Raw genomic sequence first — 55,671 nt, forward strand, 5'->3', positions numbered from 1 at the left:
CTCGACCTCACCGACGACCAGGCCGCGCTGTTGTGTGGCATGTCCCCGGCCACCATCGACCGGCGCCAAGGTCACCAAGACCTACCACCCCGCCCTGACCCCCTACCAGCGCCTCCAACAGGGCTGGCCCGAACTCCTCACCACCCACGACCGCCGCGACCTGGACCACCAGCTCGACACCCTCAACCCGCCCGAACTCCGACGCACCGTCGCCGACCTCCAAGGCAACCTGATCGAACTCGCACGACGCCGCGGCCCCGTCCCACAACGCCCCAACCGCCACGGCGTCTACTCCTCCAAACGCAAGATCAGCGCCCCCTGCACGCGGGCGTCTTGAGATGAGTCGACGACTCAAACCAAGCGGGCATCTTGACATGAGTCATCAGGAACCGCGCACCGGATGGGTCGGTGGGGCACAATGGTCCCGAATATGAGAGCCAGATGAGAGGTCTGGCCTGTCGACCACGAAGGCTCACATGTCCCAGGTTCAGCCGTTGGACGCGCCCGTCGGGCGTGCTCGGATGGCGAGCCTGCGTGCCCGGTTCATGGTCGCACTGGTGGCGGCGACCGTCCTCACGCTGACCGTCGCTGGTCTGGTCACCTGGTCGCTCGAGCGGGGACGGCTCGACGACCAGATCGACACCGACCTGACACGTCGACGCAGCGAAGTGGCCCAGATCGCCCAGCGTGGGGCCGACCCCTACTCAGGCCAGCGCCTCACCGACGTCGACATGGCACTGCGGTCGATCATGCAGTCGGCCCTCCCGGGGCCCAATCAGGGAGAGATCGGCCTGATCGACGGGGCCGTGGCGCTCATCGCGCCGGACGGCACCCGCGTACGCCCCGAAAACCTCCGAGGGCTGGTCGAAGACGTGCTCGCCTCCCCCGATGCGCGCATCCACACCTCCGACAGCGCCGACGGGACCTACCGCTATGCCGTCATGCCCGTGTCGGTGCCCGGTGACGCCCGCACCGGCGCCCTGGTGACGGTCTTCGACCTTCGCGCCGAGCGTCGTGCCCTCGACTCGAACTTCCGGTCGTACGCCCTGGCGGGCCTCGGCACCGGCCTGCTGGTGTGCCTGCTGACCTGGCTGTTGCTCGGCCGGCTCCTGCAGCCGCTGGGATGGGTGCGCCGCACCGCCCAGCAGATCAGCGATGAGGACCTCTCGCGCCGCATCCCGGTGCGTGGCCACGACGACCTGGCCGACCTCACGCGCACGATCAACGCGATGCTGGACCGCATCGAGGCGACGTTCGCCGCCGAGCGCCAGCTTCACGACGACGTCGGCCACGAGCTGCGCACCCCGCTGACGGTGATGCGCGGCAACCTCGAGCTCGTCGACCCCACCGACCCGGTGGACGTCACCAACGCCCGACAGCTGGCCCTCTCGGAGATCGACCGCATGGCGGGTCTCGTGGAGGATCTCATCACGCTCGCCAAGTCGGAGCGGCCCGACTTCGTCGACCCGCACCCCATCGATGTCGCCCCCCTCACCGAGCAGGTGCTGGAGAAGGCCCGTGGCATGGGTGACCGCCGGTGGACGCTGGACGGGGTGGCCGATCTGGTCGCCGAGCTCGACGAGGCACGCGTGTCGCAGGCCCTGCTCGAGCTGACCCGCAACGCCGTGAAGTTCTCCGATCCCGGCTCCGAGATCGCCATCGGGAGCGGGACCCGCGAAGGACGCCTCCAGCTGTGGGTCCGCGACCACGGTCGCGGCATCCCGCCCGACCGGCTGGCCGAGGTCACCGAGCGTTTCACCCGGCTCCAGTCCGACGTCGCCGGGTCTGGTCTCGGCCTGTCGATCGTGGGCTCGATCGCGCGCGCGCACGGCGGCTCGCTGACCATAGACTCGACCCCAGGGCGAGGCAGCACCTTCACGCTTGACCTTCCCCTGGCCGAGGACGACGAGGATCTCGCCGAGCCCTTCGATCCTGCTCCAATGCACGAGGAGTTGACTCTGTGAGCCCCAACGTCTTGATCATCGAGGATGAGGCCGCCATCGCGGCCTTCATCGCGAAGGGGCTCGCCCGCGAACAGCTCGGTTCGACGTCGGCCCAAAACGGCGCCCGTGGCATCGAGCTGGCGACCACGGGTCGCTTCGACCTCGTGGTCCTCGACCTCGGGCTGCCCGACATGGACGGCTTCGACGTCTTGGCCCGCCTCAACCACGACCTCCCCGACCTGCCGGTCATCATCCTGACGGCCCGCTCATCGGTCCCCGACACCGTCGCTGGCCTCCAGAAGGGTGCGGTCGACTACATGGCCAAGCCGTTCAGCGTGGAGGAGCTCCTGGCCCGCATCCAGCTGCGCCTGCGCAAGGAACCCAGCCCGGCCGACCAGCTCGTTCTCACGCACGGCTCGCTGTCGCTGGACGTCCGTACGCGACGTGCCACCGTCGACGGGCGCGAGGTCGAGCTGACTGCGCGTGAGTTCACCCTGGCGGAGGCCTTCCTGCGGTCGCCGGGCGAGGTCCTGAGCCGCGAACAGCTGCTGTCACGGGTCTGGGGATACGAGTTCGACCCGGGATCCAACGTGGTCGAGGTCTACATGCGCTACCTGCGGCGCAAGCTCGGCGCCGAGCGCTTCGTCACCGTACGCGGGGTCGGCTATCGCCTGGCCTGACATCGCGCCGGGCCGGTCGGCTCGGTCGAGCGATCGACGATGACGACGACCGGCGTCGGCTGCACCACCGGGAGCAGCACCACGGGACCGCCGGTGGGCGTCACCACAACCCAGGTGGGCCCGCTGGTGAGCTGCCACGCGTGCTCGGTCGGTGCGGGCCCTGACACGAACCCTCCGAGCGGGTGGGCCTCGCCGTGGTGGAGGCTGCCACGGTGGGGGAAGACGTACGCGTCGCCGAGGTGGTGGGGCGTGAGGTCACGCTCGGCGTCGGCCTGATGGTGGGCGTCGGCGTGGCTGAGGGCGTCGGCCGGTTGCCGTTGTTCCCCTTGTTCCCGTCGTTCCCGTTGTTGCCGTTGTTCCCGTTGTTCCCGTTGTTTCCCTTGTTGCCGTTGTTCCCCTTGTTCCCGTCGTTCCCGTCGTTCCCGTTGTTGCCGTTGTTTCCCTTGTTCCCGTTGTTGCCGTTGTTCCCGTTGTTCCCGTTGTTTCCCTCGTTGCCGTTGTTGCTGTTGTTGCCGTTGTTGCCACGGTCGATCTTCGAGGGTCGCTGGCCGTTGTCACGCACCTGCGGGGTGCGCGGAGACGCGCCGCTGGCCGCGCGGGTCGCGGAGGGTCCCGCCGTGGACCGCCACGGCAGGTCAGGCTGGCCCCCCGTGGGGCCGCTGTTCTGGGGGTTAACGGGGTCGGCCGGCCTCGGGTCGGCGACACGAGGTACGGGCGGGTCGGCGGCGGGTGTCGTGCCGGTCGACACATCGGGCACCGCCGACGCCGGTGAGGGCGTGCTTCCCGGCTGGTTCTCCCCTCCGGTGGGCGCTGCCGAGGTCGAGGCGGGCTTCGCGCCCCGGGGCTGGACCCGGCGGGGGTCGTGCGCAACAGGGAGGTCCGAGGCGGCGGGATTGATGCGTACGGTCGCACCCAGTTCGACGCGATCCGGCTGCAGCGAGCCGATCGACCCGAAGGCCAGGACTCCGGCCACGGAGGCGGCGGCCACGCCAACCAGCGTGGTGGTCGCCTGGCGTGGAGCCATCAGAAGTCCTTTGCTCGGCACAGATCTATGCCGTCCATTATTGGCACACCTCGGACTGGGTCACGAGCCCGAATGGTTGTACGGGCATGAGAATCTCGCCATACGCATCAGGCCGGGGCGATGCGGCGTGCCACCACCGGCGGCACGAACTCCGTCACGTCACCTCCCAGCGCCGCCACCTCGCGCACCAGCGTGCTCGACACGTACGACCACTGCGCCGCCGTCGGGAGGAGGATCGTCTCGATCCCCGTGAGCTGCTTGTTCATCTGGGCCATCTGCAGCTCGTAGTCGAAGTCTGAGGCGAAGCGGAGGCCCTTCACGATGGCTCCGATCCCCTCGGAGCGGCAGAACTCGACGAGCAGGCCGCTGATCAGGGTGACCTCGACGTTGGCCAGATCTCCGGTCGCCTCCTGCAGCATCTCCACCCGCTGGGCCGGCGGGAAGAGCCCGTTCTTGGCCATGTTGTGGCCGACCCCCACCACCACTTCGTCGAACAGCTTCGCGGCCCGTCCGATGATGTCGAGGTGTCCGTGGGTCACGGGATCGAACGAACCGGGGCAGATGGCCTTCATGGCGTCCCTTCCTGGGCAAAGTGCAGCGTCGTCTCACCGTAGCGCCGCTCCCACGAGTCGCCCAGCGCGTCCGGCCAGCACGGCGGCTCGCTGCGGCGCGAGCGCTCCAGGACGACGAGCCCGTGCCGGGCGAGCCAGCCGCCGTCGACCAGCAGCCGGACGTGGGCGTCGAGGGTCCCGGACGCGATGTCGTACGGCGGGTCGGCCCACACGATGTCGAACGCTCGCGGTGCCGGACCGGCCAGGAAGGTCTCGACCTTGGCCTGGGTCACGGTCGCGGACAGGTCGAGGGCACGCGCGTTGCCCCGCGCGACGTCGGCCGTACGCCGGTCGGCCTCGACCAGCCACACGGGCGAGGCGCCGCGGCTGGCCGCCTCGAGACCCACCGCACCGGAGCCGGCGTACAGGTCGAGGAACGAGAACGACTCCAGCGCCGACTCCGCGCCCATCTCGAGGCCGTCGGCCCACGACACGAGCGCGGAGAACAGGGCCTCGCGGACTCGGTCGGTCGTGGGCCGGGTGTGGTGGTGGTCGGGCATGACGAGGCGGCGCCCCCGTGCGCGACCGGCGATGATACGGCTCATGGTCGGACCACGCTATCGGACGCCCGACGAGATCCCCCGCACCGACCGCGGGGGACGGCGCTGGCTGGATGACTGGGCGCCATGACTGAGAACTCGCCCGTGACCCAGCTCGATCCCGAAGAGAGCTGGGAGCTGTTGCGCACGCGTCCGGTCGGCCGGCTCGCCACCGGCGTGGACGGCCGCCCCGAGATCTTCCCGCCGACTTCGTCGTCGACGGCACCGCCAGACCACCTTCGTCCGTGTCCACGTCGAGGAGATCAGCGGGCGTCGCTCCGCCTCGGGCAACGACGAGGACTGACGGTCAGCCGCGCTCCAACCACTCCCCGGCCGCCTGTTGCTCCAACTGATCGACGGCGTCGGCGACACCGGGATGGCTCCGCTCCGGGTCGCGTTCGGCCCAGCGTTCGGCGATGTCGCGCGCCGCGACGATGAGGTCGGCGTGGTCGAGCACGCGCAGCAGCCGCAGGCCTGAGCGCCCTCCGGACTGGCTCGCCCCCAGCACGTTCCCCTCGCGACGCTGGGCGAGGTCGGCCTGCGCGAGCTCGAACCCGTCGCGGGTGCGGGCCACGGCGGCGAGGCGGTGGGCGGCGTCCGAGTCGGCGTCAGCCTTCGTCAGCAGGAGGCAGAACCCGGGGTGGGCACCACGGCCGACGCGCCCGCGCAGCTGGTGGAGCTGGGAGATGCCGAAGCGGTCGGCGTCGCAGATGATCATCCCCGTGGCATTGGGCACGTTCACCCCGACCTCCACGACCGTCGTCGACACCAGCACGTCGAGCTCCCCGGCCGCGAACCGGCCCATCACTTCGTCCTTGTCCGCCGGCGGAAGCTGTCCGTGCAGCATGCCGACCCTCAGCCCGGCCAGCGGGCCAGCGGTGAGCTCGGCGTACAGCTCGGTGACGTTGCGCGGTGGGTGCTGCTGGGCGTGTTCCTCGTCGCTGGTCATCGCCTCCGACGAACGGTCGGTGGGCGTGATCTGGGGGCAGACCACGAACACCTGATGTCCCTCCGCCGCCTCCTCGCGCACGCGCTGCCAGGCCCGGTCGACCCAGTGGGGGCGGCGCGTCTCGTCGACGACGGTCGTGGTGACCTCGCTGCGGCCGGCGGGGATCTCGCGCAGGGTCGAGACCTCCAGGTCGCCGAACACGGTGATGGCGACGGTCCGCGGGATGGGCGTGGCGGTCATCACCAGCACGTGCGGGCGCGTCGCACCTTTGTCGCCGAGTGCCGCGCGCTGCTCGACGCCGAACCGGTGCTGCTCGTCGACGACCACCAGTCCCAGGTCGGGGAACTGCACGCGATCGGCCAGCAGTGCGTGCGTGCCTATGACGATGCCGGCCTCGCCGGAGACGATCTTGAGCAGCGCGGCCTTCTTCTCCGCCGCGGGCATCGAGCCCGACAACAGCACCGGCTCCACTCCCCCGAGCAGTTGGGTGCTGACCAGATCCCCCAGCTGGTCGGTGATGGTCTGGAAGTGCTGCTGGGCCAGGACCTCGGTGGGCGCCATCAGGGCGGCCTGTCCCCCGGCGTCCACCACGGCCAGCATGGCGCGGAGCGCCACAATCGTCTTGCCCGAGCCGACCTCGCCCTGCAGCAGCCGCTGCATCGGAAAGTCCTGCGCGAGTCCGGCGAACACCTCTTCGCTCACGGCCTGCTGGCCCTCGGTGAGGGTGAACGGCAGCTGCGCGTCGAACCGTGCAAGCAGCCCGTCGTCGCGTCGGGGGCGCGGCACGGCGGGCTGCTTGCGGGCCGCCGCCCGGCGGTAGGCCATGGCCGCCTGGACCGCGAACGCCTCGTCGAATAGCAGCCTTTCGTGGCCCGCCTCGGCCTTCTCGACCGACTCGGGGCTGTGGACCGCCTCGATGGCCTCGGCCAGCGGCAATACGCCCGCCTCGGCCACCACCTCCGGCGGCAACGGGTCCGGCAGCTCCCCCAGGCCCTCGCGCACCAGGTCGATCACCTCGACGAGGTCCCAAGTCGGAAGCTTCGCCGTTGCCGGGTAGATGCCGATCAACCCGGCACGCGAGGCGACGCGCGCCAGCTTCTGATTCTGCTTCGAGCCCGCCACGATCACGCCGTCGTCGTCGAGGATGACGTACGCCGGGTGGGTCATCTGCGGCGTGCGGTCCCACATGCCGACCTTGCCGGCGAACAGCCCGCGACGCCCTGGCTTCAGTGCCGCGGCCCACCAGTCGGCGATCTTCGGCCGCTTCTGCGGCGCGAAGAAGGTCAGGCGCATCTGGCTCGTGCCGTCGGTCACCCACGTCTCGACGCGGCGGCGCGCGCCCTGGCGTACCTCGGTCTTCGCGACGACCGCGACCACGGCGACGTCGTCACCCTCACGGAGGTCGGACAACTGCGAGTTCTCGGCCCCGCGCAGGTAACGGCGGGGCACGTGGCGCAGCAGGTCACCGACGGTCTCGAGCCTCAACGAGGCGAGGTCCTTGGCCGTGCGCGCGCCGACGACCTCCGCGAGGTCCTGGTCGAGGGCCTGGTACGCCGGGGTCCGCCACATGCCGACCACCCTAGTCGCCGCGCGCCGGGGCACACCCCGCGCGACACGGGTCAGCCGAACGCAGAACAGCACCCCCGCGAGGATCGCGAAGGTGCTGGACGGTGCCGGTCACCCGCAGGGCGGGCGGACCGCCTGGATCAGCGGCCGACCTTGTTGGCCTTGAGGCACGAGGTGCACACGTTCATGCGCTTCGAGGTGCCATTGATCATGGTCTTGACGCGCTGGATGTTCGGGTTCCAGCGACGCTTGGTCTTTTTCTTCGACCAGGGCACGTTGTGGCCGAAGCCCGGGCCCTTGGCGCAAACGTCACATACGGCAGCCACAGGAGCTCTCCTCGTTCTTGCTGCCCACGGTGAGCAGACTTGGTCGATCTGCTCGCGCAGACGGATTTCAGATGGGGTACGCACGGGCGGGGCCCGAACGGCAACCGGTAGAGCATAGCCTCACCCGCGCGTAGCCTCCAAATCACTCGGGCGTCGCGACGCTCAGGTGGTGACCACCACGGGCACGATCATCGGGCGCCGCCTGTGGACCTTGTTGACCCAGCGGCCGATGCGGCGGCGGATGACCTGCTGCAGCCGGTGGGAGTCGTCGACACCCTCCTGCATGGCCTCGACGAGGGCCCGCTCGATCTCGGGCCGGATCTGGTCGAACACCGTCTCGTCCTCGAGGAAGCCGCGCGCGTGGATGTCGGGGCCACTGATGACCTGCGAGGCGTGCGGGTCGACAACGGCGACGACGGAGATGAACCCTTCCTCCCCGAGGATGCGCCGGTCGGTCAGTGAGGCCTCCGACACGTCGCCCACCGACGAACCGTCGACGAAGATGTAGCCGGCGTCGACCCGCCCGGCCACCGACAGCTTGCCTCCGGACAGGTCGACGACGTCGCCGTCCTCGGCGACCACGGTGTGGTCGACGGGTACGCCGGTGGCGACCGCCAGGTCACGGTTGGCCACGAGGTGTCGGATCTCGCCGTGGACGGGCATGACGTTCTTCGGCCGGACGATGTTGTAGCAGTAGAGGAGTTCGCCGGCCGACGCGTGTCCCGACACGTGGACCAGGGCGTTGCCCTTGTGGACCACACGTGCGCCGAGCTTGGTGAGGCCGTTGATGACTCGGTAGACGGAGTTCTCGTTGCCGGGGATCAGCGACGACGCCAGGAGCACGGTGTCACCCGGGTCGAGCTGAATCACGGGGTGCTCGTGGTTGGCCATCCGCGCCAGCGCCGACAGCGGCTCGCCCTGGGAACCGGTGGAGATGATCACGACCTTCGACGGGTCGTGGTTCTCGATGTCCTTGAGGTCGATCAGGATGCCCTTGGGCACGTTCAGGTAGCCCAGATCGGCGGCGATGCCCATGTTGCGCACCATCGACCGACCCACGTAGACGACCTTGCGGCCGTGGCGGACCGCGGCGTCCATAACCTGCTGCACGCGATGGACGTGGGACGCGAAGCAGGCGACGATCAGGCGCTTCTGGGAGGTCTGGAAGACCCGCTCCATCGCCGGGGTGATGTCCTTCTCCGGGGTGGTGAAGCCCGGCACCTCGGCGTTGGTGGAGTCTGTCATGAACAGGTCGACGCCCTCCTTGCCGAGCTCGGCGAAGCGGCGCAGGTCGGTGATGCGTCCGTCGAGCGGGAGCTGGTCCATCTTGAAGTCACCCGTGTGGAGCACGTTGCCCGCGGCGGTGCGGGCGAAGACGGCCAGCGCGTCGGGGATGGAGTGGTTGACCGCGACGAACTCGAGCTCGAACTCCGGGAGCCGGACGACCGAGTCGTGGTCGACGACGCGCAGGTCGCAGTCACGCAGGCGGTGCTCGCGCAGCTTCTCGCGCACCAGAGCCAGCGTGAGCTGCGAACCGATGAGCGGGATGTCCCTGCGCAACTTGAGCAGGTAGGGCACGGCCCCGACGTGGTCCTCGTGGCCGTGGGTCAGCACCAGGCCGACGACGTCGTCGAGCCGCTCGCGGATCTGATCCAGCCCCGGCAGGATGAGGTCGACGCCCGGATGGGTGTCCTCGGGGAACAGGACGCCGCAGTCGACGAGCAGGATCTTGCCGTTGATCTCGAGGGCGGCCATGTTGCGGCCCACGTCGCCCAGACCGCCGAGCGGGATTACCCGCAGCGTGTCGGGGCGGAGCTTGGGCGGGGTTCGCAGGCCGGAGAATGACATGACCGTCAGGCTATCGGATAAGGGCGATGGCCTACGCTTGCTCAGGTGAGCGACGACCCCACCACACCTGCCAGCAGCACGCCCGGCCCCTCCGACACGCCCGACTCGGTGCGCCTGGCTCTCCCCCGGGAGGCCTCCGACATCGCCGAGCTCCAGCGCCGCTCGTGGGCCGAGGAGCTCGAGGGGGTCGGCGAGACTCTCCTCGACAGTCTGCCGCTCGACGAGATGGTGGCGGCCTGGCACGAGGCTATCGTGCGCCCGCCGCTGGCGACGTGCCGCGTACTCGTCGCCGTCGAGCAGGGCCGGGTCGTCGGCTTCGCCACGACCATGCCTTCGGACGACCCCGACGCCACCGCCGGCGTCGACGGCCTGATCTCCGAGTTCATCATCGACCCGGCCGCGCGCCACCGCGGCCACGGCTCACGACTGGTCAACGCCTGCGTCGACACCCTGCGTGCCGACCGGTTCGCCCGCGCGACCATGTGGCTGCGCTCCACCGACGACGCGATGCGACGGTTCGTGGAGGGGTCGGGCTGGGCACCCGACGGCTCCCACCGTGAGATCGGCACCGAGGAGGGCACCCGCATCAAGCAGGTGCGCCTCCACAGCGACATCCGCACCGACGACGGGGCCGCCTCCTTCGCGGTGTGAGGCGTACACAGGTCGCGGCGGTCAGCCGGCGAGCCGCACGTCGCGGCCTGTCAGTCCCACCGAGAGGCCCTCGGCGGTCGTGGCGACCCCGGTGGCCCGTAGCCCCAACGGAAGCTGGATCGGCGTCGGCTTGAGCATGTCCATCGCCAGGTCGACGATCGAGTCGGGGACCTTCTGACCCGCCAGCTCGGCGCGGGTGTCGACGAGGCTCAACGCCTGCGTCGTCGGGTCGATGACCGGGCGACCCGACACCTTGAACGTGATGGTCTGGCCGAACACCGAGGGCGACAGGTCGGCCGCCACCCGGTCGCCCCCAGCGTACGAGAGGTCGATCTTCGCCAAGCGCGAGACCTCGCGCCAGCCGAGAACGGCCGTGCCCTCCAGCCCGCTGGCCGTGATCCGCTGGTAGCGGTTGGCCGTGACCACGTCGGTGAGGTGGACGTCGAGCCGGTCGACCGACAGCGACTCGCGCCCGTCGTACAGGTGCAGGCCCGAGCCGTGCATGTCGACCGAGCCGAACCGGTTGTTGACGACCTGCGTGAGGAACGGGACGCCGTTGATGTCGAGCTGGGGCTCGGTGGCCATGCCGAGGTCGGTACGCAGGCGCGCGGCGACCTGGCGCTCGGCGTAACCGTGGGCGAACCGGTCGCCACCCACCAGCAGGACCGCCAGGAGCGCGCCGATCAGCAGGAACGCCAGCGGGCCGCAGCCCGACCGGCGTCGGCTCGCGGCCGTCACTCCAGACCGAGGATCGACTCGATCCCAAGGGTCAGGCCCGGCCGCTCCCCCACCGCGCGCACGGCGGCGAGCACGCCCGGCATGAACGAGACACGGTCGAACGAGTCATGACGCAGCGTCAGGGTCTCGCCTTCGGTGCCGAACAGCACCTCCTGGTGGGCAACGAGACCGCGCAGGCGGAGCGCGTGGACCGGGATGCCGTCGATGCTCGCACCGCGCGCGCCGTCGACCTCGTGCTCGGTGGCGTCGGGCAGGTCGCCCAGACCGGCCTCGGCGCGGGCCCGCGCGACGACGTGGGCCGTGGTGGTCGCGGTGCCCGACGGGGCGTCGGCCTTGTTCGGGTGGTGGAGCTCGATGATCTCGACCGAGTCGAAGAACCGGGCGCCGCGCTTGGCGTAGTCCATCATCAGGATGGCGCCGATGGAGAAGTTGGCGGCGATGACGACGCCGACCTCGGGCTTCTCGGTCAGCCAGGCGCGCACCTGGTCGAGACGCGCGTCGGTCCAGCCGGTGGTGCCGACCACGCAGTGGATGCCACGGTCGATGCAGAACTTCACGTTCTCCATGACGGCGTCGGGATGGGTGAAGTCGACGATGACGTTCGCCTTCTCGGCCTCCTCGCGCGGGTCGCCGTGGTCGACACCGGCGATCAGTTCCATCCCCTCGGCGCGGCTGACGGCGCGGCACGTCTCCCCGCCCATCTTGCCGTTGGCTCCGAATACTGCGACGTCGATCATGCTCTCCCCTGGTTGCTTCGTGGGACCTTGGTCACCCCCAGCCTAGGTGGCCCAGGCGTCCGCGAGGTGAACGCCCGGGGACAGGTGCCACCTGACGGAACTCCGACGCCCCTCGCAGCACGCCGCGCAATAGGGTCGGTGGACAAACCTGTGGGCCTTGACGAAGGGACATCCTATGACGGAGATCACCTACGAAAGCACCAGCCGGTTCGTGCAGACGAAGCGCTGGAAGATGCACTACAACGAGGCCGGCGAGGGCGATCCCATCGTCTTGCTCCACGGCTCCGGCCCCGGCGCCACCGGCTGGTCGAACTTCTCCAACAACATCCCCGTCCTCGCCGAGTCCCATCGCGTGATCGCCGTCGACATGCCCGGCTGGGGTGAGTCCGACCCCGTCTCCTGGCAGGACCGTGACCACTCCTCCGCGCTCGCCGACTTCTTCGACGAGCTCGGCATCGAGAAGGCCACGGTCATCGGCAACTCGATGGGCGGCGGCACCTGCGTGCGCTTCTGCTACGAGCACCCCGAGCGCGTCTCCCACCTGATCACCATGGGCTCGTCGTCCGGGGAGTCGGTCGAGCTGGGCCCCGGCGGCCTCAGCGAGGGTCTCAAGATCCTCCAGAAGGGCTACCGCCAGCCGGGCTTCGACACGATGCGTGAGCTCGTGAACGTCATGTGCTATGACGGCTCGTTCGCGACCGACGACCTCATCCAGGCGCGTACCGACGCCGTGCTCGGCATGCCAGAGCACGCCCAGAACTTCATCGAGGGCAGCGGCAAGCGCCCGGTCGTCGAACTCGACTGGAAGAAGGTCCGCGGCATCGAGGTCCCGGCCCTCCTCTTCCACGGTCGCGACGACCGCGTCGTCCACTTCGAGCACTCGCTGCGTCTGGTCGGGCTCATCCCGAACTCGCGTCTGGTCCTGATCAACCGCTGCGGCCACTGGCTGCAGATCGAGCACGCCGAGGAGTTCAACAAGACCGTGCTCGACTTCATCGCCAACAACTGAGCCACCGTCCCAACCTGGCATCGGCTCAAGGAGGATCACCATGCCCATCGCCGCCGTGTGCATGTCACACAGCCCGCTGCTGGAGTTCGCCAACCCGCCGGCCGAGGTACGCGCCTCGGTCGACGAGGCGTTCGCTCGGGCCCAGGCCTTCGTCAAGGATTTCGACCCCGAGCTCGTCGTCACGTTCGGCCCCGACCACTACAACGGCTTCTTCTACGACCTGATGCCGCCGTTCTGCGTCTGCTTCGACGCCGTCGGCGTCGGTGACTACGAGAGCCACGAGGGTCCGCTGAACTGCGCCACCGAACTCGCTCAGGAGATGACCCAGGCCATCCTCGATGCCGACGTCGACGTGACCATCTCCCGCCGTGCCGAGCTCGACCACGGGGCAGTCCAGCCGCTGGAGATCCTGTTCGAAGGCGACGCCAACAAGGTCCCGACCATCCCGGTGTTCGTCAACGGCCTGGCCCGCCCGTTCGCGCCGATGAAGCGCGTACGCCTGCTCGGCGAGGCCATCGGCACCTTCCTGCAGAACCGGCACGAGCGCATCCTGCTCATCGGTTCGGGCGGCCTGTCCCATGACCCGCCCGTCCCGCAGTGGGTGACCGCCACCGAGCAGCAGCGCCAGTTCCTGCTCGCGGGACGTCAACCCACGCCCGAGGCCCGTGAGGCGCGTCAGCAGAACACCATCAACACCGGCGCGGCGTTCGCCCGCGGCGAGGCCACCATCCAGGACCTCAACCCCGAGTGGGACAAGAAGTTCATGGAGCTGGCCGCGTCGGGTGACGTCGAGAGGTACGACGACTACACCGCCGACGCGATGGAGGAGGCCGCCGGTCACTCGGTCCACGAGGTCCGCACCTGGGTCGCCGCCACCTCGGCCCTCAAGGCCGCCGCCGGCTCGTACGAGGCCGGCTACCAGTTCTACCGACCCATCAAGGAATACATCGCAGGCTTCGGCGTCATGACCTTCATGGGAGGCCAGCCGTGACCGACCGCAGCCAGCAGCACCGCGAGCTCGCCGACGCGTTCAACACCGCGCGCAGGACGGGCGAGCCGATCGTTCCCCCGCGCGAGACGCTCGAGGGCATGGAGATCTCCGACGCGTACGCCGTCCAGCTCCTGCAGGAGGCCGACTTCGTGGGCTCCGGCGACCCGGTCGTCGGCCGCAAGATCGGCCTGACCTCGCTGGCCATGCAGAAGCAGCTCAGCGTCGACCAGCCCGACTTCGGGTTCGTCACCGAGTCGATGACCGCACGAGACAACCACCGCTTCGCCGCGGGCGAGTTCATCTCGCCGAAGGTGGAGCCCGAGCTCGGTCTCGTCCTGGCCAAGGACCTCAGGGGTCCAGGTGTCACGCTCGAGCAGGCGATCGACGCTGTGGCCTCGGTGCATGCCGCCATCGAGATCATCGACTCGCGCGTGGCCGACTGGAACATTCGCCTGGTCGACACCATCGCCGACAACGCCTCGTGCGGTGCCATCGCGTACGCCAGCGAGGCGATGGACGTCGAGGTCTCCGCCACCGACAAGGTCGAGTGCTCGCTGAAGATCAACGGCGAGGTCGTCGCTAACGGCACCGGTGCCGACGTCATGGGCCACCCGGCCGAGCCGCTGGCGTGGCTGGCGAACGTCCTGGGCGAACAGGGCGTGACACTGAAGGCCGGCGAGGTCGTCCTCACCGGCTCGTTCACCGGCGCCGTCGCCGTCGAGCCCGGCACGTCCGCCACCGCCGACTTCGGCGACCTGGGGTCGATCACGATCCACTTCTGAGCGACTCAGCAATTCAAGAAGGGCCCGGGCCCTTCTAGGGGTGTGCAAGGTCACGCCTCGAACAGGCCCTCCATCTGGAGACGCTGGGCGTGCGACATCTTGCGGCGGGTCTCCTTCGACAGGACGACCGCCAGCGTCGAGACGGCGAACAGGCAGGTGCCGTAGGTGGCGAGGTTGGTCAGCGGGCCGAGGCCGAACAGGTTCATCCCGCCCGGCTTCACCAGCTCGGTGGCCACGATCGGGGCCAAGCCGGCACCGAGGATCGACGCGAACTGGAACGTGGCACCGGCACCGGTGTAGCGGTACTCCGGGTCGAACTTCTCGGAGATGAACGCGCCGATCGGGCCGAACTGGGCGGGCTGGACGATGCCCACCATCAGGACGAACGCCGGCCAGACCATCGACGGGTTGCCGAAGAAGAGCTTCGGGAAGACCAGACCGGCGGGGGCGTACAGCAGGAAGTCGTAATACTCGACCGTGGAGCCGAGGAACGACGAGACGACCGCCCTGCGGCGTTCCTGCGGGGACACCTCGGTTGCTGCTGTGGTTGCTTCAGTACTCATGCGTCTCTCCGTTGAGTTGAGTATCTGCTCGAATGAGCGGGGCATGAGTGTGCGGGTGACCCAGCCGAAACCCCACGGCGCTGTTCCGGAGGACGCAACGTCGGTCAGCGCCGTGGGGGACGACTCAGTGACGCGTCAGCGGACGACATACGTGGTGGTGATCGCCGCGAGGAGCGACCCCTGGTCGTCGGTGACGCCGGTATGGGTCACGATCAGGGTGCGACCGGACTTGACCAGACAGGCGGTGGCGTTGGCGTACCCCTGCTTGGTGTTGGCGACGACGTTGATGCTCGACTGCACGGCGAGGGGGAACTTCCCCTTCTCGACCTGGGCCATCGCCAGGAACGTGCCGGTGATGTCGGCGAGGCCGAACAGCGCGGGGGCGGCGAACATGCCGGCCGGCTGCGAGACCTCCTTGCGCAGGGGCATACGTACGCGTACCTGCTCGGCATCACCGTCGACCGGCTCGAGGCCGAGGGTGATCGCGATGTCGTCGACGGTCGAGTAGAACTCGTCCCACTGCTTCACGAAGGCGTTGGGCTCGGACAATGGTCTCTCCTCAGGGGTCACGGGACTAGCATGTGAAAGATAACGAGGCCGGACCCGACCCAGTTCCGGTTTCCCGGAGAACGGCACCACAGGCGGAAGGAAGCCATGGCCACGACGCGCGACTCCCGGACCGCTGTGGACAAGGCGATCGCGCTGCTGCGCGCCTTCGGTCACGAGTCGTCGACCGGAGTCGGCGTGACCGAGCTGGCCCGTCGCACCGAGCTGAGCAAGTCGACGGCGTTCCGCGTGCTGGGGATGCTCGAGAACAACGGCGTGGTGGAGAGGGCGGGCAACCTCTACCGTCTGGGCCCGATGCTGCAGGAGATCAGCCAGCCCACGGTGAGCGCCGAGTCGGAGCTGGTGCGCGACACGCTGACGCCGTTCCTGGCCCACCTGTACGAACGTACGCGTCAGACTGTGCACCTGGCCGTGCTCGACGGCACGGACGTGATCTACCTCAACAAGCTCCACGGCCTTCACCACGTGCCGGCCCCCTCGCGCATCGGCGGACGCATCCCCGCCTACTGCACGGCTGTCGGCAAGGTGTTGGTGGCGCACAGCCCCGCGGTCGTGGACGACGTGCTCGCCGGTGAGCTCACCGGGTGGACCCCGCACACCATCACCGACCCCGCCCGACTGCGCGAGGAGCTGGACCGCATCCGGGCGGAGGGGCTGGCCTACGATCGCGAGGAGATCATGCTGGGTCTCAACTGCGTGGCCGCGGTCGTGCTCTCCCCCACCGGTGGGCCGATCGCCGCGATGTCGGTCTCGGGCCCGGCCGGCCGCTTCGACCCGCGCACCCAGGCGGCGGCGCTGCGTTTCGTGTGTGCGGAGGCGAGCAAGGCGTACGCGCACCGACGCCGTGCGGGACGCCGTCGCACCCCCGTCTCCTGACCCGCGGTTTCGCCGAGCGGCACGCGCCGGGCGCGCGAAGGCTGACCGTCCTACGATCGCTTCATGGCGAACACAGACACCGATGCCCTCATCGCCGGTGCGTGCTGGCCTGGGGCAACGATCCCCTGCGCCTGCTGGGCGACAACGATCGTCGCCTCCCCGAGGCCCACCGCATCCGCCCGGTGGCGGTGTTCTCGGAGTCCCAGCGCGCCTGGGCCGAGAACGAGTTCGCCGGCTCCGGGACGCTCATCCTCAGCGACCACCACGAACGCGGCTCAGGTCATGGTTCGACACCCGCTCGGTCGGCGTCGTCTTCGTCCGCCCCGACCGTTTCGTCGCCGCCGCCTGTCTTGCCCAGGAGACCCCGCGCGCCCTGCGTGCGGTGCTCCAGACAGCCCACGCCACCACCGGAAGGAACTGAGGACCACATGTCCCGAACTTACAGCGCCGCGATCGTCGGCCCGGGCAACATCGGCTCGGACCTGATGTTCAAGCTCATGAAGCGATCCGATCGCATCAAGCCGGTCTACATGATCGGCGTCGACCCGAAGTCGGACGGCCTCGCCCGCGCTGCGTCCCTCGGCCTGCAGGCATCCCACGAGGGCGTCGACTGGCTGCTCGCCCAGGACGACCTGCCCGACTTCGTCTTCGAGTGCACCAGCGCCAAGGCCCACGCCGCCAATGCGCCGCGCTACAAGGAAGCCGGCATCCACGCGATCGACCTGACCCCGGCCGCCGTGGGCCCGTACGTGTGCCCACCGGTCAACCTCGACGCCGTCGAGGACGTCATGAACCTCAACATGATCACCTGCGGTGGTCAGGCCACGACCCCCATGGTGAACGCCGTCTCGCGCGTCGTCACCGTGGAGTACGCCGAGATCGTCGCCTCGATCGCCTCCAAGTCGGCTGGCCCCGGCACGCGCGCCAACATTGACGAGTTCACCGAGACCACGTCCAAGGCCCTCGAGGTCGTCGGCGGCGCCCAGAAGGGCAAGGCCATCATCATCCTCAACCCGGCCGAGCCGCCGATGATGATGCGCAACACGGTCTACTGCTCGCTGCCGGCCGAGGCCGCCGAGCCCGGCGCCAAGCAGGACGACATCAAGGAGTCCATCGCGAAGATGGTCGACGTCGTCCGCGACTACGTCCCCGGCTACGGACTGACCGCCGACCCGCAGTTCGACGCCGCCCGTCCCGAGTGGAACGGCTGGGGTCGCGTGACGTGCCTCGTCCAGGTCCGCGGTGCCGCCGACTACCTGCCCGAGTACGCCGGCAACCTGGACATCATCACCTCCGCGGCCGCGCGTGCCGGCGACATGCTCGTCGACCGCATGGAGAACAACCAGCAGGGAGCCCAGTCGTGACCAAGATCCGCCTCACCGACACCACGCTGCGCGATGGCTCGCACGCCATGCGCCACCAGTTCACCGTCGAGCAGGTCCGCTCGATCACGCGCGCCCTCGACGACGCCCGCGTCGAGGTCATCGAGGTCACCCACGGTGACGGCCTTGCGGGCTCGTCGTTCAACTACGGCTTCTCGAAGGTCCCCGACATGGAGCTGATCTCGGCGGCCGTGAACGAGGCGAAGAACGCCAAGATCGCCGCGCTGATGCTGCCGGGCCTGGGCACACTCCACGAGCTGAAGGAGGCCAGGGAGCGCGGCATCCAGGTGATCCGCATCGCCACCCACTGCACCGAGGCCGACGTCTCGATCCAGCACTTCCAGGCCGCCCGCGAGATGGGCCTGGACACCGTGGGCTTCCTCATGCTGTCGCACATGATCGAGCCGGCCGACCTGGCCAAGCAGGCCCGCATCATGGCCGACGCCGGCTGCCAGTGCGTCTACGTCGTCGACTCCGCGGGCGCGCTGATCCTCGAGCAGGCCGGTGACCGCGTGAAGGCGCTCGTCGACGAACTCGGCGACGACGCCCAGGTCGGCTACCACGGCCACCAGAACCTGTCGTTCGGTGTCGCCAACTCGGTGTACGCGGTCCGCAACGGTGCCAAGCAGATCGACGGCACGCTCTGCGCCCTCGGCGCCGGCGCCGGCAACTCCCCCACCGAGGTGCTCGCCATGACGTTCGAGCGTCTGGGCATCGAGACGGGCGTGGACGCGTACGGCCTGCTGCACGCCGCCGAGGACGTCGCCAAGCCGATGATTCCCCGCCTGCCGATCATGGACCGCTCGTCGATCGTCCAGGGCAAGGCCGGCGTCTACAACTCCTTCCTGTTCCACGCGGAGCGTGCGGCGGAGCGCTACGGTGTCCCGGCCCACGCCATCCTCGAGGAGGTCGGCCGTCGTGGTTACGTCGGTGGCCAGGAGGACATGATCATCGACGTCGCCGTGTCGCTGGCCGTGTCGGAGACGTAGTCCGACCGACCACTCGCTCAGGGCCGCGGGATCCGTCCCGGGGCCCTGTGCGTTTCCGGTGTGCGACGGCCGCGCCCTCTAGAGTTCTCCCGTGCAGTTCGTCCTCCCCTCCTCCCCGACCGATCCGACGCAGGTCGACGCCGCGCTCGCCGACGAGCACGCCGCGCTGGTGGCCGACCACCGCATACTCCTCGCCGAGCTCGACACCGACGGCATCCCGCGCCTCCACGGCGCCCACGGCGGGGGCCTGACCGTCTACCGCGGCCCCGTGCTGGACGCGCGCCGCTACACGCGGCTGTTCGCCGCCCTCCAGGCCAACGGGGCGACGACGCTGACGGGTCCGCAGGACTACCTGCGTGGGCAGTGGCTGCGGCACTGGTACGCCGACTTCCGCGACCTGACCCCGGTGAGCCGGTGGATGGTCCCCGAGGCGACCGCGGGCCTGCTGGTGGCCGCCGCTCACGCGGTCGGCAGTGATGCGTTCGTGATCCGGGACTCCGCGGGCACGACGGACGCGTACGCCGCCACCGCCAACGACGTGCCCGGCGTGGTCGCGGGGCTGCCGTCGGTCACCGACACGGTCGTGGTCCGCGCGCACGAGCCGTGGGCCCCGGGCCGCGCCAGCCTGTGGTGGGTCCGCGGGAAGCTGGCCGTGCGGACCGGCGTGCCGGGCGAGCCGCGCCTCGACCTCTCCCGCGCCGAGACCGAGGCGGTCGCGGCGAGCGTCGAGCGGCTGGGCTGCCCGTTCGTCACCACCGACGTCGTACGCCACGTCGACGGTCGCCTGCGCGTGGCGTCGGTCGCCGACGGCCAGACGAGCGCCTTCCCGATGCCCGACGGCCACGACCGGCTCGTGGCCGCGCTGGACGCCGCCTGAACGACGAGGAGCCATCCGCGGGTGCAGGTGGCCCCAGGTCGTCGCAGCGGCTCAGGTCTGCGGCAGCGACTCGATGGCGGTCGGCTGGCTCAGCACCCACTCGGGCTCGGCGACCAGCAGTGACAGCGACTTGTCGGCGAACAGGTCGACGTCGACCACGTAGCGGTAGCCCGCCCGCTCCCCCGCGTCGATGGCGGCCACGTCACCGGCGGGGACGCCCAGCACAATTCGGCGGCAGCCCGGGTCGGCCTCGAAGACCTTGCCGGTGACGAGCTGCAGCGGCTCGGGGCGCTGGGCGTCGCTGGTGATCTCCAGGTCGCGCGCGCCGACGGGGTACGCGTCCTTCAGCCGTGACGTGAGCGTGTGCCGCGTCGACACCAGACCGACGTGCCCACCCTCGTACGCGACCGCGTACCCGTTCTCCCAACCATCGGCCGGGGCCGCGGCCTCCACCGTCCAGCCCGCGGGCAGCGGCTCGGGGCGGAAGATCCCACTGAGCTCGGCGTCGGTCATGCCTTCTTCTCCCCCAGCTGCTTCTGGACGATCTCGCGGATGGCGACCTTGTCGAGCTTGCCGGAGCCGTTGCGCGGGACCTCGTTGACGAGCACGAGCTGCTTGGGCAGCTTGTAGCGCGCCAGGTACTTGTGGCAGAACGCCCGGACCTCCTCGATGTCGGGCGTCGTGCCGTCCGCGCAGCGCATGACCGCCACGACCGACTCGCCCCACTTCTCGTCCTGGACGCCCACGACGGCGACGTCGGTGACGCCCGGGAACTCGGCGAGCGCACGCTCGACCTCGGCAGGGTAGACGTTCTCGCCGCCGGTGATGATCATGTCCTTGAGGCGGTCGACGATGAAGTAGTAACCGTCGGCGTCGCGGTAGCCGATGTCACCCGAGCGGAACCAGCCGTCGGAGAACGCGTTGGCGGTCGCCTCGGGGCTGTTCCAGTAGCCGATCGTCACGTTCGGGCCGCGTACGCACATCTCGCCGGACACGTCGGCCTCGTCAATGTCCTCACCGGTGGCGGGGTCGATCAGCTTGATCTCTGTGTAGGGCATCGGGATGCCGCAGGAGCCGGCCTTCTCGTGGGTGAGCGCCGCCGGGAGGTAGGTCGCGAACGGTGCGGTCTCGGTGAGGCCCCATGCCTGCTGGACGAGCACGTTCTTCACCGCGTACTGGGTGATCAGCACCGGCGGCACGGGCGCACCGGCGGCGATGATCGCGCGCAGCGTGGTGATGTCGGCGTCGGCGAACTCCTTCTGCTGGGCCATGGCCGACAGCTGGGCGGGCACGAGGAACGCGGAGTTGCACTTGAATTCCTCGATGTCTTTCAGCGTCTGCACCGGGTTGAAGTGGCGACGCACCAGGTTGGTGTTGCCGCGCACGAACGCACGGATGGTGAACGAGTTGAGCGCGCCGATGTGGAACAGCGGCGCCACGACGAGGTTCACGTCACCGGGGCGGGTATCAACCATGGTGTCGACGTTGACCGAGTTCCAGAACACGTTGCCGAACGTCAGCTGGACGCCCTTCGGGAGGCCGGTCGTGCCCGAGGTGAACATCAGGATCGCGAGGTCGTCCATCGCCGTGCGGTGTGGCGCGGGCAGGTCGGCGCCGTCAGCGGTGAAGACCTCTGATGCCTTCTTCCACCACTCGGCCGGCTTGCCGTCGACCGGGTCGGCCGGGTCGTCGTCGATGAGCAGTCGGACGGCATCGGTCACGCCCGGCAAGAGCGCCTCGACAACGGCACGGTGGCCGGCCTCGACGACGAACATCTCCGGCTGGCCCTGCGCGAGCAGGCCCTCGATCTCCTTGCGCGCCAGGCGGAAGTTCAGCGGCATGAACACGCCGCCGAGCCACCACGTCGCCAGCATCGTGAAGATCAACGAACGCGAGTTCAGGCCCAGGTAGCACACGCGTACGCCGGGCTTGACGCCCTGCTGCTGCAGCCACGCCGCCCAGCGGCGGGTCTCGGCCTCGAGGTCGGCGTACGTGAAGCGCTGGTCCTCATAGATCATGGCCCGGTGGGTCGGGTGGTAGTACGCGTTGCGCGCGACGTACGTCACCGGGTTGGTGTCGATCAGCAGTCCCGGGGTCGGGCCGTGCTCGGACATCTGGCTCATAGGTCGTCTCCTCCCGCGGCGCTGCGGAATCCTCGGACGGCGATCCCGCCGTCCACGCTGATGATGGTGCCGGTGATGTTGGCGCTGTTGGTCCTCGACCCCAGCAGGACGTAGGACGCCACGAACTCCTCCGGCTCGGTGCTCGCGTCGTGCAGCGGGATGGCGGGGTTGCGGGTGGCGTTGTTGCGGTCGAAGCTGTCGGAGATGCGGCGGTCGTCGAGCCCCAGCGACGACGGGCCGCGAAGGTCGGTACGCATGCCGCCGACGGCCACGCCGTTAACGCGTACCTTCGGCGCCAGCTCGTAGGCCAGCTGCATGACCAGCCCGCGCGCGGCGAACTTCGACGCCGTGTAGACCGGACCGCCGCCGGCGCTGTAGAACGACGCGTTCGACAGGGTCATGATGACCGAGCCGCGCGTCTTCACCAGCTCGCGCCAGGCCGCGTTCACCGCGAGCAGGTAGCCCTTGACGTTGATCGCCATGACCTCGTCGAACGCCTTCGCAAGCTCGTCACCGGTGAGGCGGGTGACACTGCGGTTGTAGTCCCAGATGCCCGCGTTGGGCACGAGCACGTCGAGTTTGCCGAAGCGCTCCACCGTCGCCGCGACCGCGGCCTCCATGTCGGCGGGGCTGCGCACGTCGCCGGTCAGCGAGACCATGCGGTCCCCCGCGCCCAGCTCGGCGACCGTGCGCTCGCCCTGCTCGGGGTCGATGCCGACGATCGCGACTGCCGCGCCCTCTGTCAGGTATCGCTCGGCGACGGCACGGCCTACGCCCGAGCCGCCCCCGGTGATGAGGGCGACCTCCCCGTCCATCCAGCCCATCGGCCCTGCTTTCTGCGTGTCGCGGATCAGAAGAACGTGCTGATGTTCTTGACCAGCAGCACGTTCGAGTCGAACAGGATCTGGCGGTTCGCCACCAGGAAGTCGTCGCCGTCGCGGCGGACGAGGTCGGTACGCATGCCCGCGTACAGGTCGGTCTCGCGCTCCAGGCGCGAGCGCCAGACCAGGAACGCCGAGCGGACGACGAGGTCGTCACCCTGGTGGCGTGCGGTGATGTTGGAGATCAGGTGACGCGTGCGCGAGGGCGGGTCCTCGGCCCAGGCCATGCCGGAGTCGAAACGGCGGATGCGCCACGACAGCGAGTCCTTGGTCTCGTCGTAGAACGCGGCCTCACCGGGCTTGGCGATCGACAGGGCCTGCTGGCGGCGGAGCCGGTTGGAGCGCACGGGCGCCCAGTAATGCAGGTCGTCGGCGAAGATCTCGAGCCAGTCGGCGAAGCGGCCGTCGTCGAGCAGCTCGGCCTCGCGGAAGTAGAACTGCTGGATGCGGTATCCGAGCTCGGCGTCGACGAGGCGGCCCTCGAGCTCGTTCTCGGCGGATGCGCTGGTGTGTTCCGTCATGGTTCTTCCTGTCACTTCGCGAGCTTCTTGAGCTGGACGGCAGGGTCCGCCAGCTGGGCCGCGTCCACCACGGTGCCGCGGTCGATCAGGCGTCGGGCGGCGCGTACGCCCATCCCGCCGTCGATGGCAGCGGCACCCACGACCTTGTCGTCGTCGGTGACGCGGAAGACGATCTGCGGAGCCCCGTCGACCTCGCGGACGACGTTGCGGCCGGGCGCGACCATCGAGCCGACGCCCTCGACGTGGACGCCGTGGCGGTCGGACCAGAACCACGACGTGCTGTGGATCGGCAGCGCCTCACCCATGATGGACGCGGCTGCCGTCTGGGCCTCGTGCATCGCCGACTCCCAGTGCTCGTGGCGCCGGTGCAGCGTCCCGTCCGCCAGTCGCATACGCGCGGCGTCGCCCACGGCGTAGATCTTCGGGTTGGTCGTGCGCTGGTGCGCGTCGACAAGTACGCCGTTGTCGATGTCGAGCCCGGCCGAGACGGCCAGGCCCATCTCGGCCTCGATGCCAATGGCAACGAGCACGGTGTCGGCGTCGACCTCACGGCCGCCCGAGGCGAGGCCGCCGTCGAGCTCGAGGTGGAACCCCGCGCCGCGCGGCTCGATGCGGGTGACCATGCCGGTGACGACGTCGATGCCCGCCTTCGCGTGCATGGCGTGGAGGGCCTCGGCGATCTCCGGGCCGACGGCGGGGACCAGCGGCACGTCGACGGGGTCGATGAGCGTCGTGGTGATGCCCATCTTCGCGGCCGTCGAGGCGACCTCGGCACCGATGAGGCCCGCGCCGATGATGGCCAGCGAGCCGCCAGCCTGCATCTTCGCGCGCAGCAGGTCGCCGTCGGCCTTCGTGCGCAGCACGACGAGCCCGTCGGAGTCGCCGCCGGGGCACGGCAGGTGGCGCGGGATGCCGCCGGTGGCCAGCACGACGACATCGGCGGCCAGGTGGCGTCCGCTCTCGAGCAGCACCGCGCCCTCATCGACGAGGATGCGGTCGGCGCGGTCGGCGACGACCTCGACCGAGTTCTCCTCGAACCATGACGCCGGGACGAACCACAGCTTCTCGGCGTCGTACTCGCCGTCGAGGTACTGCTTGCTCAGCGGCGGGCGGTCGTACGGGATGCCCTCGGGGTCGACGATCGCGATCGTCCCCCCGAAGCCCCGTCGGCGCAGCTCCTGCGCCGTGGTGAACCCGCCGATGCCGCCGCCGATGATGGCGACGGAGCCGGGCACGGGCTGCTCGGTCATGGCTCAGGCCTCCGCAGGGGCCGAGGTGTCGAGGTAGACCTCGTCGTCACGGACCTCGACCCTGTAGGTCTTCGCCGCGACGGTGGCCGGCATGCACAGGGCCGCGCCGGTCTTGAGGCAGAACCTGGCGGAGTGCAGCGGGCACTCCACCTCGGAACCCTCGATCCAGCCGTCGGCCAGCGACGCCTCCTCGTGGGTGCAGGTGTCGTCGAGCGCGTACCACTCGTCGTCCTCGGTGCGGAACAGGGCGATGTCGTCCTCGGTGCCCGTCACGTCCTTCGAGACGACGATGGCCTCGCCCTCCTCGACGTCGTCGACGGCTGCGACCTTGATCTCGCTCACTTGGTGTTCCCTTCGTTGTTGTTCTTCGTCTCGTGCCAGGCGGGGGTGCTCATCAGCTGCTGCCAGCGGCGGTAGAAGCCGCGGCCGGCCGCATCGGAGTAGAGCTCGCTGGTCAGGCCCGGGTAGCCCTCCTCGTGGCGCTCCGAGCCCATGCCCATCTGGTAGTTGAGGGCGACGTTGCCGGTGATGAAGCCGTGGGCGATCGACTGGCACTCCGACCAGTTCTCGCCGTCGTCCTGCTCGAAGATGCCGCTGGGACCGAACGTCCGCAGGTTGTACAGGCGCTGCGCCTGCTTGACCTCTTCGGGCATGGACTTGTCGAGGATCGTCCAGGCCCACACCTCCATCTTGTCCGGGCCCTTGGGGTGCCAGACGCGGATGGAGCCGTTGACCGGCAGGTAGGAGAAGTTCGGGAAGACCGTGGCGTGGCCGTTGGTCAGCGGGCCCTGCACACGGGAGACGCCCAGGCGCTCCTTCAGGAACTCGTAGTCGTAGTACTCGTGGACCGTCTTGGCGTCGAAGCGGTTCTTCGGGTGGACGGGGAAGCCGGCGCCGTGGCCGCGCTCGGGATCGGTGTACTGGCGGCCGATGCGCTCGGCGATCTCGGCCTTGGGGCCGCGACCGGTCGGTGACATGACCGTCAGCGCCGAGGCGTGCGACATGTTCACGTGGTACCAGTCAGTGGCGAACTGCTCGGCGGCGAGCTTCCAATTGCCGTCGAGCTGCCACTTCATGACGCCCTCGACGACGCAGGTGCCCTCGGGATCCTTGTCGAGCATGGCGTCCATGTACCAGGTCATCTCACCGAGCGCGTCGACGAGCGGTTCGGCGTCGGGGTCCCAGTTGCCGAAGATCAGGCCGTGGTAGAACTGCACGTTCGGCACCTCGACGAGGCCCCAGTCCTCCTTCTTGAAGTCCTCCGGGTAGCCGTCGCCCCTGGGCAGCGAGATCAACTTGCCCTCGAGGTCGTACGCCCAGCCGTGGTAGGTGCAGGTGAAGTTCTTCGTCGAGCCCATGTCGGCACGGCACACGCGCGCGCCGCGGTGACGGCACGAGTTGAGGTAGGCGCGGATCTTCTTCTGCTTGTCCATCGTGACGATGATGGGGTCCTCGCCCATGAACGTCTGGAAGAAGTCGCCCGGCTTCTTGAACTGGTCGGTGTGGGCCAGGAAGAGCCAGCTGCGCGCGAAGATCCGGCGCTGCTCGGCCTGATAGACCGTCTGGTCGGTGAACACCGCGCGGTCGACGAAACCACTGTCGGGATCCACCATCATGGAGAGATCGACCTGCGGTGCCAGCCCCGCCGGGCGGCGCAGAGATCCCATGGGATTCATCGACGTCAACGGGGGAACGGGTGCCCCGGCGTCGCGTGCATCGGTCGTCATCGAACCCTGCCTCCTTGAGTGCCTGCCCCCAATGTTTTCACCCTTTCCCGCCAGTCGCGGGAGTTGCGTTCCAAACATCGAAACGACGACTTGTGTCAAGTCCCGGGACCTGCTGTCACAATCGTCGGACCCGTCGAAAGGACTCCCATGCGCGCCGCCGTCGCCGTCTCCCAGGCCCCCGACAACCCGCTGTCGGGCCTCCACGTCAAGGAAGTGGACGACCCCACTCCCCCGCCGGGCTGGGCGCGGGTGAAGGTGCGCGCCGCGTCGCTCAACATGCACGACCTGTGGACCCTGCGCGGCGTCGGCCACCCGGCCGAGCGCCTGCCGATGATCCTGGGCTGCGACGCCGCCGGCGTCACCGAGGACGGCCGCGAGGTGGTCCTCCACCCGATGATCGCCGACGCCGACGCGGGCTTCGGCGACGAGACGCTCGACCCGAACCGCGCGCTGCTTTCAGAGCGGCACGACGGCGCCTTCGCGGAGTGGGTCGTGGTCCCCCAGCGGTGCCTCGTCGACAAGCCCGCCCACCTCAGCTTCGAGGAGGCGGCCTGCCTGCCGGTGGCGTGGGGCACCGCGTACCGCATGCTCTTCACCCAGGGCGAGGTGCGCGCGGGCGACCGCGTACTCGTCCAAGGCGCTTCCGGCGGCGTGGTCTCGGCCGCCATCACCATGGCGAAGGCCGCCGGGGCGAAGGTCTACGTGACCTCGCGCACCGAGGAGAAGCGGGAGTACGCGCGCTCGCTCGGTGCCGACGAGGTCTTCGAGTCGGGCGCCCGCCTGCCCGAACGCGTCGACGTCGTCGTCGAGACCGTCGGCGCGGCCACCTGGGGCCACTCGCTGCGCTGCCTGCGTCCCGGCGGCGCGATCGTGTGCTGCGGTGCCACCACCGGCGGTGAGCCGCCCGCCGAGCTCCACCGGGTGTTCTACCAGCAGCTGCGCGTGCTCGGCTCGACGGGCTCGACGCTGACCGAGACCAAGCGGATGCTGCGCATGGTCGAGACGATGGGCCTGCGTCCGAAGGTCGACCAGGTCTACGGCCTCGACGAGATCCACGCTGCGTTCGAGCGCATGGCCTCCGGCGACTTCGAGGGCAAGCTCGTCATCGGCTTCCCCGCCTGATCCTGCAGGTCCGAAGTCCCAGACGCGCAGGGGCGCCTCGGCGGTTCCGGGGCGCCCTGTCGCTGTCAGGCGGTTCAGCCGGCCGTCCAGGTGACCGACTCCGACCAGTCGTCGACCTCGGCAGGCAGCCACAGTGGCGCTTCAATGTCCTGCTGCTCCTCGACCCGAAGCTCGCCGACACCGATCGCGCAAGGCGTTCCAAGAGGTCCGCGAGATCACGGTGCGGCGCCTCATCGGCCACTGGCTGCCCCAGCTTCCGCCGGACGCCCACCACGTGTCCCAGTGCATGGCCACCGCCGCGCTGGCCCTGGTCGACGGCGCGCTCATCGCCACAGTGAACGGTCAGGACGTCGACAGGGAGTGGCTCGCCGGATCGTTGACGACGGCCCTCGACGAGGCGGTCGAACGGGCCTGGTCCGAGAGCCCGGCTACGCGTCCCAGCCGCTGATCAGGCGCCGCAGCCGGCTCCGGTTGACACCCGCGCCGACGACGGCGAGGACGGGCGCGGGACTCAGCACGTCGGCGGCGACGGCCTGGATCTCGTCGGCGGTGACGGCCGCATACCGGTCGAGGATCTCGGTGATGGTTCGGGTGTCTCCGATCATCTCGGCGGTGCCCAGGCGCGACATGCGCGCGGTCGGGCCCTCGTAGCCGAGCATCATCTGCCCCCGCATCTGGCCGTGGGCGCGCCGGAGCTCGTGCTCGGCCACCCCGTGCTCGATGACGTCGGCGACGGTGGCGCGGACCACACCGGCGATGTCGGGCACGCGCTCGGGCGAGGAGCCCCACTCGACGGTGAACATGCCCACGTCGGCGTACGCGGCCTCGCTCGCGTCGATGGCGTAGGTGAGCGCGCGGCGCTCGCGCACCTCGACGAACAGGCGCGAGCTCATGCCGCCGCCGAGGATGGCGGCGAGCAGGTTGAGCGCATAGCGTCGCTCGTCGATCTCACCCGGGGCACGGAAGACGCCCGGGCCGCCGAACGCCATGACGGCGTTGGCCTGCTCGAAGGGGCGCTTGTGGGCGAGCACGCCCGGATCGGCCGACAGCCGCGCGGGCGGCGTACGCGTGGGCTGGCTGCGCCGGGCGAGCCGCTCGTCGAGCTCGCGCAGGCTGTCGACCAGCCGGTCATGGTCGACGTGGCCGGCGGCGGTGACGACGATGTTGGACGAGTCGTAGTGGCGCTTGTAGTAACCCACGACCTGTTCACGGGTGAGCCCGCGGATCGACGACTCGGTGCCGATGACGCTACGGGCGAGCGTCGTCCCGGTGAAGAGATTGTTGGCGACGAGCTCGTGGGCCGTCTCGACGGGGTCGTCGTTGTGCATCGCGATCTCGTCGAGGATCACGTCACGCTCGGCCTCGAGCTCGTGGCGCTGGACCGTCGAGGCCGAGAGCATGTCGGAGATGACGTCGACGGCCACGGGGGCGTCGTCGGCGAGTACCTTGGCGTAGAAGCACGTGTGCTCCTTGGCCGTGTAGGCGTTGATCTCGCCGCCGACCTCCTCGATGGCCGCAGAAATCTGTTCCGGCGTACGCCGTTTCGTGCCCTTGAACAGCACGTGCTCAAGGAAGTGGGAGGCGCCGTGGAGGTGGGCCGACTCGTGGCGCGAGCCGGTCCCGACGAAGAAGCCCAGGCTGAACGTGTGGGAGCCGGGCATGTCCTCGCTGAGGACGCGCAGACCGCCCGGCAGCACGGTTCGGCGGGTCTCCCCACCGATGTAGCGCCGGGCGGTCTGTCGGTCGTCGTTGACGGTCAACTGCGGATCAGGGACACCCTCAGGCGTCCTCGGCCTCCGCGGCGCCGACGGCCTTCTCCTCGTCGGTCTCGTCCTCGATGACCGGGACGAGCGAGAGCTTGCCGCGGTCGTCGATCTCGGAGATCTCGACCTGAAGCTTCTGGCCGACCGAGACGACGTCGTCGACGTTCTCGACTCGGGCGCCGCCGGCGAGCGGGCGCAGCTTCGAGATGTGGAGCAGACCGTCCTTGCCGGGCAGCAGCGACACGAACGCACCGAAATTGGTCGTCTTGACGACCGTGCCCAGGTAGCGCTCGCCCTTCTCGGGCATCGTCGGGTTGGCGATCGCGTTGATCGTCGTGCGGGCGGCCTCGGCGGCCACGCCGTCGGCGGCACCGATGTAGATGGTGCCGTCGTCCTCGATGGTGATCTCGGCGCCGGTGTCGTCCTGGATCTGGTTGATCATCTTGCCCTTGGGGCCGATGACCTCGCCGATCTTGTCGACCGGGATCTTGACCGTGATGATGCGCGGCGCGTACGGCGACATCTCGTCGGGACGGTCGATGGCCTCGTTCATGACCTCGAGGATCGTGTAACGGGCCTCCTTGGCCTGGAGCAGCGCCTTCGACAGCTCGTCGGCGGGGATGCCGTCGAGCTTGGTGTCGAGCTGGAGCGCGGTCACGAACTCCTTGGTGCCGGCGACCTTGAAGTCCATGTCGCCCAGGGCGTCCTCGTCCCCGAGGATGTCGGTGAGGGCGACATAGTGGGTCTTGCCGTCGATGTCCTCGGACATGAGGCCCATGGCGATGCCCGCGACGGGGGCCTTCAGCGGCACACCGGCGTTGAGCAGGGCCAGCGTCGAGGCGCAGACCGAGCCCATCGAGGTCGAGCCGTTGGAGCCCAGCGCCTCAGAGACCTGACGGATCGCGTACGGGAACTCCTCGCGGTCGGGCAGCACCGGCACGAGGGCACGCTCGGCGAGGGCGCCGTGGCCGATCTCGCGGCGCTTGGGGGAGCCCACGCGTCCGGTCTCGCCGGTCGAGAACGGCGGGAAGTTGTAGTGGTGCATGTAGCGCTTGTGGTCCTCGGGGGCCAGGGTGTCGAGCTTCTGCTCGAGGCCCAGCATGTTGAGGGTTGTCACGCCGAGGATCTGGGTCTCGCCGCGCTGGAACAGCGCGGAGCCGTGGACGCGCGGGATCACGTCGACCTCGGCCGACAGCGTACGGATGTCGGAGACGCCGCGGCCGTCGATGCGGACCTTCTCAGTCAGGGTGCGGTGACGGACGATCTTCTTCTGCAGCGCCTTGAAGGCACCCGAGATCTCCTTCTCGCGACCCTCGAACTGGGCGTCGAACTTCTCGTGGAGCTCGGCCTTGAGGGCGTCGACGGCGTCGTTGCGCTCGGCCTTGGCCGGGATCGACATGACCTGCCTGGTCTTGTCCTCGGCGTAGCCCTTGACGGCGTCCATGACATCGTCCTCATAGTCCTTGAAGACCGGGAAGTCGGCGGTGTCCTTCGGGAACTTCGCGGCGAGCTCCGCCTGAGCCTCGCACAGCACCTTGATGAACTTCTTGGACTCCTCGAGGCCCTGGCCCACGACCTCCTCGGTGGGGGCGGTGCGACCGGCACGGACGAAGCCCCAGGTCTGCTCGGTGGACTCGGCCTCGACCATCATGATCGCGACGTCGCCGTCGGGCAGGACGCGGCCGGCGACGACCATGTCGAACGTGGCGTCCTCAAGTTGCTTGACCGTCGGGAACGCGACCCACTGGTCCTCGATGAGCGCGATGCGGACGCCGCCGATCGGGCCGGTGAATGGAAGGCCGGCGAGCTGGGTCGACATCGACGCGGCGTTGATGGCCACGACGTCGTACATGACATCGGGATTGAGTGCCATGACGGTCACGACGACCTGGACCTCGTTGCGCAGGCCCTTGACGAACGCGGGGCGCAGCGGGCGGTCGATGAGGCGGCAGGTCAGGATGGCGCCCTCCGAGGGGCGGCCCTCGCGACGGAAGAACGAACCGGGGATGCGCCCCGCGGCGTACATGCGCTCCTCGACATCGACCGTCAGGGGGAAGAAGTCGATGGCGTCGCGCGGCTGCTTCTGGGCCGTCGTGGCCGAGAGCAGCATGGTGTCGTCGTCGATGAAGACCGAGGCCGAGCCAGCCGCTTGACGGGCCAGCAGGCCCGACTCGAAGCGGACGGTGTGCTTGCCGTACTTGCCGTTGTCGATGACGGCCTCGGTGAAGTGCAGGTCAGGTCCCTCCACGGGGATTCCTTTCGTGGTGCGATCGCAGTCGCACGCGGCCGGTCCGATGGTGGAGACGGTCTTCGATCGAGGTCCGCGGGCGCGTGCGCAACTCCCGAAGACCACTACCGAGGACCGATGACTCCCGAGACAGCCGGGCAGGCGCGATCTGGTGTTCATAGGTATGTGGTTGTGTTCTCAGGCTACCCGACGCGGGAACTTTCCCCCACCGCGACCCGCCCGCCCGCACCCGACGCGCTTTATCATCCGTGCATGGTCGTCCTCGCGTATCTCCTCGGAGTCGTCTACACCCATGGCCTCTACCTGGTCGGAGCCGCCGTGGTCCTGTTCTTCCTGTGGAGCTTCTGCCAACGGGACGGGTTGCGTCTCCTCCGCATCCCCCTGGGCATCCTCCTGCTCGCCGTGGTCGGCACACTGGGCTTCTACACCTTCGACATGTCCCGCCGCAGCGACGGCGCGACGGGTGAGCTGATCGCGAAGCACGGCGAACCCGCCAAGATCGAACTGGTGAAGCAGACCGGCAGCCATCGCACCACCGGGCGTCGCCGTTCTGCTTCGATCGACTACGACGTGGTGATCCGTTATGCCGACGGCACCTCGGTGTCCAAGAACCTCGACATCCTGGACATTCCCGCCACCGAGGAGGGATGGCGGATCATCGTCGAGTCCACAGCCTACGAGGCGCGGTGCCTGCCGAAGCTGCGGGAGGCTTGCTCGGTCGTGGGCCGCGCGGCCTGATCCTCCGCCGGCCTGATCCTCCGCCGGCCTGATCCTCCGCCGACCTGATCCTCCGCCGACCTGATCCTCCGCCGACCTGATCCTCCGCCGGCCAGAGACGACGGACGCCGCCCTCCCGAAGGAGGACGGCGTCCGGTTCGTCTGCGGTGCGGGTCAGCGGCGCAGCCCGAGGCGCTTGATGAGCTCTCGGTAGTGCTCGACGTCCTGCTTGGCGACGTAGTTGAGGAGGCGGCGGCGCTGGCCGACCATCAGCATGAGGCCACGACGCGAGTGGTGGTCACCCTTGTGCTGCTTGAGGTGCTCGGTCAGGTGGGCGATGCGCTTGGTCAGAAGAGCGATCTGCACGTCCGGCGAACCCGTGTCGCCCGGCTTGGTCGCGTACTCCTCGATGATCTGCTTCTTGGTCTCGGCGTCCATGGAACGCTCCTCTCCGGTTTCCCGTTGCGCGGCGCCCCCTGCTCGAGTGCATCGGGAGCTCTTGGTGATCCGCGGCCGTCGTGACGGCAACCGGGCGAAGATACCAGCCCGAAGACGTCCGGCGCCACTTGAGGCAGCGGTATTATCGACTTGTCGATGGAGCCGTCGGCTCCGCGGGTCCAGGGTAAGCAGATCCCCGTCAGGCCCTCTCTGCATTGTCCGGACGAGAAAGGCGCGATGACGACCACACTCCACCCCAGCAGCACCGAGGCCAGCGCACACCTTGCGCACGTCAGCCCCCGCGGCGCGCTGAGCACGGCGATCCTCCACGTCCTCACCTCCGGCGGGACCGCGGACACCGCACGGCGCGCGTGCGAGTCCTGGCGCCCACCCCGCCCCGACCACGACCACGTGCTCGAGGACGACGACCTCCAGCTCTCCCTCCTGTTGCTCTACGGCATCCCCTACGGATGGTTCGGCCCGTCCGCCGACATCCTGGAGTGGGACGCCGCCCTCCTGGGCGTGCGTCGCGACCTGGAGTCCCTCCTCGAGAGCGACCTGAGGCGACGTGTGGGCCGGATCGAAGTGCCGGAACCCCGCTCCCGGGCCGTCGCACGGGCCCTGTTCGACCTCACGGGCGGCAAGGTCTCGCCGCTGTCACGCTTCGTCAAGCAGCGTGCGACCCGGGAGCAGCTCCGCGAGCTCCTCGTCCTCCGTGGGCTCTACACGCTTCGCGAGGCCGACCCGCACTCCTGGGCGATCCCCCGCGTACGCGGCCGGGCGAAGGCGGCCCTGGTGGAGATCCAGGCCGACGAGTACGGCAACGGCGATCTGGGCGACATGCACTCGACACTGTTCGCCGCGTCTATGGCGGGGGCAGGACTGTCCACGGACCACCTGGCCCACGTGGACCTGCTCCCCGCACGCGTGCTGGCGTCCCACAACACAATGTCGCTGTTCGGCCTCAACCGAAGGCTGCTCGGGGCCATCATCGGCCACCTCACCGCGTTCGAGATGACCTCGGCGACCCCCAACCTCCACTACCGGGACGGTTTCGCGCGCGTCGGCTTCGGTGACGACGTGACCCGCTACTTCGCCGAGCACGTTCAGGCCGACGCCGTCCACGAGCAGATCGCCGCGCACCACCTCGCCGGCGCGCTGGCCGAGGACGAGCCGGGACGCACGGCTGACATCATGTTCGGGGCCGCCGCCTCGCTCCTCGTCGACGGCCTGGTGGCCGAGGACCTGCTGGCAGCCTGGAAGGAGGGCCGCAGCGCGCTGCGCGGCCCCCTCGCACCCGAGGAGGGGGCACGATGAACGACACCGCACCCGGACCGTCCACCCGGATCACCGCCTATCCCGACGGGCCGCTGATCGTGCGCGGCGACGTTGAAGTGTGCGACGTCGAGGGGAGACCCCTCCCCCTGCGCAACGGTCCGGTCGCGCTGTGCCGCTGCGGCCGGTCCGGCGACAAGCCGTTCTGCGACGGCTCCCATCGCCTCGCCGGGTTCAAGGCGCCCTGAGACCCGCGGACGGCGGGAACCCGCGGGCCACGGGAGGGTCCCGAACATGTGCGGGTGGCTCGCGGCGATCCAGCGGACGTCCGCCACCTCGGGTGCGCGTGCGACCGCCTCGTCGGAGACGAAGCCGACGCGGTCCCACATGAGGGCGCCGGCCGGGGCACGGACGATGAGCGTGGTCTGGTCGATGCCTCCACGGGGCTCGACGTCGAGGGCGAGGAGGTCGAGCTCGCGCTCGGCGACCTCCATGCGGCGGCCGACCAGGTCGGCGAGGCGGACCCAGCACTACCGCTGGCGGGCAGGTGTTGCCTCGCGTCGGCACAGATCGGGCACAGGGGCCCGCTCGCCGGGGCCGCTCCCCCGCAGGTCGCGCACAGCCCGGGCCCGGTGTCGATCGCCATCCCCATGTCCACCTGCACGGCGTGCGGGCACAACGGATGAGTAGGTTGATCACATGAAGATCCTGCAGTCCGCCCGTCTGGTCGACCACGACGATCATCGGGTGGTGTGGGAGGTCGACGGGGCCCACCGGTTGACGGTCGCGGTGCTGGACGACCGGCTGTTCCGGGTATGGCTCCAGCCGGGAGGAACCTCGCTGGTGGACCGCACGTGGCTCGTGGCGCCGGGTGGTGACGTACCGTTCGCCGGCCGCGACCGCGGCAGCCTCGACGGCTTCGGGCTGCCGCAGTTCTCGTTGTCGCAGGACGCGGGTGTGGTGACGATCGCGACGGAGCGGCTGCGCGTACGGGTCCTGACCGAGCCATTGCGGCTGGAGTGGGACCACAGCGCGGGCGACGCGGGGTGGACGCCGCTGGTCCACGACCGGGCGACGGGCGCGTACGCCGTGGGGCGCGACGGCTCGGTCCACCACTGGCAGGACTTCCCGTCCCACCACCGCTACTTCGGCCTCGGCGAGAAGGCGGGCGACCTGGAGCGCACGGGGCGGAGGTTCGAGTTCCGCGGGCTCGACGCGATGGGCTACGACGCGGGCTCGACCGACCCGCTCTACAAGCATGTGCCGGTGACGATCACGGCTAACGCCGGCCAGCCGTTCGGTATGCTCTACGACAACCTCGCCACGAGCTGGTTCGACCTCGGCAACGAGATCGACAACTACCACCGCCGCTACCGAACCTACACCGCCGAGTGCGGCGACCTCGACTACTACCTGTGGGCGGCCGACTCGATGGAGGACGTGACGCGCGGCGTGGGGCGGCTGACGGGAGCCACGTGCTTCCCGCCGCGGTGGTCGCTGGGCTACTCGGGGTCGACGATGCACTACACCGACGCCGAGAACGCCGCGGAGCAGCTGCTGGAGTTCATCGACCTGTGCCGCGAGCACGACATCCCGTGCGACTCGTTCCAGCTGAGCTCGGGTTACACGTCGATCGACGGCAAGCGCTACGTCTTCCACTGGAACCGCGACAAGTTCCCCGACCCGCGTGCGACCACGAAGGCGTTCGCCGACGCGGGTCTCCACCTCGCGGCGAACATCAAGCCGTGCCTGCTCCACGACCACCCGGCGTACGCGGACGCCGAGCGCGACGGGCTGTTCCTCACCGACCCCGACACGGGGCGGCCGGAGCGCTCGCCGTTCTGGGACGACTGGGGGTCCCACCTGGACATGACCAACCCGCGGACCATCGCCTGGTGGCAGCGGGGCGTGACCACCCAGCTGCTCGAGATGGGCATCGGGTCGACGTGGAACGACAACAACGAATACCCGGTCACCGACGGGGGCTCAGTGTGCGCGGGTTTCGGGCGTCCGTTCCCCGTCCGCGCGGCGCGCCCGCTTCATCCACTACTGATGAACAAGGCGTCGCGCGAGGCCCAGGAGGCGTACGCGCCGGACGAGCGGCCGTACCTCATCACCCGCTCGGGTCCCATCGGCCTGCAGCGGTACGCCCAGACGTGGTCGGGCGACAACCGGACGAGCTGGCGGACGCTGCGCTACAACACGCGCATGGGCGTGGGCATGTCGATGTCGGGGCTGTACAACATCGGCCACGACGTGGGCGGATTCTCCGGCGACCGTCCCGATCCCGAGCTGTTCGTGCGCTGGGTCCAGAACGGCGTGATGCACCCGCGGTTCACCATCCACTCCTGGAACGACGACGGCACGGTCAACGAGCCGTGGATGTATCCCGAGGTCCTGCCGGCGGTCCGCGGGGCCATCGCGCTGCGCTACCGCCTGCTCCCCCACCTCTACACGCTGCTGTGGCGCGCCGCCGCCCACGGCGACCCCATGCTGCGGCCGCTGTTCTTCGACTTCCCCGACGACCCACGTGCATGGGACGAGACAGACGACTTCCTGCTGGGCCGCGACCTGCTGGTCGCCCCGGTCGTCGAGCCGGGCGCGACCACGCGCCGCGTACGCCTGCCCGAGGGCGGGCACGGCTGGATCGACTGGCACACCGGCACCCACCACGCCGCCGGCCAGGAGATCACGCTCGACGCCCCGCTGGAGCGGTTGCCGCTGCTGGTGCGCGCGGGCGCGGGCATCGCGCTGTCCGACCGGGTGGCCCACGTCGACGTCGCGGCCGACACCACCCGTACGCTGCGCCTGTTCCCCGCCCCAGCGGGCGCGGGCGAGGTCACGGTGTCCGGTCAGCTGTTCGACGACGACGGCGTCGGCCACGGCTGGAGGGGTGACGACCACCTGGTGGTCGATTGGACGTTCACGTCCACCGCCGACGCGCTGCACCTGGCAGTGGCGACTACGGGGGCATATTCGCCGCCGTGGGAGCGGCTCGACGTCGTCCTGCCCGACGGCGAGACCCGCCCGCTGACCATCGACGACCCGAAGGGGATGACCCGTGCCTGAGCTGTCCTGCCGGATCGACGGCCACACCGCCGTCGTGACCATCGACAACCCCGCCAAGCGCAACGCCATCACCGTCGGGATGTGGGAGGATTTCGTCCCTCTCATGGCCCGGCTCACCGAGGACGACGCCGTGAAGGTGGTCGTCCTGACCGGTGCCGGCGAGAACTTCTCGGCGGGTTCCGACATCGCCGCCCTCGACCAGCTCGGCGACGCGCGGCTGCCGGTCGCCGCCGAGGCCGCGGTCGCGGAGTGCCCCAAGCCGGTGATTGCGGCGATCCGCGGGTTCTGCCTGGGCGGGGGCTGCGAGATCGCCACCGCCTGCGACCTGCGCATCACCGGTGACGACGCTCGGTTCTCGGTGCCGCCGGCGAACCTCGGGATCATCTATCCGCTGTCGGCCACCGAGCGGCTCGTGAACCTGATCGGCCCGGCCGCCACCAAGCACCTGATGTTCACCGGGGAGCCGATCGGCGCCGCCCGCGCGCTCCACATCGGCCTGGTCGACGAGGTCGTCGCACCCGACACGGCGCTCGACCGCGCGCTGCACGTCGCCGATCGCATCGCCTCGCGCTCGCAGCTGACCGTCCAGGCCAGCAAGGAGGTCGTCGATGGGCTGGCGGGTGGCCGGCCCGACGTGGCCGACGTGGCCGCGGGCTGGTTGCGGCGCGCGAACCACGGACCCGATCTGGCCGAGGGACGCGCGGCGTTCCTGGAGCGGCGTACGCCCGACTTCAGCTGGACGCGTCACACCCCGGACGCAGGGCTCGAGGCATGATCGGCACGCAGCCGCGGCCCTGGCGCCGCTACGTCGCCGTGGGCGACTCGTTCACCGAGGGCATGTGCGACGTCGACACCTCCCGCGACAACGCGTTCGTGGGCTGGGCCGACCGGCTGGCCCTGCGCCTGGCGAAGGTCGCCGCCCACGACGCCTCCCAGTTCGAGTACGCCAACCTCGCCATCCGCGGGCGCAAGCTCGACGACATCGTCACCCGCCAGGTCCCGCTGGCGCTCGAGCTGGAGCCGGACCTGGTCTCGCTCGTCGGCGGCGGCAACGACATCCTGCGGCCCCGCGCCGACATCGACGCGCTCGCCGAGCAGCTCGAGGAGGCCGTCGTACGCTGCCGCGAGGCCGGTGCCGACGTGCTCATGGCCACGCCGGTGGACCCATCGGAGGCACCGATCATCCAGATGACCCGCGGGCGTGCCGCGACCTTTGCGGCGAAGATCTGGTCGATCGCGGAGCGCCACGGCGCGTACGTGGTCAACCAGTGGGGCATGGACGAGCTGCGCGACTGGCGCCTGTGGGGCGCCGACCGCATCCACATGACGCCCGACGGCCACGAGCGCGTCAGCCTCAGGGCGTACGCCGCGCTGGGCCTGCGCCCCGAGGACGCCGAGCTGCCGCAGGCCCTGCCACCGCTGGAGGCCGTGCCGTGGCGTACGCGGCTGGCCAACGACGCATCGTGGACGCGGACCTACTTCGGTCCGTGGGTGCAGCGCCGACTAACCGGCCGTTCCTCGGGTGACGGAATGAGCGCGAAGCGTCCCCGTGCCGAGGTCGTCGACCCGACCGCCGCACTGCCGGTCGCCGACTGACCCGCCCCCGTCCCCGACCGTGCGGAAATGTCGTTGCCGTGCGTGACAGGATGGCGGGGAACCACCGACGGAAGGAACTGACATGGCCGAGCTCAAGGACCGCCTGCGCGCCGACATGACCGCTGCGATGAAGGCGAAGGAGAAGGAGACCACGAAGGTCCTGCGTGCGGTGCTGACCGCCCTGCAGACCGAGGAGGTCTCCGGCGAGGCCGCACACGAGCTCACCGCCGACCAGGAGCTCGCCGTCGTCACCAAGCAGGTCCGTCAGCGTCGCGATTCCGCCGCCGAGTACGCGAGGGCCGGCCGCCAGGACCTCGCCGACACCGAGCTGGCAGAGGCCGAGATCCTGCAGAAGTACCTCCCCGAGCCTCTGTCGGCCGAGGATCTCGACGCGCTGGTCGAGGCCGAGATGGCGGCCGCCGGTCCAGACGTCTCGATGAAGCAGATGGGCCAGATCGTGAAGGCGGTCAACGCGAAGGCCCAGGGCCGGGCCGACGGCGGCACGGTCGCCGCGGCCGTCAAGAAGCGCCTCATGGCGAAGTGATCCCGAACCCCGCCGAACCAGGAGAGCCGAGCATGGACACCCGGATGCAGCAGCAGATCATCGACGAGCTCGAAGTCGTGGACCCGGCGACGTTCGACGCGGCGGCCGAGGCCGAGCGCCGCATCGCGTTCCTCGCCGACTACCTCGAGACGACGCGGTGCGCGGGCTACGTGCTCGGCATTTCCGGCGGCGTCGACTCCTCATTGGGTGGTCGCCTCGCCCAGCTGGCGTGCGAACGGGTACGCGAGCGCGGCGGGAACGCCACCTTCGTGGCGATGCGTCTGCCGTACGGGGTCCAGAAGGACGAGGACGACGCCCAGCGCGCGCTGGCGTTCATTCGCCCCGACGAGACCATGACGGTGAACGTCAAGCCGTCGGTCGACGGCATGTGGTCCGAGCTCTTGGGCGCGGGCATGCCGGTCAGCGACGACAAGGACGACTTCGTCAAGGGCAACGTCAAGGCCCGCGAGCGGATGATCGCCCAGTTCACCGTCGCCGGCGCGCGCAACATGCTCGTCATCGGCACCGACCAGGCGGCCGAGGCCGTGGTCGGCTTCTTCACGAAGTTCGGCGACGGCGCGTGCGACCTCACTCCCCTCGCGGGGCTGCCCAAGCGACGGGTGAAGGAGATCGCCCGCCATCTGGGTGCCGGAGAGCGCGTCGTCGAGAAGGTTCCCACCGCCGACCTCGAGGACGACAAGCCGCTGATCGCCGACGAGGTCGCACTCGGGGTCCGCTACAGCGACGTCGACGACTACCTCGAGGGCAAGGAGATCCCGGCCGAGGCCGAGAAGACGATCCTGGGCTGGTACCGGCGTACGGCCCACAAGCGGGCGCTGCCGGTCACGCCGCGCACGTGGGAGCGCCGCAAGCGCTCCTGACCACACGGAATGCGGATTGTTCCGCCCCCGGGGAACCTCGCGGGCGGCGTCCGCTTCGTACCCTCGTGATGGCAGCCGGTGGTCGGCGGCCGTGGTTCAGGGGGAACACCAAATGCGCAGGTCTGTGATCGCATCCGTAGCGGCTCTCGCAGTCGCTGCTCCGCTCGCCATCGGCGTGGGCGTCGCGTACGCCGACATCTCGTCCGACACAAAGCGGTTCTGCACCGTCCCATCGACCGACCGGATCGGTTGCACGATCTCCATCCCGATCGGTCAGCTCAACGACGGTGTCGACGAGGGCAGGCAGGTCAAGGCCATGCTGCACGGCGCCCCGAACGCCAAGATCGACTTCGCGGTCTTCCACGCCGACCGCACCAAGACGCCGATGAGGATCACCCGGGTGTCCCAGCCGACGGCCGTCGCCCTCGACGGTCGTGGCGACGCGACGGCCACGATCACCATCGACAAGCTGAAGGCCCCGATGACCGGCGGCAACGAGGACTTCTTCGTGGCTCCCGCCGACACCACCGACCCGGCGAAGGTGCCCGGCACCAACCGCGGCAAGGTCGAGCAGTTCCGTGTCAACTCGGCCCGTGCCAAATTCGTCGGGCTCTCCGCGAAGCCCCGCAGCGGCGACCGTTTCCTCCCTGGCGAGCAGATCGGCTACAAGCTCGAGGCGGGCCTGGCGGGTGACAAATACGTGGTCCAGCTCAAACGCGACGGCAAGTGGCAGAAGGTCAACGACCCCAAGGCTGCCCAGTACGCAGCGATCAGCCCGACCACCCGCACGGCGACGGTGTGGTGGACCATGCCGCCGCTGCCGGCCGGCTCCTACGACGTCCGCATCTCCAACGCCGCGGCGCCCGACGCGCCGGTCTGGTCCGACAAGTTCGAGGTCTCGGCGGGGTCGAGCGTCCCCCAGCCCACGACCGTGCCGCCGGCCACCCGGACGGCCAAGCCGTCGGGCTCCGCCTCGCCGTCGGCGACCGCCAAGCCGACGCCCCCGGCCAACCCGACGAAGACGCCGACCCGGACCGCCAAGCCCACGACCACGGCCAAGCAGTCGGGCTCCGCGACGCCCAAGCCCTCCACGACCGCCGCCCCGCGCGCCACAACGTCCCCGACCGTCACGACGCCGCCCCCGACGGATACGCCGACGAAGATCGACATGCGCGCCGCGTCGATGCTTGTCAACGAGGCCGGGGACAACACTCCGGTCTACACGCTCAACGGCGATGAGATGCACACCTTCGGCAAGCTCGCCGACGAGCACGGCCCGATCGCGAACGCCACCGTCGTGCTGCGCGACGTCACCGGCGGAGCCTCGCGCGAGCTGGGTCGGGCGACAACCGATGAGACCGGCAAGTTCGACATCACCGTGACGCTGCCGGCCGGCTGGCGCACCAACCGCGACTTCCGCGTCCAGCTGGCGTACGACGGCTCCAACACCCACAAGCCCATCTCGCTGGTGAAGCACCCACTCGACCACAACGCCACGCAGAACGGCGGGGAGACCGGTGACCCGACGGAGGGACGCCCCGATGCGAAGGGCCAGTCCTACACGCCGAGCGAGAAGGACGAGAAGGGCGGCCTGGCCAGCACCGGCCGCTGACCTCCCACCCACCGCTACACACGAGCGGCCCTCTTCGCAGGGGCCGTTCGCCGTGTTCCGGTGGGCGCTCAGCCGAGGGCGGCGAGGGCGTCGTCGGGGCGGTTGGTGATGATCGCGTCCACGCCGAGGGCCACGCACAGCTCGAGGTGTTCGCGCTCGTCGACGGTCCACACGTTGACCGCGACGCCGGCCTGGTGGGCGTACTCGACGACACCCCTGACCTGCAGGAATGGCAGGCACGGGTGGATCGCGGCCGCACCGAAGTCGGCGGCGTACTCCCAGGGCAGGTAGAGGCCCTCGGCGAACAGCAGTCCCAGCGGCACATCGCGGTCGAGCTGCTGCAGCGTCTTGAGGCTGTAGTGGTTGAACGACGAGACGAGCACACGCTCACGCATGCCGGACGCCTCGATGGCCGCCAGAGTGGCCTTCTCGATGCCCGGGTAGAAGTTGATGCCGTTCTTCAGCTCGACGTTGACCGACAGTCCGGTGGGACGCAGCGCCTCGAAGACCTCGGCAAGGGTCGGGAGCGCGACGCCGCTGAATCCGTCCATGCCGTTCGCGTAGTCGTGCCCACGCAGCTCGGCGAGCGTCATCGCGGCGACGGTGCCGGTTCCGTCGCTGGTGCGGTCGATCGTCTCGTCGTGGACGACCACCAGCTCGCCGTCGGCGCTGAGCTGGACATCGAGCTCGACGCCGTGGGCGCCCTGCTCGGCAGCCAGCAGAAAGGCTTCGATGGTGTTCTCGGGGGCGTACGCCGAGGCGCCGCGGTGGGCCCAGATCTTCGTCATGCGTCGATCGTTTCAGGTGCAGGTTTCCTGCTGGTGTACGCCGGGTCGCGGCTGTCGACGTACTCGACGCCGGCGGCGAGGCCGCTGAGCCCGCGGCGGGTGAAGAAGATCGACAGGATCGCGGCGAGGGCCCAGACCAGGCCGATGCCCTGCCCGACCCACGTGTCCTGGCCGAAGATCAGGACGGCTACGGGAACCATGACCGCCAGCGGCCGCAGGAGGCGCCGCCACCACTCGGGCGCCCGGCCGTCGCGCACGGGACGCAGGTAGGTGGTGCGCTGGCCGAGCGACGAGCCGTCGCCGCTGATGGTGGCGACGAGCGCGAAGACCACGACGATGACGTTGGCCGCGATCAACCACTTCTCCACCGCGGGTGTCGGGTTCTCGAGCGTGACCCGGCCGAGATAGCGGTAGACGAGGGTGATGAAGAACGCGGCCACCGCCCACACGACGAGGAAGTAGGTCATGTCGAGCACCTGCGACAGCCAGCGGCGCCCCTTGTCGACGGGCCGGGCGCGGTCGGCGGTGGCCTCGAGCTCGTCGGAGGTCGGGAACAGGTGCGGGAACAGCGTCGCCAGCGCGACGCCGACGAGCGTGCCGGTGGTGTTGGTGAACAGGTCGATGACGTCGGCCAGACGGTAGGCGCACTTGAACACGCCGTAGACGCCGGTGAACTGGGTGACCTCGATGAGCAGCGACGTGCCGAGGCCCACGAGCGCGGTGGTCAGCACCTTCCACTCGCCGATGCGGCGGCCGAACCAGCCCAGCGGCACGAACAGCGCGACGTTGAAGACCATCTCGAGCACGGAGAAGTCCATGAGCGCCTTGTGCAGCGGCAGCCCGGCGGTGGAGCTCTGGACGCGGCGTACCGCCTCGATGGGGTCGAGGTTGAGGCGCTGGTGGCGGGCGCACCACGCGTCCGACAGCGTCTGCGGCAGCGGGAACATCGTGTACGCGATCAGCGCCGCGCAGTAGACGAGCAGCGCGCACATCAGGCCCAGCCGGAGTTCGGCGATCTCGCCGTAGCGCCGGTACTGCCAGATGACGAACGGGATGAACAGCACGAGCGAGAGAGCGCCGCCCACCATGAGGGAGTTGATCGCGTTGTCCACCACGGGCAGGAGTCTCCCACGGCCGGCGGCGACCCATACATCGAGCACGCGCCCGGCACGAGCTGTCGCACCCTGTGCGTCTCGAACAGATCGGCGAGCGAGGCGTTCAGCCGCGCGATCGTCTCTTCGTGGACGCCGACCGCCGCCCAGACTTGATGTGTCCCTGCTCGGTGGCGCAGCTCGCGGCCCACGTCGCCGAGGTGCGCAGCGGGGCCTGGCGGCCGCTGTTGACGGCGTGCCCAGTGTCGGGCGGCTGGCAGTGGCCGACCCTCACCCGGCGGGTTCCCGGACGCATCCATCGGGCTGGAGCGGACACTCCACTCGCGCGTCGACCCACCGCTCCGCCCGGACCCAGGCATCAACACTCACAGGAGTGAACTGGTCGAGGAACCGGGCGCGATGGTCGCGCCAGACCCGGGCACATCCAGCACAGGACCTGAGCACGGCTCAGCCAACAGGGCGGCGTACTCGATACGGACCACCTGAAGTACCGCACCGTTCCCTCGGCGCTGGCGCACAGATACCAGTCGCTGCTGGCCGACACCAGAGCATGCGGCTCAACCACCAGTTATCGCGCGTGTGGCTTGGCGTGAGCGATAGGTCAGCTGCAACTGAAGACAGAGCACCTTTCACATCGGTATCCAAATATCCGTAAGTACAAACCCCTATTTGTGTTAGCGTGGTTCACGAACATAGGAGGTGGCACGTGGACGCGGCAGAAGCAATCGATGTTGACGTGGCGTTGCGCGCGTTGGCTGATGCCAACCGGCGCGCGATCTTGCGGGTGATCCGTTCAGGTCCGCAACCGGTGGGTGAAGTGGCCCACATGGTGGGCTTGTCGCAACAGACGACCTCCCACCACTTGCGGACGTTGGAACGTGCGGGTTTGGCCACGGTCACGGCTGATCGGACGCGTCATCTGTACGCGCTGAACACGGATGGCTTGGCGGCGGTGCGGTCGTATTTGGATGACTTCTGGCCCGGGAAGCTGGCCGCGTTGAAGTCCGTGATCGAACAGCGAGAGGCAGACCGTCATGGCTGAGTTTCGAGACTGGATCGAGATCGCCGCATCACCGGAGACTGTGTTCGCCTACCTCACGACGAACGAGGGCATGACGGCATGGATGGGCCAGTACGCCGATCTTGACCCCACCCCCGGCGGTCGGTTCGCCGTCGACATTGCCGGCTACCCCGTCCGCGGCGAGTACCTGGCGGTCGAGGAGCCCCGACGCGTGGTGGTCTCCTGGGGCTTCCCCGGCAACGACGAACTGCCGGCCGGGGCTTCCACTGTCGAGTTCGCGCTGACCGCGACCACGACGGGAACCCGCGTCGATCTACGGCACTTCAACCTGCCCGACGGTGCCGTTCGTGGCCACGCTGACGGTTGGGCCAACTTCCTGCCCCGCCTGCGCCTCGCGGGCGCAGGACGCGACGCCGGTCCCGACCACTGGCGTCCTCTCACAGACTGACACCGACCACAACACGGATGACGAAAGGAACCCCAGCATGACATCACTGACTCCCTACGAGATCGTCACGAGCTACCACCGGGCCTGGACCACAGGTGACATCGAGACCGCCATGACCTACGTCGCCGAAGACATCACCTGCCGAGCCCCCGGCGTCGATCTGGACGGCAAGCAGGCCTACCAGGGTTTCATCGCTGCTTTCGCGCCCAGCCTGACCGGGATCGGTGACATTGCCGAGTTCAGCGACGGTGACCGTGTGGCCCTGTTCTACTACCCGCAAACCGCGACCACCGACACAACACCCGCCGCCGAGTGCTTCACCATCCGTGACGGCAAGATCGTCGACAGCGTGCTGATCTTCGACCGGCTCTCCTACGGCCCGCCCACCCAAGGCTGACACGGATGACTGCCCCGACACCGCCACAGGACGCCCTCCTGCAGCGGGTACGTGAACTGGTTGTCGCCGAGCCCGACGTGCGTGAAGTGTCGATGTTCGGCGGTCGCGCGATCATGGTCAACAACAAGATGATCGTCAGCGTCGGCAAGGACGGCCGCCTCCTGGTCCGCGTCGACGCCACCAACCACGAGTCACTGCTGAACCAGCCAGGCGCAGACCAAGCCGAGATGGGCGCCGGGAGAACCATGGGCCCCGGCTGGATCACCGTCCACCCCGACGCGCTCGACGACCACCACCTGACCTTCTGGATCGACACCGCCATGACCTACAACCGCGCCATCACCGGGCTCGGATGAGGAGCAGTTCGACTCAGCTCAGACGGTGACGGACCCGAAGGTTGCCGGATCCTGACGGGCAGCAACTGCTTCGATCCGTGTCGAAGCGGCGAGCAGATATCGAGACCGCTGGTTGACTCGCGCACGCCAGCCTTGGACTTGCGCAAGGGCCTCGTCCAGGCTGCCGTTGGAGTGGATCTGTTCCAGCGCCGTCACGATGTGCGGGAGTGGGACGTGTCCGCGCCGCAACATGTGGACGAGGTGGGCGTCACGAACGTCCTCGGGTTGGTACTCGCGATTCCCGGCCGGGTGACGCCGCGGAGCCAATGCCCCTGCCTTCTCCCAGCTACGAAGAGTGGTCGGCGTCACGCCTAGCTTGCGTGCCAGTTCTCCGATCGTCAGGGGATCAGTAGTCGCTTCGGCAGGACGGCCTGCTGCCGCAGTCGCCAGTACCTTCTCAAGCCGGCCGAGGGTTTCCCGATCCTGAGCCAGTGACGCATGGGCTGCATCAAGGTGAGCCAACGCGTCGTCGACGTCGCCCCTGGTGATGGCCGTCATGATCCGCCTGGCGAGCCGGTATCCAACAGCTCGCACCAACAGCAGGAAGGCATGAAGAGCGTCCATGTGTCGCTGTTCGTAGACGCGGTATCCACTCGGGGAGCGCAGGGCTGGCGGCAGCAGCCCCTGCGCCTTCGTAGTTGCGGACGGCTTGTGGGGACACTCCTGCCGAGCGTGCGAGATCGATCGGCTTCATCAGATTCCCTTTTGAAGGTTGAAAGCAACATCAACCGAACTAGAAGGGCAAAGCGGCTCTTCACGAACGAGGGTGTAGTCGGTTGAGCGCGTCGGTGGCCGGGTAGGGGTCGAGGTCTCCCGGATGATGGAAGTTCTTCACGCTCGCCATCCCGAAAGACCTCGACGTGCTCCACCCTACTTTCGCGACCCCTGACCTGACCACGTTCTGCCGCCTCGACGAGCTCGGCCTCGTCGCCGTCGGCCAGCTGATCGAGCCGGATCGGGCCACGATCGAATGCCGCGTCGTCGAGGACGACCCGTGGTGTCGGAAGTGCGGTGTCGAGGGCGTGCCGCGGGACACGGTCACGCGTCGACTGGCGCACGAGCCGTTCGGGCACCGGCCGACGACCCTGCTGGTGCGGGTGCACCGGTACCGGTGCGGAAACTGCCGGCGCACGTGGCGGCAGGACATGACGCGGGCAGCGGCGCCGCGTGCGAAGATCTCCCGCGGCGGCCTGGAGTGGGCGCTGCGGGGCATCGTCATCGACCACCTCACCGTCACCCGCGTCGCCGCAGGTCTCGGGGTGTCCTGGAGTGCCGCGAACGCCGCCGTCCTCGCGGAAGGCAAGCGGCGCCTGATCGACGACCCCGCCCGGTTCGACGAGGTCACCACGATCGGTGTCGACGAGCACGTCTGGCGACACACGAGGCTGGGCGACAAGTACGTCACCGTGATCATCGACCTCACGCCCGCGAGGAACAAGACCGGGCCGGCGAGGCTGCTGGACATGGTCGAGGGCCGCTCCAAGGCGGTGTTCAAGCAGTGGCTCGTCGCCCGTCCTGCGGACTGGGCGAAGCGGATCGAGGTGGTCGCGATGGACGGCTTCGCCGGGTTCAAGACCGCTGCCGCCGAGGAACTCCGACGCCGTCCCCGTCATGGACCCGTTCCACGTGGTCCGCCTCGCCGGCGACGCGCTGGATGTCTGCCGGCGTCGGGTCCAGCAAGACACCACCGGTCACCGCGGGCTCAAGGGCGACCCGCTCTACAAAGCCCGCCGCACCCTGCACACCGGGGCGAGCCTGCTCACCGACCGGCAGCGGGCACGCCTGGACGCAGTGTTCGCGAGCGAGGAGCACGTCGAGGTCGAGGCGACCTGGGGCATCTACCAGCGCATCGTCGCGGCCTACCGGGAGCCCGACAAGAAGAAAGCGAAGGCGATGATGCAGGAGGTGATCGCTGCGATCAGCAGCGGCGTTCCCGCGGCGCTCGTCGAGGTCCGCAAGCTCGGCCGGACCATGAAGCAGCGGGCGGGCGACATCCTCGCGTTCTTCGACCGCCCCGGCACCAGCAACGGCCCGACCGAGGCCATCAACGGGCGACTCGAACACCTCCGCGGCTCCGCCCTCGGCTTCCGCAACCTCACCCACTACATCGCTCGGTCGCTGCTCGAAGCCGGAGGGTTCAGACCCGCGCTACACCCTCATTCGTGAAGAGCCGGCAAAGCTTACACCGAATATTCACAGTTACAATCATAAAGCGTGACCGAAGACATGGAACCGACAACCGCACCATCCCTCCGGCCGTATCTCGACTTGCCCCTGGCGAAGATCCGGGCAGTCACGGCCTTCAACGCATCGTGTGCTGAGTTGGTCCTGGGGCTGTTCGAGGCGGAGCATCCACAGGATGCTCGTCCCCGTGATGCCGTTGAGGCTGCGTGGGCGTTCGCTTCCGGGGAACCTCGATCTCGCAGACAACGGACCACGGCAGTGTCGGCCCACCGCGCTGCGAAAGCCCCGGGTCAATGCGCGAGCCACGCTGCTATGGCTGCTGGTGATGCAGCCGCCTCGGCGTACCCCCACCCCCTGGCGCGAGCCACGCAAGTCGGGCATATCCTGCGCGGGCCGTCGCATGCAGCCCTCGCGCTGCGGAAGAAGGCCGGGGGCTTTGTCTATCACGATGGGAGTCTGGATGTCGTTCTGGAACGGCTAACCCCAGCCGTCATTGAGGTTCTGTTCCTGTATCCCCAGCCCAGCAAAGGGGCCAGCGAGGTATCCGGAGTCATGAGCTCTCTGGACTCACTCATCCGGAGAATGGCGGGACGACAGTGCTGATCTGGACGGGCGCTGGTTCGCCGATAGCAGCCGGGCGTAAGCACTCCGTTGCCCTGCGCCCCGACGGATGTGTGGTTTGCACTGGCATTGGTGGGACTCCCGAGACCAGCACCGCACAGTGGCAAAGGATTGTGGCTGTGGCGGCGGGAAACGTTCATCTTGCCTCCAACACCGGGAAATCCCACACCGTGGGCCTTCGCGACGATGGAACAGTCGTGGCGACTGGATGGAACGGGGATGGGCAGTGCGATGTCCGTTCGTGGGGCACGGTCATTGGTATCGCTGCAGGATGGCGCCGCACCTTGGCGGTGCTGGCCGACGGAACAGTTCGAGCAGCTGGCCGTGGGCGGGAGCGCGCGTGTGACGTGGAGTCTTGGACGGAGGTCGTTGCGGTCGCAGCGGGAGACTGGCATAGCGTCGGCCTCCGATCCGATGGGACCGTCGTGGCCGTTGGAAACAACCAGCGGGGTCAATGTGAGGTAGCTTCTTGGAGCGCGATGCGGGCCATCGCGGCGGGCTACCTTCACACTGTTGGAGTCACGAGCGGCGGCGCTGTCCTCGTGGCCGGTGATCGGACGGCTGCACCAGCCCTAACCTCCATGTGGCGCAACATAGTTTCCATCGCTGCCGGGAGCCGTCACACAGTGGCGATAGACGCCGAAGGCAACGTATTCGCCGCCGGCGACAATACGTATGGACAATGCGATGTGGGCGGCTGGCACAACGTCGTGGCTGTTGCCGCTGGGGCGACTCATACCCTCGGCCTTCGCAGAGACGGTCTCGTCCTGGCCACAGGAAGCAATGCATTCCAACAATGTGAGACGGGCTCGTGGCGCGGACCGACCGTGTAGAAGCGCGACTCGGTGACTGCGCCGTGCCCGTCGCCCGACCTCAGGCGTCGAATGCTGTTTCTTCATCCCCGAGTGCCGTCCGGCCTCGTCGTGAGGTTGCAGCGGCACTGGAGGCGATGCCGCACGACCTCGGGCATCGATGGTCAATCGCCGAGCTGGCCCGGGTGGTGCATGTGTCAGGCTCACACTTGATGAGGTTGTTCACCGAGGAAATCGGGATGGCGCCGATTGCGTGGCTGACGCGTCGGCGTGTCCAGGAGATGGCTCGTCTGCTGCGACAAACGCGCCTGTCGATCCTGGAGATTGCTCGGCAGGCCGGTTGGCGAGATCGGGGTCACGCGTCAGAGCAGTTCAAGCGAATCACCTGGGCCCAAGACAGCAATAAGGCCCGAACCGAAACCATCGACGATGGCAAGGGTTCGAGCCTTGTGCGTGGGGTGGGCGCAGAGGGACTCGAACCCCCGACATCCTGCTTGTAAGGCAGACGCTCTAACCAACTGAGCTATGCGCCCGAGGGACGCTTTATGGTAGCGGCGATCTCCGCCACGGCCAATCGGGTCTCAGGCGGCGCGGAGATCGCGCAGGGCCTGCAGGTGGGCGGCGATGTCGCGTCCCTGTCCGGCCTCGCTGTAGTCGGTCCAGCGGATGACGGCGTCGGGGTCGATCAGGAACGAACCGCGGCGCGAGGCGCCCTTGGACTCGTCGAAGACGCCGAACCGCTGGGAGATGGCCCCGTGGGGCCAGTGGTCGGAGACCAGGTTGCAGCCGAAGCCCTCCGCGTCGGCGAAGACGCGCAACGAGAAGGTCGTGTCGCACGAGATGGCGGCGATGCGACACCCGAGGGCGTCAAACTGCGGCCGCAGGTCGCGCAGGGCGCGGAGCTCGGCGCTGCAGATGCCGGTGAAGGCATAGGGGTAGAAGAACAGCAGCCACCACGACCCGTCGGGAACCGCGGTGATCTGGCCGTATTGGTTCGTGCCCTCGAAGGGCTCGACCCGGGTGCCGGCCTCCGGCCTCACCGACGACCGCCCTTGGGCCGCACGAGACGCGTGGCGGCCCAGTCGGTGGAGACCCCGGCGGTGCCGGTCTGGGAGAAGCCCGCGGTGGTGGCGGCCTCGGCGATGTCAGCGGGCTCGACGTGACCCTCGCGGCCGACCTTCGGCGTCATCAGCCAGATCGAGCCGCCGGCGGTGAGGTCGGTCAGTGCGTCGACGAGCCCGTCGACCAGGTCGCCGTCCTCCTCGCGCCACCACAGCAGCACCGAGTCGACGGCCTCCATGGCCTCCTCCACCAGCTCGCCGTCGATCGAGTCCTCGATCGCGACACGGAAGTCGTCGTCGACGTCTTCGTCCCAGCCCAACTCCTGGACGACCATGCCCTGCCTGAGGCCCAGCTTGTCGGCGATCGCCGCGACGCCTGGTCCTGTGCTGCCCACCCGATCCTCGCTTCTTTCTCCGCCGTGCCCCGAGGGCACGAGCAAGTACGCCGCGTACGGCCTTGGTCAAATCGTGCCAGACGCACCCGGACCGGAGGAACAGGAGGGGGGTGAGGGGCGTGATGACAACCACGGTCCCCCGTGAAACCGACCGGGCGGGAAGTGAGAGGATGACCCGGAATGCACCTGCATTCACACGCACGCAGTAAGGAGTCTGCATGGCCAGGCCAGGAGAGCGCCCCGCGATCACCGCCGAGGGCACGGCATTCCAGCTTCCCGACATCGATCCCGAGGAGACCCAGGAGTGGCTCGACTCGTTCGACGGCCTGCTGGACGCCTCGGGACAGAACCGCGCACGGTTCATGATGCTGAAGATGCTCGACCGAGCGCGCCAGCGTCAGGTGGGACTGCCGGCGCTGCGCAGCAGCGACTACATCAACACCATCGCCCCCGAGGACGAGCCCTACTTCCCCGGTGACGAGGACCTCGAGCGCCTGATCCGCCGCGCGATCCGCTGGAACGCCGCGATCATGGTCTCCAAGGCCAACCGCAAGGGCCTCGAGGTGGGCGGCCACATCGCCACCTACCAGTCAGCCGCGTCGCTGTACGAGGTCGGCTACAACCACTTCTTCCGCGGCAAGGACCATCCGGGCGGCGGCGACCACGTCTTCGTCCAGGGCCACGCCGCACCGGGCATCTACGCCCGCTCGTTCCTGCTCGGCCGCCTGAGCGCCGACCAGCTCGATGGCTTCCGTCAGGAGCACTCGCGCGGCGCCGGCAACGGCCTGTCGTCCTACCCGCACCCGCGCTCGATGCCGAGCTTCTGGGAGCACCCGACGGTGTCGATGGGCATCGGCGCGATGACGTCGATCTATCAGGCGCGCTTCAACCGCTACCTGCACAACCGCGGCATCAAGGACACCTCCCAGCAGCACGTGTGGGCGTTCCTCGGTGACGGCGAGATGGGCGAGCCCGAGTCGCTGGGCGCGATCAACGTCGCCGCGCGCGAGGGCTTGGACAACCTGACGTTCGTCATCAACTGCAACCTGCAGCAGCTCGACGGCCCGGTGCGCGGCAACGGCAAGATCGTCCAGGAGCTCGAGTCTCTGTTCCTCGGCGCCGGCTGGAACGTCATCAAGGTGCTGTGGGGCCGTGACTGGGACCCGCTGCTCGCCCAGGACGTCGACGGTGCGCTGGTGAACAAGATGAACACCACGCCCGACGGGCAATTCCAGACCTACACGACCGAGGACGGCGCGTACATCCGCGACCACTTCTTCGACGACCCGCGCCTGGCGCGCATGGTCGCCGATATGTCCGACGACCAGATCAAGAACCTGTCGCGCGGCGGCCACGACTACCGCAAGGTGTACGCGGCGTTCAGCTCGGCGTTCAACCACGTCGGCCAGCCCACGGTCATCCTCGCCCAGACGGTGAAGGGCTGGACGATCGACGCCCTCGAGGCGAAGAACGCTACCCACCAGATGAAGAAGCTCACGGTGGCCGACCTCAAGGCCTTCCGCGACCGCATCAAGATCCCGATCCCCGACTCCCATCTCGAGGACGCGTACAACCCGCCCTACTACCACCCGGGCAACGACTCCGAGGTCATCAAGTACATGATCGACCGGCGCATGAAGCTCGGGGGCTACGCCCCCGAGCGCCGTGTGAACCCCCGCAAGCTGGAGCTGCCGGCCGACAAGACCTACAAGCCGCTGCTGGCCAAGCCCGCCGAGGGCCACGCCGTCCCGAAGGTCGCCACGACGCAGGCGTTCGTGCGCCTGCTGCGCGACCTGATGAAGGACCCGGAGATCGGCCAGCGCATCGTCCCGATCGCGCCCGACGAGTTCCGCACCTTCGGCATGGACTCGATGTTCCCGACCGCCAAGATCTACAACCCGGCGGGCCAGAACTACGAGTCGGTCGACCGCAAGCTGCTGCTGTCGTGGAAGGAGTCGGCCCAGGGCCAGCTGCTGCACGAGGGCATCTCCGAGGCCGGCGCGCTGTCGTCGTTCACGGCGGCGGGCACGGCGTACGCGACCCACGGCGAGCCGATGATCCCGGTCTACCTGTTCTACTCGATGTTCGGCTTCCAGCGCGTCGGCGACTTCATCTGGGCGGCCACCGACCAGCTGTCTCGCGGCTTCCTCATGGGCGCCACCGCCGGTCGCACCACCCTGACCGGTGAGGGCCTGCAGCACGCCGACGGTCACTCGCCGCTGCTGGCGGCGACCAACCCCGCGGTTGTCCACTACGACCCCGCGTTCGCGTTCGAGGTCGCCCACATCGTCAAGGACGGCCTGCGCCGCATGTACGGCTACGGCGGCGACCCCGACCACCCCAACGGCGAGGACGTCATCTATTACCTGACGGTCTACAACGAGCCGACGGAGCAGCCGGGTGCGCCCGACGACCTCGACGTCGAGGGCCTGCTGAAGGGCATCCACCTCTACCGTCCGGCCGAGGACCGCGGCAACGCCAAGGCCCAGATCCTCGCCTCGGGCGTGTCGGTGCCGGCTGCGCTCAAGGCCCAGCAGATGCTCGCCGAGGAGTGGCACGTCGACGCCGACGTCTGGTCGGTGACGTCGTGGAACGAGCTGGCCCGCGAGGCCATGCACGTCGAGGACGACAACTTCAACCATCCCGAGGCCGAGAACAAGACGCCGTACATCACCTCGCGCCTCGAGAGTGCCGAGGGTCCGGTCGTCGCCGTCAGCGACTACCAGCGCGCGGTCATGGACCAGATCCGTCCGTACGTGCCGAACACGTGGCGCTCGCTGGGCACCGACGGGTTCGGCTTCGCCGACACCCGCGCGGCGGCGCGTCGGTTCTTCCACACCGACGCCGAGTCGATCGTCGTCGCGACGCTCGACGCGCTGGCCCGCGATGGGAAGTACCGCAAGGAGGCCCCGGCCGAGGCCTTCAAGAAATACCAGGTCGACGACCCCACGGCCGTCGCCGGTGTGAAGCAGGAGGGCGCCGGCGCCTGAGGCCCGACGTCCGGGACGGCCCCGTGGTTCTCCTGAACCGCGGGGCCGTCCCGCGTTCGCACCCGGTTGACTGACCCGTGGTAATGCAACGATGGGGCTCCCCCACCTTGAGGAGCGACATGTCGACTGGCCGAACTGGATGGGCGATCTGCCCACGTGGATCACGACGCTCGCGGTGGTGGTCGCCGCGGGCCAGTTCCTGACCGACCGCAACCGGCGGCAGGCCGAGCGCGACCGCGAGGCCAAGGCCCAGGCCTCCCGGCTCACCGCGTGGGCCGTCACCGACCCGGACCCCGAACACCGCCGCTACGGCGTGATGCTGTCGAACACCTCGGGCTCCACCTTCCACGACGTCGAGGTCCGCGTACGCATGCACGGCGCCGAGACCGAGCGCCCGCTCAGGCTCAACATCCTTCCGCCGGGCTCGTTCTGCGCGCTGCTGAATCCTCCGGGCAGCCCGTTCGTCTGGGACTTCGCCGACTCCCCCGAGTGCCACCACGGTCACCTGCGGCCGTACATGAAGAGCGACAAGTATCAGATCCTCGCGGTGTGCTTCACCGACAACCTGGGTCAGCGCTGGGCGACCGATCACCGCGCGGTGCTGACGCTGCTGAGGGGCTGACCCGTCTCATCCCGGGGTACGAGGCGCACGTCGACGCGCGCTCCTAGGCTGCTCCCATGCTCGGTTCCCTGCTCGATCACGCGTGGCGCTGGTCGCGGCGGCATCCCCTGATCGTGGACGCCCTCACGGCCCTGCCGTGGTGCCTGGTGTGCGTGCTCGTGCAGCCCGTCGAGCAGATCAGCACGGTGCAGCTGCTCGGCTGGCTGGCCGTCATCGCCGCCACCGGGCTGGCGCTGGCGCTGCGTTCCACGCGACCGCGCGCGGCGGTCGCGGTCCTCGCGGTCGCCTGCGTGGCGCACATCCTGATCCTCGACAGCTACACCGCCGTCGCCGCCGTGGCGGCCCTGTGGGCGGCCTACCTCTCGCAGGCGCGGCTGGGCCGGCCGCTGCGCCGCTGGGCAATGCTGGCGCTGCTGGCCGGGACCCTGTGGGCCGCCATCGACTACAGCCGCGACATCATCGACCTGCCGTGGTGGCAGCGCTTCCCGGTCCTCATCGTCGAGTGGCTGGCCGTGGGCTTCTTCGCGCTGCTGGGCGCGCTGGCCCGCAAGCGGGGCGAGGAGACCGAGGCCCTGCGACGCAGCCAGGCGCAGGAACTGCGGCTGGCCACGCTCGGCGAGCGCACCCACATCGCCCGCGAGATGCACGACATCGTCGCCCACTCGCTGGGCGTGATCATCGCCCAGGCTGACGGCGGCCGGTACGCCGCCGCGGCTTCACCCGGGGCCGCAGTGCGCTCGTTGGAGACCATCGGCGAGGTCGGCCGCGAGTCGCTTGCGGAGATGCGCGAGCTGCTGCACGTCCTGCGCTCCGACGACTCCCGCGACACCCTGCCCGCGCCGGGTCCCGGCGACCTGCCCGCGCTGTTCGACGACTATCGCCGGGCGGGCCTCGACCTGACCACGCGCATCGACGATCTCTCCCTCGCCCCCGCGGCGGGGCTGGTGGTCTACCGCATCGTCCAGGAGTCGCTGACCAATGTGCTCAAGCACGCCGGCCGCGTGGGTGCCGACGTCGCCATCGACCGCGCGGCCGACGGCGTACGCGTCGTCGTGACCAACCCGCTGCCCGCCCAGCTACCCGCCGCCGATGCGGGGCACGGGCTCATCGGCATGCGGGAGCGGGTCGACATGCGCGGCGGCACCCTGTCCGCGGGGGCGGCCGACGGGGTGTGGCGCGTGACGGCCCGGCTGCCCCTGCGCGACGACGAGTCCGCGGGCGGCACGGGCATGAAGGTGGTCGTGTGATCGGCGTCGGCCTGGCCGACGACCAGGCTCTGTTCACGCACGGAGTGGCCATGGTGGTCGACTCGCAACCCGACCTGCGCGTGGTGTGGCGGGCCGCCGACGGCGAGCAGGCGATCAACGCCAATGCCGACGCCACGGCCGACGTGGTGCTGATGGACGTGCA

General features: G+C 69.1%; 59 protein-coding genes, 1 tRNA gene and 1 pseudogene (1 of these 61 only partly in view). 35 read left to right on the forward strand and 26 right to left on the reverse strand.

Features of this window, described 5'->3' with window-relative positions; translation table 11 throughout:
* From ACYVGD_RS09275 to ACYVGD_RS09285, 3 genes are all read left to right on the forward strand, one after another.
* On the forward strand, positions 1–337 hold a 337-nt coding region (locus ACYVGD_RS09275), incomplete at its 5' end, for a hypothetical protein (protein WP_460743073.1).
* A 139-nt stretch (positions 338–476) separates the two neighbouring features.
* Positions 477–1,964: a sensor histidine kinase gene (locus tag ACYVGD_RS09280; protein ID WP_460743075.1), complete on the forward strand. Its 1,488-nt coding sequence runs from the start codon at positions 477–479 to the stop codon at positions 1,962–1,964.
* A complete protein-coding gene (locus ACYVGD_RS09285) occupies positions 1,961–2,623 on the forward strand; it encodes a response regulator transcription factor (RefSeq protein WP_460743077.1) in 663 nt (220 codons plus the stop codon). The genes ACYVGD_RS09280 and ACYVGD_RS09285 overlap by 4 nt, the downstream gene beginning before the upstream one ends.
* Before the next feature lie 100 nt (positions 2,624–2,723).
* Here ACYVGD_RS09285 and ACYVGD_RS09290 read toward each other — a convergent pair whose 3' ends face one another.
* The 6 genes from ACYVGD_RS09290 to ACYVGD_RS09315 all read right to left on the reverse strand — a co-directional run bounded on the left by ACYVGD_RS09290 (position 2,724) and on the right by ACYVGD_RS09315 (position 9,486).
* Entirely contained in the window at positions 2,724–3,647 is a 924-nt protein-coding gene (locus ACYVGD_RS09290; RefSeq protein ID WP_460743079.1) for a hypothetical protein, read from the reverse strand.
* Positions 3,648–3,754: 107 nt separating this feature from the next.
* Positions 3,755–4,219, reverse strand: a complete 465-nt coding sequence (coaD, locus tag ACYVGD_RS09295) for a pantetheine-phosphate adenylyltransferase (RefSeq protein ID WP_460743081.1) — start codon at positions 4,217–4,219, stop codon at positions 3,755–3,757.
* Positions 4,216–4,803 carry a 16S rRNA (guanine(966)-N(2))-methyltransferase RsmD gene (gene rsmD / locus ACYVGD_RS09300; RefSeq protein ID WP_460743083.1) on the reverse strand — a complete coding sequence of 196 codons (588 nt, stop codon included), beginning with the start codon at positions 4,801–4,803 and terminating at the stop codon, positions 4,216–4,218. The genes coaD and rsmD overlap by 4 nt, the downstream gene beginning before the upstream one ends.
* A gap of 301 nt (positions 4,804–5,104) precedes the next feature.
* Positions 5,105–7,315 (reverse strand): ATP-dependent DNA helicase RecG, encoded by a 2,211-nt coding sequence (locus ACYVGD_RS09305; protein WP_460743085.1) that lies wholly within the window; start codon positions 7,313–7,315, stop codon positions 5,105–5,107.
* 137 nt (positions 7,316–7,452) lie between these two features.
* Complete coding sequence (gene rpmB / locus ACYVGD_RS09310; protein ID WP_460743087.1) at positions 7,453–7,638, reverse strand: 50S ribosomal protein L28; 186 nt, start codon at positions 7,636–7,638, stop codon at positions 7,453–7,455.
* Between the two features lie 162 nt (positions 7,639–7,800).
* Entirely contained in the window at positions 7,801–9,486 is a 1,686-nt protein-coding gene (locus ACYVGD_RS09315) for a ribonuclease J (protein WP_460743089.1), read from the reverse strand.
* Between the two features lie 45 nt (positions 9,487–9,531).
* On the opposite strand from ACYVGD_RS09315, the gene ACYVGD_RS09320 reads away from it, so the two are divergent.
* Positions 9,532–10,137 (forward strand): GNAT family N-acetyltransferase, encoded by a 606-nt coding sequence (locus ACYVGD_RS09320; protein WP_460743091.1) that lies wholly within the window; start codon positions 9,532–9,534, stop codon positions 10,135–10,137.
* 21 nt (positions 10,138–10,158) lie between these two features.
* On the opposite strand, the gene ACYVGD_RS09325 is transcribed toward ACYVGD_RS09320, so the two are convergent.
* Together ACYVGD_RS09325 and dapB are read right to left on the reverse strand one after the other, a co-directional pair.
* On the reverse strand, positions 10,159–10,875 hold the full coding sequence (locus ACYVGD_RS09325) for an LmeA family phospholipid-binding protein (RefSeq protein ID WP_460743093.1): 717 nt from the start codon (positions 10,873–10,875) through the stop codon (positions 10,159–10,161).
* Positions 10,872–11,612: a 4-hydroxy-tetrahydrodipicolinate reductase gene (gene dapB, locus ACYVGD_RS09330; protein ID WP_460743095.1), complete on the reverse strand. Its 741-nt coding sequence runs from the start codon at positions 11,610–11,612 to the stop codon at positions 10,872–10,874. Before dapB ends, ACYVGD_RS09325 begins: the two co-directional genes overlap by 4 nt.
* A gap of 175 nt (positions 11,613–11,787) precedes the next feature.
* On the opposite strand from dapB, the gene ACYVGD_RS09335 reads away from it, so the two are divergent.
* Genes ACYVGD_RS09335 through ACYVGD_RS09345 form a run of 3 tightly spaced genes read left to right on the forward strand, consistent with a single transcriptional unit; the run spans position 11,788 to position 14,394 of the window.
* Entirely contained in the window at positions 11,788–12,621 is an 834-nt protein-coding gene (locus ACYVGD_RS09335) for an alpha/beta fold hydrolase (protein WP_460743097.1), read from the forward strand.
* Between the two features lie 40 nt (positions 12,622–12,661).
* Positions 12,662–13,612 carry a 3-carboxyethylcatechol 2,3-dioxygenase gene (locus ACYVGD_RS09340; RefSeq protein ID WP_460743099.1) on the forward strand — a complete coding sequence of 317 codons (951 nt, stop codon included), beginning with the start codon at positions 12,662–12,664 and terminating at the stop codon, positions 13,610–13,612.
* Positions 13,609–14,394 carry a 2-keto-4-pentenoate hydratase gene (locus ACYVGD_RS09345; RefSeq protein ID WP_460743101.1) on the forward strand — a complete coding sequence of 262 codons (786 nt, stop codon included), beginning with the start codon at positions 13,609–13,611 and terminating at the stop codon, positions 14,392–14,394. Before ACYVGD_RS09340 ends, ACYVGD_RS09345 begins: the two co-directional genes overlap by 4 nt.
* A gap of 50 nt (positions 14,395–14,444) precedes the next feature.
* On the opposite strand, the gene ACYVGD_RS09350 is transcribed toward ACYVGD_RS09345, so the two are convergent.
* Together ACYVGD_RS09350 and ACYVGD_RS09355 are read right to left on the reverse strand one after the other, a co-directional pair.
* Positions 14,445–14,957 carry a hypothetical protein gene (locus ACYVGD_RS09350; RefSeq protein ID WP_460743103.1) on the reverse strand — a complete coding sequence of 171 codons (513 nt, stop codon included), beginning with the start codon at positions 14,955–14,957 and terminating at the stop codon, positions 14,445–14,447.
* Positions 14,958–15,092: 135 nt separating this feature from the next.
* Positions 15,093–15,506 carry a PaaI family thioesterase gene (locus ACYVGD_RS09355; protein ID WP_460743105.1) on the reverse strand — a complete coding sequence of 138 codons (414 nt, stop codon included), beginning with the start codon at positions 15,504–15,506 and terminating at the stop codon, positions 15,093–15,095.
* A gap of 105 nt (positions 15,507–15,611) precedes the next feature.
* Here ACYVGD_RS09355 and ACYVGD_RS09360 point away from each other — a divergent pair, with 105 nt between their 5' ends.
* The 4 genes from ACYVGD_RS09360 (at position 15,612) to ACYVGD_RS09375 (ending at position 19,648) form a co-directional block, all read left to right on the forward strand.
* Complete coding sequence (locus ACYVGD_RS09360; RefSeq protein WP_460743107.1) at positions 15,612–16,400, forward strand: IclR family transcriptional regulator; 789 nt, start codon at positions 15,612–15,614, stop codon at positions 16,398–16,400.
* A gap of 428 nt (positions 16,401–16,828) precedes the next feature.
* Positions 16,829–17,764 carry an acetaldehyde dehydrogenase (acetylating) gene (locus ACYVGD_RS09365; RefSeq protein WP_460743109.1) on the forward strand — a complete coding sequence of 312 codons (936 nt, stop codon included), beginning with the start codon at positions 16,829–16,831 and terminating at the stop codon, positions 17,762–17,764.
* Positions 17,761–18,771, forward strand: a complete 1,011-nt coding sequence (gene dmpG / locus ACYVGD_RS09370; RefSeq protein WP_460743111.1) for a 4-hydroxy-2-oxovalerate aldolase — start codon at positions 17,761–17,763, stop codon at positions 18,769–18,771. The genes ACYVGD_RS09365 and dmpG overlap by 4 nt, the downstream gene beginning before the upstream one ends.
* A gap of 91 nt (positions 18,772–18,862) precedes the next feature.
* A complete protein-coding gene (locus tag ACYVGD_RS09375; protein ID WP_460743113.1) occupies positions 18,863–19,648 on the forward strand; it encodes an ATP-grasp domain-containing protein in 786 nt (261 codons plus the stop codon).
* A 51-nt stretch (positions 19,649–19,699) separates the two neighbouring features.
* On the opposite strand, the gene ACYVGD_RS09380 is transcribed toward ACYVGD_RS09375, so the two are convergent.
* From ACYVGD_RS09380 to ACYVGD_RS09410, 7 genes are read right to left on the reverse strand one after another with little or no spacing between them, the layout of a single operon-like run.
* Positions 19,700–20,161 (reverse strand): hypothetical protein, encoded by a 462-nt coding sequence (locus ACYVGD_RS09380; RefSeq protein ID WP_460743115.1) that lies wholly within the window; start codon positions 20,159–20,161, stop codon positions 19,700–19,702.
* A complete protein-coding gene (locus tag ACYVGD_RS09385) occupies positions 20,158–21,771 on the reverse strand; it encodes an AMP-binding protein (protein WP_460743117.1) in 1,614 nt (537 codons plus the stop codon). The genes ACYVGD_RS09380 and ACYVGD_RS09385 overlap by 4 nt, the downstream gene beginning before the upstream one ends.
* Positions 21,768–22,595: a 3-(cis-5,6-dihydroxycyclohexa-1,3-dien-1-yl)propanoate dehydrogenase gene (gene hcaB / locus ACYVGD_RS09390; RefSeq protein WP_460743119.1), complete on the reverse strand. Its 828-nt coding sequence runs from the start codon at positions 22,593–22,595 to the stop codon at positions 21,768–21,770. Before hcaB ends, ACYVGD_RS09385 begins: the two co-directional genes overlap by 4 nt.
* A gap of 26 nt (positions 22,596–22,621) precedes the next feature.
* Positions 22,622–23,173, reverse strand: a complete 552-nt coding sequence (locus ACYVGD_RS09395; protein WP_460743121.1) for a 3-phenylpropionate/cinnamic acid dioxygenase subunit beta — start codon at positions 23,171–23,173, stop codon at positions 22,622–22,624.
* 11 nt (positions 23,174–23,184) lie between these two features.
* Entirely contained in the window at positions 23,185–24,423 is a 1,239-nt protein-coding gene (locus ACYVGD_RS09400) for an NAD(P)/FAD-dependent oxidoreductase (protein ID WP_460743123.1), read from the reverse strand.
* A gap of 3 nt (positions 24,424–24,426) precedes the next feature.
* A complete protein-coding gene (locus tag ACYVGD_RS09405; RefSeq protein ID WP_460743125.1) occupies positions 24,427–24,765 on the reverse strand; it encodes a bifunctional 3-phenylpropionate/cinnamic acid dioxygenase ferredoxin subunit in 339 nt (112 codons plus the stop codon).
* Positions 24,762–26,150, reverse strand: coding sequence for an SRPBCC family protein (locus ACYVGD_RS09410; protein ID WP_460743127.1), 1,389 nt, complete (start codon positions 26,148–26,150; stop codon positions 24,762–24,764). The genes ACYVGD_RS09405 and ACYVGD_RS09410 overlap by 4 nt, the downstream gene beginning before the upstream one ends.
* A 147-nt stretch (positions 26,151–26,297) precedes the next feature.
* On the opposite strand from ACYVGD_RS09410, the gene ACYVGD_RS09415 reads away from it, so the two are divergent.
* A complete protein-coding gene (locus tag ACYVGD_RS09415; protein WP_460743129.1) occupies positions 26,298–27,272 on the forward strand; it encodes a zinc-binding dehydrogenase in 975 nt (324 codons plus the stop codon).
* Positions 27,273–27,492: 220 nt separating this feature from the next.
* The gene (locus tag ACYVGD_RS09420; RefSeq protein WP_460743131.1) at positions 27,493–27,720 is read left to right on the forward strand and encodes a hypothetical protein; all 228 of its coding nucleotides are present in this window, start codon (positions 27,493–27,495) and stop codon (positions 27,718–27,720) included.
* Here ACYVGD_RS09420 and ACYVGD_RS09425 read toward each other — a convergent pair.
* A complete protein-coding gene (locus tag ACYVGD_RS09425; protein WP_460743133.1) occupies positions 27,701–29,032 on the reverse strand; it encodes a M16 family metallopeptidase in 1,332 nt (443 codons plus the stop codon). The two genes, ACYVGD_RS09420 and ACYVGD_RS09425, sit on opposite strands and share 20 nt — an antisense overlap.
* A 19-nt stretch (positions 29,033–29,051) precedes the next feature.
* Positions 29,052–31,283: a polyribonucleotide nucleotidyltransferase gene (locus tag ACYVGD_RS09430; protein ID WP_460743134.1), complete on the reverse strand. Its 2,232-nt coding sequence runs from the start codon at positions 31,281–31,283 to the stop codon at positions 29,052–29,054.
* A 252-nt stretch (positions 31,284–31,535) separates the two neighbouring features.
* On the opposite strand from ACYVGD_RS09430, the gene ACYVGD_RS09435 reads away from it, so the two are divergent.
* Positions 31,536–32,021 (forward strand): hypothetical protein, encoded by a 486-nt coding sequence (locus ACYVGD_RS09435; RefSeq protein ID WP_460743136.1) that lies wholly within the window; start codon positions 31,536–31,538, stop codon positions 32,019–32,021.
* 153 nt (positions 32,022–32,174) lie between these two features.
* Here ACYVGD_RS09435 and rpsO read toward each other — a convergent pair whose 3' ends face one another.
* Positions 32,175–32,438 (reverse strand): 30S ribosomal protein S15, encoded by a 264-nt coding sequence (gene rpsO / locus ACYVGD_RS09440; protein WP_460743138.1) that lies wholly within the window; start codon positions 32,436–32,438, stop codon positions 32,175–32,177.
* A gap of 237 nt (positions 32,439–32,675) precedes the next feature.
* On the opposite strand from rpsO, the gene ACYVGD_RS09445 reads away from it, so the two are divergent.
* The 9 genes from ACYVGD_RS09445 to ACYVGD_RS09485 all read left to right on the forward strand — a co-directional run bounded on the left by ACYVGD_RS09445 (position 32,676) and on the right by ACYVGD_RS09485 (position 41,415).
* Positions 32,676–33,755, forward strand: coding sequence for an iron-containing redox enzyme family protein (locus tag ACYVGD_RS09445; protein ID WP_460743140.1), 1,080 nt, complete (start codon positions 32,676–32,678; stop codon positions 33,753–33,755).
* The gene (locus ACYVGD_RS09450) at positions 33,752–33,961 is read left to right on the forward strand and encodes a CDGSH iron-sulfur domain-containing protein (protein WP_460743142.1); all 210 of its coding nucleotides are present in this window, start codon (positions 33,752–33,754) and stop codon (positions 33,959–33,961) included. The genes ACYVGD_RS09445 and ACYVGD_RS09450 overlap by 4 nt, the downstream gene beginning before the upstream one ends.
* A 54-nt stretch (positions 33,962–34,015) precedes the next feature.
* Positions 34,016–34,399 carry a hypothetical protein gene (locus ACYVGD_RS09455; RefSeq protein ID WP_460743144.1) on the forward strand — a complete coding sequence of 128 codons (384 nt, stop codon included), beginning with the start codon at positions 34,016–34,018 and terminating at the stop codon, positions 34,397–34,399.
* A gap of 13 nt (positions 34,400–34,412) precedes the next feature.
* A complete protein-coding gene (locus tag ACYVGD_RS09460) occupies positions 34,413–36,782 on the forward strand; it encodes a glycoside hydrolase family 31 protein (RefSeq protein ID WP_460743146.1) in 2,370 nt (789 codons plus the stop codon).
* Complete coding sequence (locus tag ACYVGD_RS09465; protein WP_460743148.1) at positions 36,775–37,557, forward strand: enoyl-CoA hydratase/isomerase family protein; 783 nt, start codon at positions 36,775–36,777, stop codon at positions 37,555–37,557. Before ACYVGD_RS09460 ends, ACYVGD_RS09465 begins: the two co-directional genes overlap by 8 nt.
* On the forward strand, positions 37,554–38,378 hold the full coding sequence (locus ACYVGD_RS09470; protein ID WP_460743150.1) for an SGNH/GDSL hydrolase family protein: 825 nt from the start codon (positions 37,554–37,556) through the stop codon (positions 38,376–38,378). The genes ACYVGD_RS09465 and ACYVGD_RS09470 overlap by 4 nt, the downstream gene beginning before the upstream one ends.
* 82 nt (positions 38,379–38,460) lie before the next feature.
* Complete coding sequence (locus tag ACYVGD_RS09475) at positions 38,461–38,922, forward strand: GatB/YqeY domain-containing protein (RefSeq protein WP_460743152.1); 462 nt, start codon at positions 38,461–38,463, stop codon at positions 38,920–38,922.
* 32 nt (positions 38,923–38,954) lie between these two features.
* Positions 38,955–39,803 (forward strand): ammonia-dependent NAD(+) synthetase, encoded by an 849-nt coding sequence (nadE, locus tag ACYVGD_RS09480; RefSeq protein ID WP_460743154.1) that lies wholly within the window; start codon positions 38,955–38,957, stop codon positions 39,801–39,803.
* A 124-nt stretch (positions 39,804–39,927) separates the two neighbouring features.
* Positions 39,928–41,415 (forward strand): carboxypeptidase-like regulatory domain-containing protein, encoded by a 1,488-nt coding sequence (locus ACYVGD_RS09485; RefSeq protein ID WP_460743156.1) that lies wholly within the window; start codon positions 39,928–39,930, stop codon positions 41,413–41,415.
* A gap of 68 nt (positions 41,416–41,483) precedes the next feature.
* Here the strand turns inward: ACYVGD_RS09485 and ACYVGD_RS09490 are convergent, their stop codons facing one another.
* A complete protein-coding gene (locus ACYVGD_RS09490; RefSeq protein WP_460743158.1) occupies positions 41,484–42,203 on the reverse strand; it encodes a glycerophosphodiester phosphodiesterase in 720 nt (239 codons plus the stop codon).
* Positions 42,200–43,318 carry a VanZ family protein gene (locus tag ACYVGD_RS09495; protein WP_460743160.1) on the reverse strand — a complete coding sequence of 373 codons (1,119 nt, stop codon included), beginning with the start codon at positions 43,316–43,318 and terminating at the stop codon, positions 42,200–42,202. Before ACYVGD_RS09495 ends, ACYVGD_RS09490 begins: the two co-directional genes overlap by 4 nt.
* Positions 43,319–44,021: 703 nt before the next feature.
* Between ACYVGD_RS09495 and ACYVGD_RS09500 the strand changes: the two genes are divergently transcribed.
* From ACYVGD_RS09500 to ACYVGD_RS09515, 4 genes are read left to right on the forward strand one after another with little or no spacing between them, the layout of a single operon-like run.
* Positions 44,022–44,357, forward strand: a complete 336-nt coding sequence (locus tag ACYVGD_RS09500; protein ID WP_460743162.1) for an ArsR/SmtB family transcription factor — start codon at positions 44,022–44,024, stop codon at positions 44,355–44,357.
* Positions 44,350–44,784 carry an SRPBCC family protein gene (locus tag ACYVGD_RS09505; RefSeq protein ID WP_460743164.1) on the forward strand — a complete coding sequence of 145 codons (435 nt, stop codon included), beginning with the start codon at positions 44,350–44,352 and terminating at the stop codon, positions 44,782–44,784. Before ACYVGD_RS09500 ends, ACYVGD_RS09505 begins: the two co-directional genes overlap by 8 nt.
* Before the next feature lie 37 nt (positions 44,785–44,821).
* Positions 44,822–45,181: a nuclear transport factor 2 family protein gene (locus ACYVGD_RS09510; RefSeq protein WP_460743166.1), complete on the forward strand. Its 360-nt coding sequence runs from the start codon at positions 44,822–44,824 to the stop codon at positions 45,179–45,181.
* A 5-nt stretch (positions 45,182–45,186) separates the two neighbouring features.
* Positions 45,187–45,537, forward strand: coding sequence for a TfoX/Sxy family protein (locus ACYVGD_RS09515; RefSeq protein ID WP_460743168.1), 351 nt, complete (start codon positions 45,187–45,189; stop codon positions 45,535–45,537).
* A gap of 18 nt (positions 45,538–45,555) precedes the next feature.
* On the opposite strand, the gene ACYVGD_RS09520 is transcribed toward ACYVGD_RS09515, so the two are convergent.
* Entirely contained in the window at positions 45,556–46,074 is a 519-nt protein-coding gene (locus ACYVGD_RS09520) for a MerR family transcriptional regulator (RefSeq protein ID WP_460743170.1), read from the reverse strand.
* A 362-nt stretch (positions 46,075–46,436) separates the two neighbouring features.
* On the opposite strand from ACYVGD_RS09520, the pseudogene ACYVGD_RS09525 reads away from it, so the two are divergent.
* From ACYVGD_RS09525 to ACYVGD_RS09540, 4 genes and pseudogenes are all read left to right on the forward strand, one after another.
* Positions 46,437–47,742, forward strand: a pseudogene (locus ACYVGD_RS09525) (ISL3 family transposase).
* A gap of 60 nt (positions 47,743–47,802) precedes the next feature.
* A complete protein-coding gene (locus ACYVGD_RS09530) occupies positions 47,803–48,363 on the forward strand; it encodes a putative immunity protein (protein ID WP_460743395.1) in 561 nt (186 codons plus the stop codon).
* A 137-nt stretch (positions 48,364–48,500) separates the two neighbouring features.
* Positions 48,501–49,214 (forward strand): RCC1 domain-containing protein, encoded by a 714-nt coding sequence (locus ACYVGD_RS09535; RefSeq protein ID WP_460743172.1) that lies wholly within the window; start codon positions 48,501–48,503, stop codon positions 49,212–49,214.
* A gap of 116 nt (positions 49,215–49,330) precedes the next feature.
* Positions 49,331–49,693: a helix-turn-helix transcriptional regulator gene (locus ACYVGD_RS09540; RefSeq protein ID WP_460743397.1), complete on the forward strand. Its 363-nt coding sequence runs from the start codon at positions 49,331–49,333 to the stop codon at positions 49,691–49,693.
* Here the strand turns inward: ACYVGD_RS09540 and ACYVGD_RS09545 are convergent.
* From ACYVGD_RS09545 to ACYVGD_RS09555, 3 genes are all read right to left on the reverse strand, one after another.
* A tRNA-Val gene (locus ACYVGD_RS09545) sits at positions 49,653–49,726 on the reverse strand. The two genes, ACYVGD_RS09540 and ACYVGD_RS09545, sit on opposite strands and share 41 nt — an antisense overlap.
* A gap of 48 nt (positions 49,727–49,774) precedes the next feature.
* Entirely contained in the window at positions 49,775–50,233 is a 459-nt protein-coding gene (locus ACYVGD_RS09550) for a redoxin domain-containing protein (protein ID WP_460743174.1), read from the reverse strand.
* Positions 50,230–50,649, reverse strand: a complete 420-nt coding sequence (locus tag ACYVGD_RS09555; RefSeq protein ID WP_460743176.1) for a DUF3052 domain-containing protein — start codon at positions 50,647–50,649, stop codon at positions 50,230–50,232. Before ACYVGD_RS09555 ends, ACYVGD_RS09550 begins: the two co-directional genes overlap by 4 nt.
* Positions 50,650–50,867: 218 nt before the next feature.
* On the opposite strand from ACYVGD_RS09555, the gene aceE reads away from it, so the two are divergent.
* The 4 genes from aceE to ACYVGD_RS09575 all read left to right on the forward strand — a co-directional run.
* The gene (gene aceE / locus ACYVGD_RS09560) at positions 50,868–53,639 is read left to right on the forward strand and encodes a pyruvate dehydrogenase (acetyl-transferring), homodimeric type (protein WP_460743178.1); all 2,772 of its coding nucleotides are present in this window, start codon (positions 50,868–50,870) and stop codon (positions 53,637–53,639) included.
* A 91-nt stretch (positions 53,640–53,730) separates the two neighbouring features.
* A complete protein-coding gene (locus ACYVGD_RS09565) occupies positions 53,731–54,261 on the forward strand; it encodes a hypothetical protein (RefSeq protein ID WP_460743180.1) in 531 nt (176 codons plus the stop codon).
* A 56-nt stretch (positions 54,262–54,317) separates the two neighbouring features.
* Entirely contained in the window at positions 54,318–55,508 is a 1,191-nt protein-coding gene (locus ACYVGD_RS09570; protein ID WP_460743182.1) for a sensor histidine kinase, read from the forward strand.
* Positions 55,505–55,671, forward strand: partial view of a response regulator gene (locus ACYVGD_RS09575; protein WP_460743184.1) — the 5' portion only. Its footprint extends 547 nt past the window's final position; only the first 167 of its 714 coding nucleotides appear in the window; the start codon lies at positions 55,505–55,507; its stop codon lies off the right edge, out of view. Before ACYVGD_RS09570 ends, ACYVGD_RS09575 begins: the two co-directional genes overlap by 4 nt.

Source organism: Mariniluteicoccus endophyticus (assembly GCF_054780035.1).

Bases quoted from the DNA above. Each gene is read 5' to 3' on its own strand.
- ACYVGD_RS09280 (WP_460743075.1), top strand. From the start codon at position 477: ATGTCCCAGGTTCAGCCGTTGGACGCGCCCGTCGGGCGTGCTCGGATG.
- ACYVGD_RS09290 (WP_460743079.1), bottom strand. From the start codon at position 3,647: ATGGCTCCACGCCAGGCGACCACCACGCTGGTTGGCGTGGCCGCCGCC.
- coaD (WP_460743081.1), bottom strand. From the start codon at position 4,219: ATGAAGGCCATCTGCCCCGGTTCGTTCGATCCCGTGACCCACGGACAC.
- rsmD (WP_460743083.1), bottom strand. From the start codon at position 4,803: ATGAGCCGTATCATCGCCGGTCGCGCACGGGGGCGCCGCCTCGTCATG.
- ACYVGD_RS09305 (WP_460743085.1), bottom strand. From the start codon at position 7,315: ATGTGGCGGACCCCGGCGTACCAGGCCCTCGACCAGGACCTCGCGGAG.
- ACYVGD_RS09315 (WP_460743089.1), bottom strand. From the start codon at position 9,486: ATGTCATTCTCCGGCCTGCGAACCCCGCCCAAGCTCCGCCCCGACACG.
- dapB (WP_460743095.1), bottom strand. From the start codon at position 11,612: ATGATCGACGTCGCAGTATTCGGAGCCAACGGCAAGATGGGCGGGGAG.
- ACYVGD_RS09335 (WP_460743097.1), top strand. From the start codon at position 11,788: ATGACGGAGATCACCTACGAAAGCACCAGCCGGTTCGTGCAGACGAAG.
- ACYVGD_RS09340 (WP_460743099.1), top strand. From the start codon at position 12,662: ATGCCCATCGCCGCCGTGTGCATGTCACACAGCCCGCTGCTGGAGTTC.
- ACYVGD_RS09350 (WP_460743103.1), bottom strand. From the start codon at position 14,957: ATGAGTACTGAAGCAACCACAGCAGCAACCGAGGTGTCCCCGCAGGAA.
- ACYVGD_RS09360 (WP_460743107.1), top strand. From the start codon at position 15,612: ATGGCCACGACGCGCGACTCCCGGACCGCTGTGGACAAGGCGATCGCG.
- ACYVGD_RS09365 (WP_460743109.1), top strand. From the start codon at position 16,829: ATGTCCCGAACTTACAGCGCCGCGATCGTCGGCCCGGGCAACATCGGC.
- ACYVGD_RS09380 (WP_460743115.1), bottom strand. From the start codon at position 20,161: ATGACCGACGCCGAGCTCAGTGGGATCTTCCGCCCCGAGCCGCTGCCC.
- ACYVGD_RS09385 (WP_460743117.1), bottom strand. From the start codon at position 21,771: ATGAGCCAGATGTCCGAGCACGGCCCGACCCCGGGACTGCTGATCGAC.
- hcaB (WP_460743119.1), bottom strand. From the start codon at position 22,595: ATGGGCTGGATGGACGGGGAGGTCGCCCTCATCACCGGGGGCGGCTCG.
- ACYVGD_RS09395 (WP_460743121.1), bottom strand. From the start codon at position 23,173: ATGACGGAACACACCAGCGCATCCGCCGAGAACGAGCTCGAGGGCCGC.
- ACYVGD_RS09400 (WP_460743123.1), bottom strand. From the start codon at position 24,423: ATGACCGAGCAGCCCGTGCCCGGCTCCGTCGCCATCATCGGCGGCGGC.
- ACYVGD_RS09410 (WP_460743127.1), bottom strand. From the start codon at position 26,150: ATGACGACCGATGCACGCGACGCCGGGGCACCCGTTCCCCCGTTGACG.
- ACYVGD_RS09415 (WP_460743129.1), top strand. From the start codon at position 26,298: ATGCGCGCCGCCGTCGCCGTCTCCCAGGCCCCCGACAACCCGCTGTCG.
- ACYVGD_RS09435 (WP_460743136.1), top strand. From the start codon at position 31,536: ATGGTCGTCCTCGCGTATCTCCTCGGAGTCGTCTACACCCATGGCCTC.
- rpsO (WP_460743138.1), bottom strand. From the start codon at position 32,438: ATGGACGCCGAGACCAAGAAGCAGATCATCGAGGAGTACGCGACCAAG.
- ACYVGD_RS09445 (WP_460743140.1), top strand. From the start codon at position 32,676: ATGACGACCACACTCCACCCCAGCAGCACCGAGGCCAGCGCACACCTT.
- ACYVGD_RS09450 (WP_460743142.1), top strand. From the start codon at position 33,752: ATGAACGACACCGCACCCGGACCGTCCACCCGGATCACCGCCTATCCC.
- ACYVGD_RS09460 (WP_460743146.1), top strand. From the start codon at position 34,413: ATGAAGATCCTGCAGTCCGCCCGTCTGGTCGACCACGACGATCATCGG.
- ACYVGD_RS09470 (WP_460743150.1), top strand. From the start codon at position 37,554: ATGATCGGCACGCAGCCGCGGCCCTGGCGCCGCTACGTCGCCGTGGGC.
- ACYVGD_RS09475 (WP_460743152.1), top strand. From the start codon at position 38,461: ATGGCCGAGCTCAAGGACCGCCTGCGCGCCGACATGACCGCTGCGATG.
- nadE (WP_460743154.1), top strand. From the start codon at position 38,955: ATGGACACCCGGATGCAGCAGCAGATCATCGACGAGCTCGAAGTCGTG.
- ACYVGD_RS09490 (WP_460743158.1), bottom strand. From the start codon at position 42,203: ATGACGAAGATCTGGGCCCACCGCGGCGCCTCGGCGTACGCCCCCGAG.
- ACYVGD_RS09505 (WP_460743164.1), top strand. From the start codon at position 44,350: ATGGCTGAGTTTCGAGACTGGATCGAGATCGCCGCATCACCGGAGACT.
- ACYVGD_RS09510 (WP_460743166.1), top strand. From the start codon at position 44,822: ATGACATCACTGACTCCCTACGAGATCGTCACGAGCTACCACCGGGCC.
- ACYVGD_RS09515 (WP_460743168.1), top strand. From the start codon at position 45,187: ATGACTGCCCCGACACCGCCACAGGACGCCCTCCTGCAGCGGGTACGT.
- ACYVGD_RS09520 (WP_460743170.1), bottom strand. From the start codon at position 46,074: ATGACGGCCATCACCAGGGGCGACGTCGACGACGCGTTGGCTCACCTT.
- ACYVGD_RS09530 (WP_460743395.1), top strand. From the start codon at position 47,803: ATGGAACCGACAACCGCACCATCCCTCCGGCCGTATCTCGACTTGCCC.
- ACYVGD_RS09540 (WP_460743397.1), top strand. From the start codon at position 49,331: ATGCCGCACGACCTCGGGCATCGATGGTCAATCGCCGAGCTGGCCCGG.
- aceE (WP_460743178.1), top strand. From the start codon at position 50,868: ATGGCCAGGCCAGGAGAGCGCCCCGCGATCACCGCCGAGGGCACGGCA.
- ACYVGD_RS09565 (WP_460743180.1), top strand. From the start codon at position 53,731: ATGGGGCTCCCCCACCTTGAGGAGCGACATGTCGACTGGCCGAACTGG.
- ACYVGD_RS09570 (WP_460743182.1), top strand. From the start codon at position 54,318: ATGCTCGGTTCCCTGCTCGATCACGCGTGGCGCTGGTCGCGGCGGCAT.